This is a genomic window from Kribbella sp. DT2, from assembly GCF_049844575.1.
Taxonomy (GTDB): Bacteria; Actinomycetota; Actinomycetes; order Propionibacteriales; family Kribbellaceae; genus Kribbella.
In genome coordinates this window covers 546,980-595,912 of sequence record NZ_JBNCLH010000001.1, presented here as the reverse complement: position 1 = coordinate 595,912, position 48,933 = coordinate 546,980, and the positions used below count along the sequence as shown (strand labels likewise).

Sequence of the window (48,933 nt, the reverse complement as noted above, 5' to 3'; positions counted from 1 at the left end):
GCGAGCACGTGAACGAGGGCGAGTGCCGAAGGAGAGCGCGACGACTACAGCCACGACGCGGACCGGCGCGCCAGGTCCTGCCCCGCCACCACCCGCCACCACCCACCGCCACGCGCGCTCCACCACCGGTCGACGCGTCCAGAGCTACACAGCTCCGACTACCAGAGACATCCTCGCCCTCGTCGTCCCTTCGGCGGGGATGAAGGGACGGCGCTCCGCGACGAACAGCCGCCTGACGTGGGTCTGCGTCCGGCTAGCAGGACCACCGGCCAGCATCCGCACCGCGGGCCCCGCCAGCACGGTGAGCCGGCCCGGGCGAGAGGCCACGCCTCATCCCACCGGCATACCGTCCGACCCCGCGCGCTATGCCGCTGCCGGTAGTCCTGCCGCACGCCTCACGACTGCGAAGCTCCTTCGGCGGCCCGCCTGTCGCCTTTCGTGCGACAGCCTGTGGCACACCTCCGCACCGCAGTTGCGGGGCCGCGGGACTGCGGGACTGCGGGACTGCGGGACTGCGGGACAGCGGGACAGCGGGACAGCGGGACAGCGGGACAGCGGGACAGCGGGACAGCGGGACAGCAACCGTACGCGCTCGATGCGGGCCACTCACATCCACCTTCTGGCGCACCCCACCCTGCACGGTCGACCTGTGTCCAACAGCGCAGCCTCGCCCCGGTCGCACACCAACTGTTCCGACCACCACCCCAGGAGCGACGTCGGAAGTCGACGCCCGGCTGGCGATCCCGACATCCCTGGACGGGCCTGGCCAAGGACACGCGCACAGGCCTAGTACGTGGTCCTTGCACCCGAGGCCTGTGGCGACGCCGTACCGCGGCAACCACCTTCACCGGCCCCACATAAAGAGCTCTCTGTGCGCGCCCTCCTCCTATGTGACACCAGGAGTTGTGCGCCCGACAGCGACTTCCGATCAGATGGGCCCAGCCTCGTAGGTCTTGAGATGAAACATCCGAAGTGAGTCGCCGCCCGATCGGAAGTGAACCTGCGACATTGACCATGGCGTCGAAAGGCACCTACCCCTTGGGTGGGGACGGCTGGTCGACCGGGACGACGATCGGCATGCTGCCGGAGATCAGGCTCACGCCCAGCCGCCTGAGGTGTCCCCCCTCCCCCCGGATAGGCACCCTAGGGTGGAAGTCGCTGATCGACCGCTGCCCCCGGCCGTTTGGCGGTCTCGGAGCGGCGGTCGAAGCACCCGCGAACAGATGCCCCGGCAACGGGCCGCGCCGGGCGTCCCGGGCGACGCCTGAATACTCACGGCCTCGGGGCCGGCTGCTCTGATGTCCAAAGGTCGGGGCTCGGGGAAGGCGCTCCAGCATCCGTACCTATGGCTCGGTTGTCGGCGCGGTCGTCACGAGCTCCACATCGCCGGGCAGGCTGGCCAGCACTGAAGCCGCACGGTTGGCGGCTCCCGCTCCAGAACCACGCCGGCAACAGCAGGGCGCTGCCGCCTGGGAGCTTCGCTCCGGCGCCACGCTACGAGTTGCGACTCCGCACGCACTCGAACTGCGACCAGCGGCGGGAGTTCCGGGTGCCCGGACTGGCCGGACTGGCCGGACTGGCCGGACTGGCCGACGACAGCAGATGCCTCCGGTTGGAGACTCTCGTCCGGACCCACGCCGGCGGAGGCGCGGTGCCCGCTAAGCGCTTCGGTCTGGTGCCCGGCCGGAGCTTCGGTACCGTACCGGCTCGGAGCTTTCGGTCCTGTGCCGGCTCGGGGCTCCGAAACGGCTCCAGCTCGGCGGCCCGATACGGCTCCGGCTCGGCGTCCCGGAACAGTTCCGGCTCCGGGCCCGAAACCGCTTCACCTTGGGGCTTCGGACCGGTGTACGGCCAGGTCTGGACCGGTGCCGAGTCGGACTGGGTACCCGCGCCGACTCAGCGGGTCGTGCTTCGGTTCGGCGCTCTAAACGAGAGTCCGGTTGGCGCTAGGTCGGTCTGCAGTTCGGGCGATGCACGCACGGGCCCCAGCTTCCCGGCGGACCTGGTTCGCAGGCTGGCCCATGGCCGAGCTCGGCCGGACGTGGGACCTAGCGAGACGGTACGAGGCGCGGTTGCTTGATCGACGAAGCCCGCCTTGCAGGGCTGACGTCAGGGCGCGATGACCGAGCGCCCGAAGGCCGCAGCGATGGACGCGGTGCTGCATGGCGACCCCCCGGGAAGTCGCGCTGGCAGGTCGGTGAGTGGGCTCTCGACAGGCAAGCCGCCATGTTGGCTTCTAAGGGAGGCGGCTGTCTGACGCCGGGTGGATTTGTCGACTCTCGGTGATTCGAAGTCGGGAGCGTTCATTGGAAGTCGGACAGGATCAGCGGCCAGCAGGGCTGGTGAACTGATCGGAATCGGACACCGCTCGGACCCTCGGCAAGTTCTCGGTCAGCCGATTCATGCCGCACCTCGGGCCAGCGGACTGGCCGCCCGTTCCACCATTGGACCGGAGTGGGCAGGGTCCGGTCGATCGGTCGAGTTCCTGGGTGACCACCAGCGTGTCCGGCTCGACACCGGCCGCCCTGGATCCCGGTGGGTCCTCCGGCATCGACGGCAGGATGGTCGCGTCACTGGCCGCAGGCCGCCGATGGGCGCTGGGGTCTACTCGTTGGCTCCGGTTCTTGGGGCTCTTGTTTCACGTGGAACGCCGGCTGCTAGAGGCGCCCTGTGTTTCACGTGAAACGGACGGACCTGCAGACCGGGCTACGCATGCGAGATGTGTAGAAGGTGCAGCGGGGACTGGAAGTCACCGAGAACGGGCCGGCCGGCCCGGCTGCTCCGAGGGACCGGCCGACTGTGTGCCGGTTCAGGCGTTGTTGTGCATCGCGACTTCTCGAGGAGGCTTCTAGGCATGAGGGGTCCGAGAAGGTTGGGTTGGCCCCGTCGTTGGGGGCGCAGGATTCCCAAGTTGGCGCTGGAGTTCTGGTCGTTGGCTCCGGCTCATAAGGGCAGGCTTCACGTGGAACGCCAGCGCCTAGGGCGGACTGTGTTTCACGTGAAACGCGGGGTGGGTGCAATGGGCTCTGGAATGCCCGAGGAAGGGGCCGACAGGGTCGCGCCCTATCCGCACCACCGGTCCGGCGAGGGCGCGAGGTCGTGCGGGACATCTGCGTGTCCAGGCTGCCCTGGATTGTGGGCGAGCAGACTGCTGCGGAGTACTAGCGCGGCCCTCGTCGGCGGTGGGGCCGGCCTGGCCGCCGGGCCGAGCGTCTGGCCGGTGGACCGGCAGCCGGGAAGACGCTCGTCGGAGTTCAGCGGGGCCGGCGCTGAGGCGGCGAGGGCTTCACGTGGAACGGGCTCCGCGTGGGATGGGTTTCACGTGGGTTGGGCGCGCGTGGAATCGGCTCGCGTGGAATCGGCTCGCGTGGAATGGGAGAAGGCCCGGTCCCATAGGGGGCCGGGCCTTCTGGGGTGTGGGGGTCAGGCGTTGTTGCGCATGGCGATTTCTCGGGAGGCTTCCAGGTACGAGAGGGCTCCGGCGGAGGCTGGGTCGTAGGCCAGGACTGTTTGGCCGTGGCTGGGGGCCTCGGAGATTCGGACTGAGCGGGGGACCGCTGTGCGGAGGACGGCGTCCTGGAAGTGGCCTCGGACTTCGGCTGCTACCTCGCCGGCGAGCTTGGTGCGGGCGTCGTACATGGTGAGCAGGATCGTCGACACGTCGAGGGTCGGGTTCAGGTGGGACTTGACCATCTCGATGTGGCGGAGGAGCTGGGAGAGGCCTTCCAGGGCGTAGTACTCGCTCTGGATGGGGACGAGGACCTCGCGGGCCGCGGTGAGGGCGTTCACTGTGAGGAGACCCAAGGACGGCGGGCAGTCGATGAAGACGTAGTCGTACTTCTCGCCAGCGGCCTCGGTCTCGGCCAGGTGGGCGTCGAGGGCCTTCTTCAGGCGGCTTTCACGGGCGACGATGCTGACCAGTTCGATCTCGGCGCCGGCCAGGTCGATGGTTGCCGGGATGACGACGATGCCGGGGTGCTCCTCGCACGGCTGCAGGAGCTTGTTCAGCGGCTCGTTCTCGATGATCGCCTCGTAGACACCGGGAGTGCCCTCCGAGTGCTCGATCCCCAGGGCGGTCGACGCGTTGCCCTGCGGGTCGAGGTCGATCACCAGGATCCGCGCGCCGTACAGGGCCAGGCCGGCCGCGACGTTGACGGTGGTGGTGGTCTTGCCGACGCCGCCCTTCTGGTTGGCGACGACGAATACCCGGGTCTCGGCGGGCAGCGGGAACTCGCGGCCCATCGTGCGTCCTTCGTTCACGAGCAGGGTCCGTTCGGTGGCGGCGGCGATCGGAGTTTCGAGGAGTCGTCGCTGAAGCTCGTCCGAGGTGGCCCGCGCGGCGATCTGTGCGGCAGTCATGGCGCCCATTCCAAGAGGTACGGGACGTGGCCCGAAGAGGATGTCGGTCGGGGTCGGAGCAGATCTCTCCCCAGCTTTGTCCACAGGGGCCTGTGGACGAATTCCCGCTTGGGGAGGTGGCTCCAGGGGGTAGTCATCCACAGGTCGTGGAGACTCGGGGAACTCTTCGTCAGGTGTCGGCGCCGGCCCGGTTTCACGTGAAACGGGCTCGGTTGCCGGGGTCGTGGAGGTGGCACCCAGGCCGAGCGAAGCAGCTGCCTGCAGCATCGAGGGGCGCTCCCCCGCGTCGACGACCAAAGTCGGAGCGGGGTCGGTCGGGAGGTCCGCCGGTGAAGGACGAGAGCCATTCACAGATGGGGCGGGGGTGAGCTCGACCGCAGGCGCGACCGGGGCCGGAGCATCAAGTGCCGAGACAGAAGCAGACGCAGCAGACGTCTCGGTAACAGCGGACGCTTCAGTGGAGGGTGCAGGTGCCGCGGGCACTGCGGGTGCAGCCTTGGCCGGAGGTGCGGTGGTGATGCGAACGACGGGCGTGTCGGGGTCTGTCGGCCAGCCGATCCCCTGGGTCGTACGGGATTCCCCCGTGCTCCTGTCCGGCCACCCGACGGCGCGACTCACCAACCCGTTCACCTCCCGCGTCTTCTGTGCTGGGATCCCCGCGCAGCACGTCCGGCCACAATACTCACGACAGTCGTCGGCTGGGCCAGTTCCTCCACGCCGAGTTGATGAACGTGCCAAACTTCCGCGCCCAGGGCCTCCAACTCCCCCTCGGCACCGGCCAGTTCGTCCTCCGCGGAGGCGCCCTTCATGGCAAGCATCAGGCCGCCTTCGTCGAGCAGCGGCAGGCACCACCCGGCGAGTTTGCCCAGCGGGGCGACCGCGCGCGAGGCGACCACGTCGTACGTCGTACCGCGCAGGTCCTCAGCGCGAGCGCGGACCACAGAGGCGTTCTCGAGGCCCAGTTGCTCCACCGCCTCCTCCAGGAAGGTGGTACGCCGGAGCAGCGGCTCGACGAGCGCCACCTCGAGGTCGGGGCGCACCAGCGCGAGCACGATCCCCGGCAGGCCGGCCCCGGTGCCGATGTCGGCGACCGTGGACTCCTCCGGGATCAGGCGCTCGAGCACGGCGCAGTTGAGGAGGTGCCGGTCCCACAGGCGCGGCACCTCCCGCGGGCCGATCAGGCCACGCAGGGTTCCTTCGGTCGCCAGCAGCTCGGCGTACGCCGCAAGCCGGCCCGCCGCCCGGGGGAAGAGCTCCTCCACGAGCGGCGGGGTTTCACGTGAAACGTCACCTGTCACGAGCGGTGCACGACGATCAGGCCGGCTGGACGACGACCCGGCGACGCGGCTCCTCGCCTTCGGACTCGCTGGTCAGGCCCGCCGCGGCGACGACGTCGTGCACGACCTTGCGCTCGAACGGCGTCATTGGGTCCAGCCGGACCGGATTACCGGTCGCCTGCACGTCCTCGACCGCCTTCTTGCCGACCTTCTCCAGCTCGGCCTTGCGGTTCGCGCGGTAGTTCGACACGTCGAGCATCAGCCGCGACCGCTCACCGGTCTCCCGGTAGACCGCCAGCCGGGTGAGCTCCTGCAGCGCCTCGAGCACCTTGCCGTTCTCACCGACCAGGTTGCTCAGGTCGGCACCGACGATCGACACCGCGGCACGGTCGCCGTCGATGTCCATGTCGATGTCGCCGTCCAGGTCGGCGATGTCGAGCAGCTCCTCCAGGTAGTCGGCCGCGATGTCGCTCTCGGCCTCCAGTGCCTTCAGACGCTCGTCCGCACCACTCGCGGTGGACTTCTCCGCCGACTCGTTCTGCATGCCGTCGCTCACGGCCACTCCTTCACGGTTCGAGATCCGCCCCACGGGGACCCGGTTCGTACAAAAGCAGGGATGTACAGCGGCCTGTGGCTCAGCTGTCGGTCTTGCGGGGCGTACCGCCGCCGGACTTCTTCTGGCCCGCCTTCTGCTGGGCCGTCCGCTGCGCACGGGACTTGGCGGCCGGCTGCCGCTTGCCGCCGGCCGGAGCCTTCTTGGCGGCCGGCGCCTTCTTGACCGGAGCAGGGGTCGAGGGCGAGGCCTGCTGGCCGTTGCTCGACGCCGTCGGCTCGTCCTGTACGCCGCCGGTACCGGCCGTCGGGCCGGTCTTCCGGTTGCTGCGGGACTGCCGCTTCGGCTGCTGCCGCTGGGCCGGACGACGGTCCGCCCCGCTCTCGCCGTCGGTCTCCGCGGTGGCCAGGCCGGTGTCCTCCGGCTTGCCCGCGCGCCGGTTGTGCTCGCGCTTGCGGGCTTCCATCGCGTCGAACGCCGGGGTGCCGGGGGCCGGGTTGCGGCGGATCACGTAGAACTGCTGGCCCATCGTCCACACGTTCGAGACGAACCAGTAGATGAGCACACCGATCGGGAAGTTGAAGCCACCGATCAGGAAGAAGATCGGGAAGACGTAAAGCATGATCTTCTGCATCTGCGCCGCCTGGCCCTCGAGGGCCTCCTTCGGCATGTTCTTCCGCATCAGCTGCAGCTGGGTGATGAACATCGTGCTGGTCATCAGGATGATCAGCACGATCGCGACGGCCTTGACGTTGGTCGCGCCGTCGCCGTTGGCCTTCAGGAAGGTCTGGGAGATCTCGGCGCCGAAGATCTTCGCGTGCTGCAGGGACGCGACGTACGGATCCATGATGCTGGCGTGCGTCCGCCCCTTCGACGCGTAGTCGAGGACGCGGAACAGCGCCAGGAAGATCGGCGACTGGAGCAGCAGCGGAAGGCACGAGGAGAACGGGTTGGTGCCCGTGTCCTTGTACAGCTTCATCATTTCCTGACCGAGCTTCTCCCGGTCGTGGCCGTACTTCTTCTGCAGTTCCTTCATCTTGGGCTGCAGCAGCTGCATGTTCCGGCTGGAGCGGATCTGGCGCACGAACAGCGGGATCAGCAGGGTCCGGATGACGATCGTGAGGCCGGCGATGGACAACGCCCAGGCCCAGCCGCCGTTCGGGTCCAGCACCTGCGAGAGCAGCCAGTGCCACCCCACCAGCAGTGCCGAGACGGCCCAGTAGAGCGGGGTCATGACCGTGTTGAACAGTTCGACGATCCCGTCCCACAAGGCGAGCTCGGGGATGGCCAGGGGAATGATCACTCAGGCACCTCGCTGCACAGGCCCGGCGTCGGTCGACGATCCGGGCTGGTTGGCGGAGAGGGACTCTCCGCGCTGGTCGACATCTGTGGGTGGAACGGGGTCGTAGCCGCCGGGGTTCCACGGGTGGCAGCGGGCGAGTCTCCTCGCTGCCAGCCAGCTACCGCGCACCGCGCCGTGCCGCTCGACCGCCTCCAGGGCGTACGCCGAACAACTGGGGTAGAACCGGCAGACCTGCCCGTACATCGGGCTGACGACCTTCCGGTAGAGCTTGAGGAACCCGATCAGCCCGTACTTCACGGGCGAGAACGTCATCGGGAGTCCACCAGGACACGCCTGAGCGCACCGTCCACGTCCGCGACCAGCTCGGCGTACGACGCCGCGGCCGACGCGGGCAGAGCCCGTACGACGGTCAGGCTGCCGGCCGGCAGGTCGGGAAGCCGCGTCGCGAGGACAGCACGCAGCCGGCGGTGGACACGGTTACGCACAACCGCGTTGCCCACCGCCTTGCTCACCACGAATCCGACACGTGCGGCGTCGTTCGCGGTCCCGGCGGCCAGACCGGATCCGGGCAGGCCGTCCCCGACCAGGCTGTGTCCGACCAAGAAGTGAACCACCACCGCACGCCGACCAGCCCGCCGTCCCGATCGGACGGCGCGGCGGAAGTCGTCGGACCGGCGGAGCCGGTGCGACGGGGGCAGCACGAGGTGGTCACCGCGTCGGTCGGCGGACCTCAGGCCGCGAGGCGCTGACGGCCCTTGCCACGACGGGAGGCGAGGATCGCGCGGCCCGCGCGGGTACGCATCCGAAGACGGAAGCCGTGCTTCTTGTGCCGACGACGGTTGTTCGGCTGGAAGGTCCGCTTGCTCACTGGAATGACTCCGGTTACTCGATCACGATTGTCGACAAATCCACTGGTAGATCTGCCCCATGGTGCAGGTCCTGCACACCGACCCAGAACCCAGTCAACATGACGCCGACAAACAGACGGTCCTTCTGGAGCGCAGCACGAAACGGCCGGCTCAACGCCGACCGATCCACGGTACGTGGCGGCCTGTGGACAGGTCAAACCAGCCGTCCCCATAGTTTTCCACAGGCTTGTGGACGAAACGCACCGTCAGGCACCGGTGACTGCCTGATCGGGACGGCTACCGACCGCGACGGGCCCACCACGCCGACGCCTCCACGTCTACCCGACACGCCGGGAGTTGCCCCCATTTTGGCGTGCATAGCCTGTGGATGACGGCTTGAAGCAGTGGGACGGGACTTGTTAGCGTCAACCCTTCACACCAGAGGTCCGACTTTCCCCCATCGGTAACCAACCTGGTCCGCGCTTCGTTCACAACTGTGGACAACCGTGTGGACAATGAGGAAAACCCGGTTGAGGAGACCAGCGACTGCGACGTACGGCCACCGGCCGCACCAGCAGCCGCCGGTGATCGGGACGAGGTCGCACCGGCCCGGGCAGCAACGCCCGGACGGGCCGGCCACCGCAGCGATGGATTCGGGGAGCAACGCGTGGTCGAGGACCAGTCCGCCAGTGCGGACGGCAGGGCAGAAGTGAAGGACCTGGACGAGGCCTGGACCCGGGTGCTCGCCGGACTGCCCCCGAACCAACGGGCCTGGCTGACCAACAGCCGCCCGGTCACCCTGCACGAGAGCACCGCGATCGTCGCCGTACCGGACGACTTCACCCGCGGCCAGCTGGAGACCCGGCTGCGCCCGGACCTGGAGCGGATCCTCAGCGAGAGCTTCGGCCGGGACATCCGGATCGCGGTGACCGTCGACCCGTCGCTGGACCCGGAGCTGCGCGAGCCCACCCCGCAGCCGGAGGCGCCACGCCAGCAGAACCCGTTCCAACAGCCGGCACCGCAGTACCAGCCGCCCAACCATCAGCAGCCCAGCCACCAACAGGCAAATCACCAGCAGGCCGGCCACCTGCAGCCGAACCAGCCGCAGAATCAGCAGCTCGGCCAGCACCTGCAGCAGCCGCCGGCGCACTTCCAGCCGAGTCCGCTCGGGCAGAACCGGTACGAGGAGAGCCAGCTCCAGCAGAACGAGTCGTACTCGCAGCAGCAGGCCCAGCAGCAACAGCCTCAGCACGACCAGTCCCAGCAGGGTCACTCTCAGCAGAGCCACCCGCAGCAGGGCCACTCCCAGCAACCGCAGTCCCAGCAGCAGCCGCCGCAGCACGGCCAGCCGGTGCAGAGCGACAGCTCCTACCAGCCGACGATCCAGTCCGAGCTGAGCGCACCGGACACGATCAACCAGCAGCAGCCCCAGCACAGCCAGCCTCACGAGCAGCAGCCGGCCAACCACCAGCAGCAGCAACACGGGCAGCAGCACAGCCAGCAGCAGTACGCCCAGGGCACCGGCTACGGCATCGGTCACCAGCAGCGGCCGCCCAGCTCGGTCGCCCCGCCGCCGAACGGGTCCGCACTGATCGGCACGCCGACCAACGACGCCCAGGGCGAGGCGCGGCTGAACCCGAAGTACACCTTCGAGACCTTCGTCATCGGCAGCTCGAACCGCTTCGCCCACGCGGCCGCGGTCGCGGTCGCCGAGGCGCCGGGCAAGGCGTACAACCCGCAGCTGATCTACGGCGACTCCGGGCTGGGCAAGACCCACCTGCTGCACGCCATCGGCCACTACGTGCGCAGTCTCTACACCGGTGCCCGCGTCCGGTACGTGTCGAGCGAAGAGTTCACCAACGACTTCATCAACGCGATCCGCGACGACAAGGCGTCCCAGTTCCAGCGCCGGTACCGCGACGTCGACGTGCTGCTGATCGACGACATCCAGTTCCTCGAGGGCAAGATCCAGACCCAGGAGGAGTTCTTCCACACCTTCAACACCCTGCACAACGCGAACAAGCAGATCGTGATCAGCTCCGACCGGGCGCCGAAGCGTCTGGAGGCGCTGGAGGACCGGCTGCGGAACCGGTTCGAGTGGGGTCTGATCACCGACATCCAGCCGCCGGACCTCGAGACCCGGATCGCGATCCTGCGTAAGAAGGCGGCCACCGAGCGGCTGACCGCGCCGCCGGAGGTGCTGGAGTTCATCGCGTCGAAGGTGCAGACGAACATCCGTGAGCTCGAGGGCGCGCTGATCCGGGTGACGGCGTTCGCGAGCCTGAACCGGCAGCCGGTCGACCTGAGCCTGGCCGAGATCGTGCTGAAGGACCTGATCCCCGAGGGCAGCAAGCCCGAGGTGACGGCCAGCATGATCATGGGCCAGACCGCGTCGTACTTCGGGCTGTCGATCGACGACCTGTGCGGTTCGAGCCGGAGCCGCGTGCTGGTGACGGCCCGCCAGATCGCGATGTACCTGTGCCGTGAGCTGACCGACCTGTCGCTGCCGAAGATCGGCCAGCAGTTCGGCGGCCGGGACCACACCACCGTGATGCACGCCGAGCGGAAGATCCGCCAGCTGATGTCGGAGCGGCGCAGCGTCTTCAACCAGGTCACCGAGCTGACCAACCGGATCAAGCACCAGGCCAAGCAGCAATGACCTCGCCGGCCGGGTCGAAAAGCGCGCCGAGTACGCCGTACGCCGAGCGCCACGACCCGGTCACGAATACCACACAGCCTGGGGACACAGCTGTGGATAACTGTGGGTATCTCGGTGGACGAAGGGCACTTCGCTGTGGATTCGCTGTGGGGACAGATCTCGTCGTACCCAGGCGTCCCCAGGCAAGCCCGATTTCGTCCACACCTCACGCACAGGGTGATTTGCCCTCTGACCTGCGGTTTCGCGGCTTTTCCACACTATCCACCGGTGCGAAGAACCTTATGGAATCTATAGAGGTTCCAAAGTCCACAAATGGTTCGAGCGGCCCAACCTGGGGAAAACTCCGTTTTTCGGCCCTTCACCGACCCCTCGCCTCCCGGTGCTGGGCAGTGTCGGTGGAACCTGTCAGGCTGTCGGTGCGAGATGTGGCGAACCGCCGCGTCAAGCCCGGTGGACACACATCCCATCCGTCCGTGGCAGGATCTGCCTGGCACACAGCCGAATCAGGAGGCACCCAGCGGTGAAGTTTCGCGTCGAGCGCGACGTACTGGCCGAGTCGGTGGCCTGGGCCGCGCGCAGCTTGCCCAGTCGCCCCAGCGTCCCGATCCTCGCCGGACTTCTCGTCGAGGCCGAGGAAGGGCAGATCACGCTGTCCGGCTTCGACTACGAGACCTCCGTGCGCGTCACCGTGCCGGCCCAGGTGGCCGACACCGGCAAGTGCCTGATCTCCGGCCGGCTGGTCGCGGACATCTCCAAGAGTCTGCCGAACCAGCCCGTCGACATCGCCGTGGACGGCGCGAAGGCCCAGGTCACCTGTGGCAGCTCGCGGTTCACGCTCCAAACGCTTCCCACAGAGGAATATCCGGCGCTGCCCGACCTGCCGGCCGCCAGCGGCACCGTCCGGAGCGACGTGTTCGCCCAGGCGGTCGCCCAGGTGGTCACCGCGGCCGGGCGTGAGGACACGCTTCCGGTGCTGACCGGTGTCCGGGTCGAGATCGAGGGATCCACGATCTCCCTGCTGGCCACCGACCGCTACCGGCTGGCGATCCGCGAGCTCGAGTGGAACCCGCAGTCCCCCGACGCCTCGGCCGCCGCGCTGATCCCGGCCCGGGTGCTGTCGGAGACCGCGAAGGCGATGACCGGTACCGACATCATCGTGTCGCTGGCGGCTCCCGGTAGCGGCGACGGCATCGTCGGCTTCGAGGGCGAAGTGTCCGGCGGCAACCGGCGGGCCACCACCCGCCTGCTCGACGGCGAGTTCCCGAAGGTCCGCGGCATCATCCCGACCGACTCCGCGATCGCCACCCGGGTCCGGCTCGACACCGCGACCCTGGTCGAGGCGGTCAAGCGCGTCGCCCTGGTCGCCGAGCGCAACGCTCCGGTCCGGCTGACGTTCTCCGAGGACTCGGTCACGCTCGACGCCGGCAGCGGTGACGAGGCCCAGGCCTCGGAGTCGATCGAGGCGCGCGTGGTCGGCGAACCGGTCACCGTCGGCTTCAACCCGACGTACCTGCTGGACGGTCTGAACGCGATCGGAACACCGGTCGCCCATCTGGCGTTCACCCAAGCGACGAAGCCGGCCGAGCTGACCGGGGTCAGGGACTTCGACGGTGACCCGATCAGCGAGTTCCGGTATGTGCTGATGCCGGTCCGCCTGAACAGCTGACCAGCAGCAGGCAGGTGGGATAAGCCAACAGAACAAGGGGATTTCACGATGGAGCTCGGGCTTGTCGGTCTCGGCAAGATGGGCGGCAACATGCGCCAGCGGATCCGCAACGCGGGTCACACGGTGATCGGCCTGGACCACAACCAGGAGATTTCCGACGCCAAGGACACCGCCGACCTGATCGGCAGGCTGACCGCTGACGGTCAGCCGAAGGTCATCTGGGTGATGGTGCCGGTGCAGGCCATCGACCCGGTGATCACCGAGCTCGCCGAGCTCCTCTCTCCGGGGGACATCGTGATCGACGGCGGCAACAGCCGCTGGACCGACGACACCCGCCGGTCCGACCAGCTGGCCGAGAAGGGCATCAAGTTCGTCGATGTCGGGGTCTCGGGCGGCGTCTGGGGCCTGGAGAACGGCTACGCCCTGATGGTCGGCGGAGAGTCCGAGACGATCGCCACGTTGATGCCGATCTTCGAGGCGCTCAAGCCCGAGGGTGACTTCGGGTTCGTGCACGCCGGCAAGGTCGGCGCCGGGCACTTCACCAAGATGGTCCACAACGGCATCGAGTACGCGATCATGCAGGCGTACGCCGAGGGCTTCGAGCTGCTCGAGGCGGCCGACATCGTCGAGAGTGTGCCGGAGGCGTTCGACTCCTGGCGCGAGGGCACCGTGATCCGGTCCTGGCTGCTCGACCTGATGGTCAACGCGCTCAAGGAAGACACCCACCTGGACAAGATCCGCGGCTACGCCGACGACTCCGGCGAGGGCCGGTGGACCGTCGAGGCCGCGATCGACCACGCCGTCCCGGTGCCGGCCATCGCCGCGTCGCTGTTCGCGCGGTTCGCGTCCCGGCAGGACGACTCCCCGGCGATGAAGGCGATCGCCGCGATGCGCAACCAGTTCGGCGGGCACGCGGTGAAGGGTGCCGAGGACCCGTCGTACGCGACGCCTCCGATCAAGCACTGAGGTGTACGTCACCGCCCTGGGACTCGTCGACTTCCGGTCGTACCAGCAGGCGGAGGTCGAGCTCTCCCCGGGCGTGACGGCCTTCGTCGGTCCGAACGGTCACGGCAAGACCAACCTGGTCGAAGCGATCCACTACACCGCGACGCTCGGTTCGCACCGGGTCGCGACGGACGCGCCGCTGGTGCGCGCCGGCGCGGCCCGCGCGATCGTGCGGACCGAGGTCACCGGTGACTACGACCGGGACGTCGTGGTCGAGCTGGAAATCAATCCTGGGAAGGCAAACCGGGCCCGGATCAACCGGTCGCCGGTCCCCCGGCCCCGGGAAGTGCTCGGGCTGCTCCGGACGGTGCTGTTCGCGCCGGAGGACCTCGCGCTGGTGAAGGGCGACCCGTCCGAGCGGCGCCGGTTCCTGGACGAGCTGCTCACCCTGCGGACACCGCGGATGGCCGGCGTCCGCCAGGACTACGACCGGGTGCTCAAGCAACGGAACTCGTTGCTCCGCAGCGCCCAGATGGCCCGCCGGCAGAACCGTTCGTCCGCGGCCGAGGGGCAGCTGCGCACGCTCGAGGTGTGGGACTCCAACCTCGCGCGGACCGGCTCGGAGCTGCTCGCGACCCGGCTGGAGCTGCTGGAATCCCTGCGTCCGTTGGTCTCCGGCGGGTACGACGCTGTTGCCCGCGGCAAGGGTGATGCCCGGCTGGAGTACAAGTCCTCGATCCCGCTCGAGCCCGGGATGCGGTCCCGCGAGGAGCTGGCCGAGGCGCTGCTGGCCGCCGTACGGGAAAAGCGGCAGGACGAGCTCGACCGTGGGGTCTCGCTGGTCGGGCCGCACCGCGACGACGTCGTGCTCGGGCTCGGGGACTTGCCGGCGAAGGGGTACGCGAGTCACGGTGAGTCCTGGTCGTTCGCGCTCGCGCTGCGGCTGGCGTCGTACGAGCTGCTGCGGGCGGACGGAGGTGAGCCGGTGCTGATCCTGGACGACGTGTTCGCCGAGCTCGACTCCCAGCGCCGGGACCGGCTGGCCGAGCTGGTCGCGCCGGCCCGGCAGGTCCTGGTGACCGCGGCGGTCGGTGCCGACGTACCGGGTGAGCTGTCCGGCGTACGGTTCGCGGTCGGGGACGGGTCGGTCACTCGTGCCTGAACCCCGGAATTCCTCTGACAGCGGCGACGAGAGCGACGACGCCTCCACGCGGCCGGCGGAGGAACCGGAGCACGACAAGCACGGGCTCGACCTGGCGAAGTCGCTGGCCGGCCGGCTCAAGCGCGCGGCCGCGGTGAACGGCCCGATCCGGCCGGTACGGCGCAAGCGCCGGCGGGCCAACGACGGCTTCCAGGTCAGCGGTGCCCGACCGGACGACCGGGATCCACAGAAGCTCACCTCGACGCTCGGCCGCCTGATGCGCGACCAGGGCTGGGAAGTCGACGTCGCCGTGCACGGCGTGATGGCCCGCTGGCCGTCGATCGTCGGCCCGGAGATGGCCGAGCACTGCACGCCGGAGACCTACGAGGACACCCAGCTCACCGTCCGCACCAGCTCGACCGCCTGGGCGACCCAGCTGAAGATGCTCGCCCCCGACCTGATCCGCCGCCTGAACGCCGAGCTCGGTGACGGCACCGTCACGCACGTGAACGTCCAGGGCCCGCACCAGCCCAGCTGGCGCAAGGGCCCCCGCACGGTCCGCGGCGGCCGCGGGCCCCGCGACACCTACGGCTGAGCCGCTCACAACGCGGCTCCCAGAGGAATATCGGGGTTCCCGAGCCTCAGCGGCCGGGAGGGGTGTGAAAGACCGACCCGGGACTGTCCTAGGATCGGCGCGATGCGCACGATCGTCGACGGTTTCCGCGAGATGGTCCACCTGATCGGAGACACCTTCCGGTTGTGGTGGCGCAACCTGTTGCCCCTGGTGACCTGGTTCCTGGCCGGGTACGTCGGCTTCCGCGCGTCGATCAACGGCGCGATCTGGCTGGGGCAGCACCAGCACAAGAGCATCGCCATCGGGCTGTTCTCGTTCGGCGTACTGATCCAGATCGCGGCCTCGGTCGGCATGATCCGTACCTGCGCCACCTCGCTCCACCGGTGGCGCGACGCGGCGGCGAACAAGTCCGAGGAGACCTCGGACCCGACCCAGCAGGGCCTGATGGAGCTGCTGTCGGTCACGCTGCTGCCGCTGGTCGCTGTCTGGTCGGCCTGGGGATTTCTGGACGAGCAGCTCGCCGAACTCGGGGTCAGCAACACCGTCGCGCTGGGCGTGGGAACCCCGTTCTTCACCCTGTACAACGGTGAGTGGAAGAACTACCTGCCGGCGATCGTCATCCTGCTGGTCGTCCGCCGGGTGGTCGAGGCGATCGACGACCGCTGGCCGAGCCGGCCGGCGAAGTTCCTCCAGGTCTGGGCCGAGGCGTTCTTCGTCCTGCTCACGGTGCTGGTGACTCCGCGCGCGATCGACGACTTCAAGGACTGGCTGTCGCTGCGCCGGTTCTGGTTCTTCACGCTGGACTGGTGGGACGGCGTCAAGGAGTTCTTCGACAAGATCAACATCCCGTTGCCCGGTGGTCTGGAGTGGCTCTGGGGCTTCGTCTGGGACACGCTCTGGCCGCTGTTCAAGGACGGCGTCGGCGAGCCGCTGACCTGGCTGGCGATCACCACCGTGGTCTTCGGGCACCGGGTGCTGTCCGGTAGCGGCGTCTTCCGTGGCACGCGGGTAGAGAGCCGGTTCGGCGACGCGGCGGTCGACGCCCCGGAGCCCGGCCGGCTGGTGAAGCTCACCAACCAGGCGCCCAACCTGGTGCTCGGCGGGATCCGGGAGAAGTTCTACCCGACGCTGAACGCGTTCCGATTACTGGTCCGGGTCGGTCCGGTCTTCCTCGGCGTGGTCTGCACGGTCTACACCCTGTGGGTGCTGGGCTCGGACTGGACATTCATCGGGATCCAGCGGACGCTCGGGATCCACGGTGACAAGTGGGACCTGATGAACCAGGAGATCGCGGGCGCCCTGAGGGACGTCGTCTTCGAGACGCTGCGGATCGCCCTGCTGGCCGCGGCCTTCGACCTGTGCATCTCGGTCGGCGCCGAACGGCGCGCCGAGGCAGCTGAGGCAGCTGAGGCCCAGAAGCAGGAGCAGACCACCGGGGCCTGAGCCTCAGAAGGTGATCAGCACCCGGCGGAACTCGTTCGTCGACCCGACCTGGATCCCAACCAGGTGCGGTACGGCCGACGCCGGTACGACGTACAGCTTGACCAGCTTGTTCGGCTGGTTCAGCTTCATCGGGTGCTCGTCGTCGGAGCAGGACGTCGGGCCGAGCTCGGTGGCGACGTCCTGGTTCTTCCAGATGTTGCCGCGGTCGTCCCTCAGCTGGGTCTCGCAGACGAAACCGCCGCTGCTCAGCTGGTCGACCCCCGGCAGCGGGGTGACCGCGAGGTGGACCGCGACGACGACCGAGCCCGGCACGTTGTTCTCCAGGCTGACCTTCTCCTGGTCCTCGTCGACCAGTTGCGTGTAGACCTGCATCGTCCCGAGCTGCCAGCGCGCCTGGTCCAGGGTCACCGGTCCCTTCGAGACCGTCTCGGTGACGGTGCCTTCCTTGTAGACGGCCTCGGGGTCGCCCAGATAGGTCCGGACCAGCAGGAACGCGCTGAGCGAGGCCAGCGCGACCAGCAGCGAGATCTTCGCGACCAGTTGCAGGGAGCGGTCGGAGACACGCATCAGGCCACCCGGATGACGGAGTCGGGAATCACGTACTGGTCCTGGGCCTGCTCGATCGAGCGCTGGGCGACCTCGTCGTCCGGGACACCGAGATCGATGGCCAGGTCCTGGTTGAGAGAGTTGAACAGCAGCGTGCCGGACGTGCGCAGCTTCAGCGTCAGCCCGACCACGTCACTCGGGTTCACCTCGAACACCAGGGCGCCGCTGCGGGCGAAGCCGGGCTCGGCGAAGTCGATGCCGTTGGCGATGATCTCGGTCACCGGCGCGTAGACCGAGCCGCCGTCGGCGGCCAGCGTGATGCTGTTGATCCCGGCGTCCTCGGTGCCGCGGACGGCGTCGTACTCGACCGCGACGAAGACTCCCTCGGTGTCGACCTGGGCGCTGTCGTCCTCGTCCTCGGCGAACGACTTCGCGAACTGCAGCCGGGTGATCGTCACGGTCGAGTCGTAGTACTTCACGTCCTCGCCGATCGCGCCGTGGGTGATGATCCGCGTCCGGTCCTCGAAGACCTCCGACGGGTCCAGCAGCCGGGTCAGGCCCCCGAGCAGCACGAACAGCACGCCGACGGCGACGGTCGCTGGGCGGTACAGCTTCATTCGTCCTTCTCCGTCTCGATGGTGGTCTTGATCCGGACCACGCTGTGCGCGACGCCGGGCGAGTGCCAGTACGGCTCCTCGCTGGCGCCGGTGACGCCGTCGTCGGCCTTGAACTCCTCGGCCATCACGCCGATCTCGACGACGTCCTCGGCGAAGTCCGCCGGGATGTCGAACTTCGCGTAGCAGGGCTGCGATGCGAGCCCGTAGACCTGTACGACGTTCAGCTCGTCGTGGCAGGTGGCGCCGTTGGACTCGATGAGGTCCGCGCCGCCGCCGGGCACCAGGTTCAGCTGCCGGCCGGACATCGTCAGGCTCGTCTTCGTCTCTTTGTCGATGTTCTTCAGGTCGAAGTAGACCTGCAGCCGGGCCTTGGCCTCGCTGTAGTCGGTCTTCGGGGTCCGGATGATCTTCGCCTCGGTGAAGCCGTACTCGAACCGGCCGGCCTGGACGCTGGTCGGCGCCTCCACGGTCGGGATCGAGCGGCCCTTGTGCTCCTTGAAGCCGCCGGTCAGGAACAGCACCACCAGCAGGACGACGACGAGCGCCAGGGCAATCAGCCACTTGCGCCGGTGCCGGTGAATCACCCGGTCGGCGATCATGGCGTCGATGACGTCGTCGAGACTTTCCACGGCAGCGATCTTAGGGGGCGCCGGGTGCGCCCGCTCCGGGCGTCGCTCGTCTCGGAAACCAGACGGTCAGTGGTGACCCGGCCAAAAGGCACTGAGCGGCCGTGAGCGCTTTCCAGGCCCCCACCCGCGAGAGGGGGCATGGCGACGAGGGAGAAAAGACGCCCTGACCCGAGTTTCGGGCGCCGCATGGCAGGTTCTGCTTCGCTCGACGGGTAGACTGGCGGGGTTGAGAGCGCCGCACCTGCCAGACCTGCTCATGATCTCACCGAGCGGGGCCGGACAGGGCGGCGTCCACTGTGCATCGATGCCCCGCTGACCCGGGGTCCGAGGAGGACAACAGCCGGTGACCGACGAGCCGACCGAGACCGACGCCATCCCGTCCGCCGACAGCACCGGCACCGAAGAGGCACCGCTGACCGAGATCGTGTCCAGCGTCGTGGAGCGGGAGTACGACGCCAGCGCGATCCAGGTCCTCGAGGGCCTCGACGCCGTCCGGAAACGGCCGGGCATGTACATCGGGTCCACCGGTGAACGCGGTCTGCACCACCTGGTCTACGAGGTGGTCGACAACGCGGTGGACGAGGCCCTCGCCGGGTACTGCGACAAGATCGTCATCACGCTGCTGCCCGACGGCGGCGTCCGCGTCGTCGACAACGGCCGCGGCATCCCGGTCGGCATCGTCGAGTCCGAGGGTAAGCCGGCCGTCACCGTCGTACTGACCGTGCTGCACGCCGGCGGCAAGTTCGGCGGCGGCGGGTACAAGGTGTCCGGTGGTCTGCACGGCGTGGGTGTCTCCGTCGTGAACGCGCTGTCCAGCCGGCTGCAGGTCGACGTCAACACCGGCGGCAAGGCCTACACCCAGTCCTTCACCATCGGCGTCCCGGACAAGGACCTCGCCGAGATCGGTACGGCGGACTCCACCGGCACCACGATCACCTTCTGGCCCAGCCCGGACGTGTTCGAGACGACGGTCTACTCGTACGAGACGCTGTCCACCCGCTTCCGCGAGTACGCCTTCCTGAACAAGGGCCTCGAGCTCGTCATCCGGGACGAGCGGCCGGACCACACCGAGAACGGCGAGCCGGCCGAGATGTCGTTCAAGTACGACGACGGCCTGGTCGACTACGTCAAGTACCTGACCGGCATCCGCGAGACCGTGCACAACAACGTGATCGCGTTCGAGGCCGCGCAGGGCGACGACAGCCTGAGCCTTGAGGTCGCGATGCAGTGGAGCGGCTCGTTCCAGGAGTCCGTGCACACCTTCGCGAACGCGATCAACACCCACGAGGGCGGTACCCACGAAGAGGGCTTCCGGGCCGCGCTCACCTCGCTGGTCAACTCGTTCGGCGAGGACCAGGGGATGATCAAGAGGAAAGACGACAGGCTCACCGGTGACGACATCCGTGAGGGCCTGACCGCGATCATCTCGGTCAAGCTGGGCAACCCGCAGTTCGAGGGCCAGACCAAGACCAAGCTCGGCAACACCGAGGTCAAGGGCTTCGTCCAGCGGGTGGTGAACGACCGGCTCGGCGCCTGGTTCGAGCAGAACCCGCAGGAGGGTCGCGAGATCATCCGCAAGGCCACTGCGGCCGCGAGTGCCCGGTTGGCCGCCCGCAAGGCGCGCGACCTGGCCCGTAACCGCAAGGGCCTGCTGGGTGGCGGCGGCCTGCCGGGCAAGCTGTCCGACTGCCAGTCGACCAACCCGGAAGAGTGCGAGGTCTACATCGTCGAGGGTGACTCGGCCGGTGGCTCCGCCAAGGGTGGCCGCGACCCGAAGTACCAGGCGATCCTTCCGATCCGGGGCAAGATCCTGAATGTCGAGAAGGCGCGGATCGACCGGGTCCTGCAGAACAACGAGGTCCTGGCGATCATCTCCGCCCTCGGAACCGGCATCCACGAGGACTTCGACGAGGAGAAGCTGCGGTATCACAAGATCGTGATCATGGCCGACGCCGACGTCGACGGCCAGCACATCCGGACCCTGCTGCTGACCTTGCTGTTCCGTTTCATGCGGCCGCTGATCGAGCGCGGTCACGTGTACGCCGCCCAGCCGCCGCTGTACAAGCTGCGCTGGAGCAACTCCCCGCACGAGCTGGCCTACACCGAGCGGGAGAAGGACGGCCTGATCGCGGCCGGCGTCGAAGCAGGCAAGAAGTTCCCCAAGGAGAACGCCACCCAGCGGTACAAGGGTCTGGGTGAGATGAACCCGCAGGAGCTGTGGGAGACCACGATGGACCCGGCGAACCGGGTGCTGCTGCAGATCACCCTGGACGACGCGGCCCGGGCGGACGAGACGTTCGCGACGCTGATGGGCGACGACATCGAGGCGCGCCGGAACTTCATCCAGCGCAACGCCAAGGACGTCCGCTTCCTCGACATCTGAGCGCCCGGCCGGCCCCGGTACGTCGTACCGGAGCCGGTTCCCCGCGCCGAACTCACCGACGTACGACGTCTGAACCGAACGGGACGAGCTTCACATGACCGAGACCCCCATTTCCCCGGGACACGACCGGATCGAGCCCCTCGATCTGCAGACGGAGATGCAGCAGTCGTACCTCGACTACGCGATGGCCGTGATCGTCGGCCGCGCGCTGCCCGAGGTGCGCGACGGGCTGAAGCCGGTGCACCGGCGGATCCTCTACGCGATGTACGACGGCGGCTACCGCCCGGACCGCGGTTTCTCCAAGTGCTCCCGCATCGTCGGTGACGTGATGGGTCAGTACCACCCGCACGGCGACTCGGCGATCTACGACACCCTGGTCCGGCTCGCGCAGCCGTGGGTGATGCGCGCGCCGATGATCCAGAGCCAGGGCAACTTCGGTTCCCCGGGCAACGACCCGGCCGCCGCCATGCGGTACACGGAGTGCCGGCTCGCCCCGCTGGCGATGGAGATGGTGCGCGACATCGACCAGGAGACGGTCGACTTCCGCCCCAACTACGACGGCCGCTCGCAGGAGCCGGTGATCCTGCCGGCCCGCTTCCCGAACCTGCTGGTCAACGGCTCGGCAGGCATCGCGGTCGGCATGGCGACCCAGATCCCGCCGCACAACCTGCGCGAGGTCGCCGCGGCCGCGAACTGGTGCCTCGAGCACCCGGACGCGACCCAGGAAGAAGTCCTGGCCGCGTGCATGGAGAACATCAAGGGCCCGGACTTCCCGAACGGCGCCCTGATCGTCGGCTACAAGGGCATCGACGACGCCTACCGCACCGGTCGTGGCTCGGTCACGATGCGCGCGGTGGTCGACATCGAGGAGGACGCCAAGGGCCGGACTAGCCTGGTCGTCAGCCAGCTGCCGTACATGGTCAACCCGGACAACCTGGCGCAGAAGATCGCCGAGCTGGTGAACACCGGCAAGATGACCGGCATCGCCGACATCCGCGACGACACCTCGTCGCGGACCGGTCAGCGCCTGGTGATCGTGCTGAAGCGTGACGCGCAGCCGCGCGTCGTACTGAACAACCTGTACAAGCACACGCAACTGCAGGACACCTTCGGCTGCAACATGCTCGCGCTCGTCGACGGCGTGCCGCGCACGCTCAGCGTCGACCTGTTCATCACGCACTGGATCGACCACCAGATCGAGGTCATCCAGCGGCGGACCCGGTACCGCCTGCGCGAGGCCGAGAAGAACGCGCACATCTTCCGCGGGTACGTGAAGGCGCTGGACGCCCTCGACGAGGTGATCGCGCTGATCCGGCGCAGCCCCGACGTCGAAGAGGCCCGCCAGGGCCTGATCAGCCTGCTGGACATCGACGAGACGCAGGCCCAGGCGATCCTGGACATGCAGCTGCGCCGGCTGGCCGCCCTGGAGCGGCAGAAGATCATCGACCGGCTGAACGAGCTGGAAGCGATCATCGCCGACCTCGAGGACATCCTGGCCGACCCGGTCCGGCAGCGGCACATCGTCCGCGACGAGCTGGCCGAGATCGTCGAGAAGTTCGGCGACGAACGGCGTACGCAGATCATCGCCGCCGACGGCGACCTGTCCGTGCAGGACCTGGTGCCGGACGAGGACGTGGTCGTCACGATCACCCGCGGCGGCTACGCCAAGCGCACCAAGACCGACCTGTACCGGACGCAGAACCGCGGCGGCAAGGGTGTCCGCGGCGCGACGATGCGGGCCGAGGACGAGATCGGTCACTTCTTCGCCACCACGAACCACCACTGGATGCTGTTCTTCACCACCAAGGGCCGGGTCTACCGGGCCAAAGTGTGGCAGCTGCCCGAGTCCGCGCGCGACGCCAAGGGCTCGCACGTGGCCGGTCTGCTCTCGTTCCAGCCGGACGAGGAGATCGCGCAGGTGCTGACCCTGCGCGACTACGAGCAGAGCGACTACCTGGTCCTCGCGACCCGGCGCGGCCTGGTCAAGAAGACGGCGCTGACCGACTACGACTCGGCCCGGCAGAGCGGCATCATCGCGGTGAACTTCCGCGAGGACGACGACGAGCTGATCGGCGCCGACCTGGCCACCGCCGAGGACGACCTGCTGCTGGTCTCCCGCAAGGGCCAGTCGATCCGCTTCACCGCGAACGACGAGCAGCTGCGGCCGATGGGCCGGGCCACCTCCGGCGTCACCGGGATGAAGTTCCGCGACGGCGACGAACTGCTGTCGATGTCGGTGATCCGGGCCGGCTCGGAGGAGGACACGCAGTACGTCTTCACCGTGACCGACGCCGGGTACGCCAAGCGCAGCCGCATCTCGGAGTACCGGCAGCAGGGTCGTGGCGGTCTGGGCATCAAGGCGGTCAAGCTGAACGACGAGCGCGGTTCGCTGGTCGGTGCCCTGATCGTCGTCGACGCTGACCAGGTGCTCGCCATCAAGGGCAGCGGCCAGGTCGTCCGCAGCCGGGTCGACAGCGTGCCGGTCAAGGGCCGCGACACGATGGGTGTCCGGTTCGCCGGTGTGGGGGAGTCCGACGCGGTGGTCGCGATCGCGCGCAACACCGACCTCACCATCAGTGACGAGGAGCTCGACGAAGCAGGCGAGCCGGTCACCGAAGGTGCCCAGGATGTGGACGCATCGACAACCGAAACCGCCCCTGAGAGCGTCAATACTGATGACCAGCATTCGACTGACGTCGAGGGCACGGCTACCGTCGAAGACGACGACGCCGGCCAGGAGGGCATCTGATGACCAACCGCTCGAGGCCGAACTGGCCTGATGGGGCGGACAGCGCCAAATCCCGACCGCCGCAAGGTGGTAACGGGAAGGCCGCGTCCACCCCACCGGCCACACCGGCCTCCAACGGTCGTAGCAACGGCTCCCAGCCGCGACCGGCGACCTCGAACGGCCCGGCCGACCCCCGTTCGGGAGATCCGCGGACCGCGGGTCGCCCGGCCGCCCAGCCCGGTACGCCGTCCCGGCCGCCGCAGCAGCCGCCGGTCCGTCCGGTGAGCAAGCAGGCCCCGGCTCCGTCACAGGCGGGTCGCCCGGCCGCTGCTCCGAGCACTCCTGGGCGTCCGGAGCAGCGACTGCCGAGTGGCGGCGCTGCTTCTGGTGTCACCCCGGCTCGTGCGACCGGTACGCCGGCCACCGGTGCGGGTGCCGCCGCCAAGGCGGGCTCGGCGCCCGCCACACCGTCGTACGGGCAGACCGGCAAGGTGAGCTCGCCGGGCAAGGGTGACAGCTTCGGGGACCGGGTCAGCGCAGCGAAGGCGGCAGTGCTGGAGAAGGCCTCCGCGGTCAAGGACGCGGCGGCGGACAGGACCCGCCCGGCCGACACCGACGAGCCGGTCGCCCGGTCGCGCGGTCAGGTCCGCAAGGCTCGGCTGCGTTTGTCCCGGGTCGATCCCTGGTCGGTGATGAAGACGTCGTTCCTGCTGTCGATCGCGTTCGGCATCGTGACCTGGGTCGCGGTGTTCATCGTCTGGTCGGCGATCGGCGCGGCGGGTGTGTTCGACAACATCAACAACACCGTCACCGAGGTTCTCGGGACGCCGGCCGCCGAGCCGTTCGACATCGAGAACTACGTCAACACCGGCAAGGTGATGGGATTCACCACCCTGCTGGCCTGCGCGGACGTGCTGATCATCACCGCCCTGGCGACGCTCGGTTCGTTCCTCTACAACATCGCCGCCACGCTCCTCGGCGGCCTCGAAGTCACGCTCGCCTCCGAGGACTGAGCCGCTGTCGCTGCCGCTTCCGATCGGGCCCGTGGAGGGCCCGATCGGATTTGGGAGTCGAGGCCTCGGTGCGGTAATCTCTCTCCGGTTCGACCCCGCAAGTGCGGGCCTATAGCTCAGTTGGTTAGAGCGCTGCCCTGATAAGGCAGAGGTCACTGGTTCAAATCCAGTTAGGCCCACAAAACCCTGATCGACGCCGATCCAAGGAGTCCCGGTGCTGAAGAAGATTCTGCTGGTACTGCTGGCGAGCGTCGGTGGATACTTCGTCTACAAGAAGACCCAGCAGGCCCGCGCCGAGCAGGACCTCTGGGCCGAGGCCGTCGACCCGGTCACCCCGGGCCGCTGATCACCCCCACGGGGGCGTAGCTCAACTGGCAGAGCACTGCCTTTGCAAGGCAGGGGTTAGGGGTTCGAGTCCCCTCGTCTCCACTTTCTTTCCCACGCGCGCTCCGGCCCACCCGGGGTTTGCGCGCTGCCGCGCTTCATCCTCGGGCTGCCGCCCGATTCTGCGCTGGCGCGCTCTGCGGGCTGCCGCCCGCGAGTGACCACATCCGTCCCAGGGCTGATCCCGTGCCGATCAGGTCCCCTGGGCCGCGTATCCGCCACGCCTGCGTGCGGCTACCTCCGTCTCCACGCTCTCGGAGGCTCGCTACTTCTACTCTCAAGCAGTCTGAGCGGCACCCGTGAGGGTGCTCAGACCATTCAGCCGAGTGTCATGTCGCGACGCCAGACGCCAGCTCGCCATCGTCAGCGACGGCAACGGCACATCCGTTCGGACCAGGTGGGGTCTGCAGGCGTCCGGTACATCGAGACCCGTGACCCGGCCGGCTCTGCCGAACTTGGCTCTCGTAGATCAAGGGCGCGCCTTCGGCGCGCGGCCCCGGACTCCGGGCGGCGTCAGGGCGCCGTCCTCGCCGGAGCCCAGCAGCAGGACGTTCCACGTCCACGCGATCCCACCTGCCACGAGCCGAGTCCTAGCGACTGACCACCGATTAGCCCCGTCCCCTCTGGCCGCTCGATCGTACGGCCACCACGACCCGCATCAAGAGCGCTTCGCGTCCTACGGATCGGCAAGCCGACTCTTGACACGCGTCGCGCTGACCTTGGCTGGCAGCTATCAGGGGGGACGCGGCAGGTGTGGGGATCGAACTGACCGGACACCCGGCGATCTGGCTATCCTCTCCGGGGTGACGCCCATCGAGTGGCCAGTAAGCACCAAACGCCTATCGCTACGTGCCTACACGCCAGACGATCTAGATGCCTTGTGGGCCTACGAACAGCTCCCCCAGGTCCAGCACTGGCTCGGCTGGGCACCGCACACGCGCGACGAACTCCGCGACGCGATGGAGGAGAAGTCGAGCAACACCACGCACGTCATGGTTCTTCTTGCCTCCACGGTCATCGGTCACATGATGATCATGCCGCGCGACAGTTGGGCGCAGATGGACATCGCGATCCACGCCAAGGGCTTGGAGGCCGAACTTGGATGGATGTTCGACCCGGCATACGGAGGACACGGCTACGCCACCGAAGCCGTCAGAGCCACCATCGAACTGTGCTTCGACGGGCTCAAGCTGCGGCGGATTCACGCCGGATGTTTCGCCGACAACATCGCGTCCTGGCGTCTCATGGAACGCCTAGGTTTGCGCCGCGAAGAACACAGCCGTTCCACTGCACTGCACCGCGACGGCACTTGGCACGACGGCTTCACCTACGCATTGCTCCGCGAAGAATGGCCCACGAGCCCCTGAGCCGGTCAGGGACATCGCGTGCCCTCCGCGTGCCCTAACGAGAACGTGCCAGCGGGCTCAACCGGTCACTCACGGGCGCAACCGGTCGAGCCCAGGCTTGACGGCCACCGCGCAGGTCAGCGAGAGCGCTACAACCGCCTTTGCAAGACAGGGGTTAGGGGATTCAAGGGCGCTCGTCTCCGCCGAGTACCTTCTTTCCGCGCGCTCCCACCCACCCGAGGTCTTCGCGCTGGCGCGCGCTTGCCGTTGCCGCTGACCCGCGAACGGGTCAGCTGGACAGGGCAGGTGGTGTCAGACCTTCACGAGGTCGGACAGCAGCGTTGCCTTGGCGTCTTCGTAGTCGGTGTCGGAGATCACGTCTTCGTTGAAGAGGGTGGAGAGGCTTCGGAGGCGGTCCTCCGTGGCCGGCAGGTCTCGCTGGGTTGCGGGAGTGGTTGCCGACTCGAAGGATTCGCGGAGGCGGTCGATCGCCTGGCGGAGTTGCTTCAGTTCCTGTACCAGTTCCGGGTCCAACAGAACGCTCCTAGGTCTCGAACGACGCGGCGCAGAGTTTGCCGCAGGTCTTCCAGCGTCGGTCTGGGCATGGTCGAGCGTCAATCAGGGAAGGCCCCCACCACGCCCCGTCAGTACCCGGGGCCCGGTGGGGTGCCGAGAACGTTGTGCGGGGGTGTCAAATGCGGTGGGGTTTGTTCGACGCAGGGGTGAGTAGCAGTCAATCGGCAGACTTCTGAGGGGTTCACCATGGTGCAGGACGAGCGCGGTCACGGGCAGCGCAAGGTTGTTGGGGCTTACTTCGTGACGCTTGACGGGGTGGCTGAGGCTGCGGATCGGTTCATCACAGCCTGGGACGACGAGGTGGATGCCCGGGGCACCGAACTGATCGCGACGCAGGACACGGTGATTCTTGGGCGGCGTACGTACGACGAGTGGGTGGGGTACTGGCCGACCAGCGATGTCGAGCCGTTCGCGTCGTTCGTCAACGCTGCGCCGAAGTTCGTGGCTACGTCGACGCCGCTCGCGGGTGAGTGGGCCAACACGAGTGTGATCGACGGGGACCTGGTCGAGTTCGTGAAGGCGCTGAAGAGTAAGCCGGGTGGTGACATCGGCGTGCATGGGAGCATCTCGATCACCCAGGCCCTGCTGGCGGCTGGGCTCGTTGACGACCTTCAGCTGGTGATCGCTCCGACGGTTGCTCCGACGTCCGGCGACCGGAGGCTGCTCGACAACCTGCCGGCGATCCAGCTTGAAACGGTGAACAGCAGCATGTCGCCCAGCGGATACCTGCTGGTGACCTACCGCGTACTTCACTGACCCGAGCGCATAGGCTCTTGGGCGTGGAGAAGACGCGGCTCGAGCTGGATCGGATTCAAGCCGCGCGGCGGGTGATTGATCCGGTGTTTCTTGGGTCGCCGTTCTACGGCTGTGAGCCGTTGGGGGCTCGGCTCGGGTGTGCGGTGAGTATCAAGCTGGAGACGGCCAACCCCGTACGGAGTTTCAAGGGGCGGGGGACCGAACTGGTTGCCGACGGCCTCGTTCGGGACGGGCAGCGGGCTGTGGTGTGTGCGAGTGCGGGGAATCTGGGGCAGGCGCTGGCCTGGTCCGCGCGGGGGCGAGGGCTGGACGTGACCGTTGTGGCGTCGCGGTTCGCGCCGGAGGTGAAGCTCGAGCGGATTCGTGCGCTGGGTGCGAGGTTGGAGCTGGTGGACGGCGATCACGAGCTGGCTCGGGAGCGGGCTGTTGCCATCGCGGCCGAGGAGGGGATTCGGCTGCTCGAGGACAGTTTGGATCTCGAGACTTGTGAGGGCGCGGCGACGATCGGGCTCGAGTTGGTGGAGAGCGCGGTGCCGTACGACGTCGTACTGGTTGCCCTTGGCGGTGGTGCGATGGCGACCGGCATCGGCCAGGTCATGAAGGAGCTGGCGCCCGAGGTCGAGGTGGTCTGCGTGCAGCCGGCCGGGGCGCCCGCGATGACGAAGTCCTGGGAGGAACGGCGAGTGGTGACGACCGACTCGGCGGTCACGATCGCTGACGGGGTCGCCGGGCGGTTCCCGATCGCGGAGGTGCTGGACGACCTGCTGGTGGTTGCCGATGACGCCGTACTGGTTCAAGAGGAGTCGATCGTCAAAGGTCTGCGGATGCTGCTGCACGACGCGGGGCTGGTCGTCGAACCCTCGGCGGCGTTGGGGATCGCGGCGATCCTCGAAGACCCCGAGCGGTTCGCGGGGCGGCACGTGGTCACCGTCGTGTGCGGCGGCAATGTCGACATGGACACCTACTACCGCTGGATCGCCTGAGGCATCGGTACGCGCTCCTCGCGGGCGCCCGCGGCGCCGTAGCGTTTGACGACGTAGCTGCCGGGTGGGTTCTCGAGGGTGCGGAGCGTGGGCTCGATCGTTGACCAGAGCAGGTCGGCGTTCGGGCCGTAGAGGTGGATGACGGCGTCGTCGGGGCCGATCGCGTTGCCGTCGAGGCTGCCGGCCTCGGAGCCGTCCAGAGTCTTCTCCAGGGCGTCCTCGATCAGGAAGATGGTCTCCAGGTCCTTCGGGTTGGGGAGATGGAGAGAGACGGCCTGGTCGTGGTTCGGCTCAGGCACGGCCTGCTGTCCACGGCACGCCCCGAGCGCGACAGCCAGTACGACGCTCGCAAGCGCGACGGCAACGATCCGGATCCACCCCACCTGAGGATGGTCTCAGGTGGGGGTTCGCTGGATCACGAGCCGACGTAGTCCGCGAGGTGCTTGGCCGTGAGGGTCTTGCGGGACTTGACCAGCTCGGAGGGGGTGCCCTCGAAGACGATGTGGCCGCCGTCGTGGCCGGGGCCGGGGCCGAGGTCGATGATCCAGTCGGCGTGGGCCATCACTGCCTGGTGGTGCTCGATGACGATGACGGACTTGCCGGAGTCGACGAGGTTGTCGAGCAGGGCCAGGAGTTGCTCGACGTCGGCCAGGTGCAGACCGGTCGTCGGCTCGTCGAGGACGTAGATGCCGCCCTTCTCGGACATGTGGGTGGCGAGCTTCAGGCGTTGACGTTCGCCGCCGGACAGGGTGGTGAGGGGCTGGCCGAGGCTGATGTAGCCGAGGCCGACGTCGGCCAGGTTCTGCAGGATCTTGTGCGCGGCGGGGGTTTTCGCGTCGCCGTCGGCGAAGAACTCGAGCGCCTCGGAGACCGGCAGGGCGAGGACCTCGCTGATGTCCTTGCCGCCGAAGGTGTACTCCAGGACGTCGGCCGAGAAGCGCTTGCCCTCGCAGACCTCGCAGGTGGTGGTGATGCTGGCCATGATGCCGAGGTCGGTGTAGATGACGCCGGCGCCGTTGCAGTTCGGGCAGGCGCCCTCGGAGTTCGCGCTGAACAGGGCCGGCTTCACGCCGTTGGCCTTCGCGAAGGCCTTGCGGATCGGCTCCAGCAGACCCGTGTACGTCGCTGGGTTGCTTCGCCGCGACCCCTTGATCGCGCCTTGGTCGACCGAGATCACGCCCTCCCGCTTGGCCACGGAGCCGTGGATCAGCGAGCTCTTGCCCGAGCCGGCCACGCCGGTGACGACGACGAGCGCGCCGAGCGGGATGTCGACGTCGACGTTCTGCAGGTTGTTCGTGCTCGCGCCGCGGATCTCCAGCTGGCCGGACGGCGTACGCACCTCCGGCTTCAACAGCGCGCGGTCGTCCAGGTGCCGGCCGGTCAACGTGTCGGCGGAACGCAGTCCCTCGACCGTGCCTTCGAAGACGACCTGGCCGCCCGCCGTACCGGCGCCCGGCCCGAGGTCGACGACGTGGTCGCCGATCGCGATCGTCTCCGGCTTGTGCTCGACGACCAGGACCGTGTTGCCCTTGTCGCGCAGCTGCAGCAGGAGCTCGTTCATCCGCTGGATGTCGTGCGGGTGCAGCCCGATCGTCGGCTCGTCGAAGACGTAGGTGACGTCGGTCAGCGGCGACCCGAGGTGCCGGATCATCTTCGTGCGTTGGGCTTCGCCGCCGGACAGCGTGCCGGCCGGGCGCTCCAGGCTCAGGTAACCCAGGCCGATGTCGACGAACGAGTCGAGCGTCTCGCCGAGCGCGGACAGCAGCGGCGCGACCGACGGCTCGTCGAGCTTGCGGACCCACTCGGCCAGGTCGCTGATCTGCATCGCGCACGCGTCGGCGATGCTGATCCCCTTGATCTTCGAGGCGCGCGCCTCCGGGGTGAGCCGCGTCCCCTCGCACTCGGGGCAGGTGGTGAAGGTGACCGCCCGCTCGACGAACGCGCGGATGTGCGGCTGCATCGACTCGACGTCCTTGGACAGGAAGGACTTCTGGATCTTCGGGATCAGGCCCTCGTAGGTGAGGTTGACGCCGTCGACCTTGACCTTCACCGCGTCCTTGTAGAGGAAGTCCTGCAACTCCTTCTTGGTGTACTTCTTGATCGGCTTGTCCGGGTCGACGAAGCCCGACTCGGCGTACACCCGGACCGTCCAGAAGCTGTCCGACTTCCAGCCGGGGATCGTGAACGCGCCCTCGGACAGCGACTTGTTCTCGTCGTACAGCTGGGTCAGGTCGATGTCGGAGACCGAACCGCGGCCCTCGCAGCGCGGGCACATACCGCCGGTGATCGAGAAGCTGCGCCGCTCCTTCACGGTCTGCCCGTGCTTCTCGATCTTGACCGCGCCGGCGCCGCTGATCGAGGCGACGTTGAACGAGAACGCCTGCGGGGAGCCGACGTACGGCGTGCCGAGGCGGCTGTACAGGATCCGCAGCATGGCGTTCGCGTCGGTCGCGGTGCCGACGGTGGAGCGCGGGTTCGACCCCATCCGCTCCTGGCCGACGATGATCGCGGTGGTCAGCCCCTCGAGCACGTCGACCTCGGGCCGCGCCTGCGACGGCATGAAGCCCTGCACGAAGGTGCTGTAGGTCTCGTTGATCAGCCGCTGCGACTCGGCGGCGATCGTGCCGAACACGAGCGAGCTCTTGCCCGACCCCGACACCCCGGTGAACACCGTCAGCCGGCGCTTCGGCAGCTCGATGCTGACGTCCTTGAGATTGTTCTCGCGGGCGCCGTGCACGCGGATCAGGTCGTGGCTGTCGGCGTCGTACGCCGGCCTGGCCGGGGCCGTCTTCGCGGCTGCCTTGGTCGCTCTGGGGGTCATCGGTGCTCCGTCGGTCAGGTGGTCGGCGGCGGGGGTCGGAACCGGTTCAGGTCAGCTGGTTGATGCGGACGTGGTTGCCCGCCGGGTCGCGGAACGCGCAGTCGCGGATGCCGTACGGCTGGTCGGTCGGCTCCTGGATCACCTCGGCGCCGGTGGCCTGGACCCGGTCGAACAGGCCGTCCAGGTCCTTGGTGGCCAGCACGATCGTGGCGTAGGTGCCCTTGGCCATCATCTCGGTGATCGTCCGGCGCTCGTCGTCGGTCAGTCCGGGGTCGACGAGCGGCGGGGTGAGCACGATCTGGGTGTCCGGCTGGCCCGCCGGGCCGACCGTGATCCAGCGCATCGTGCCCTGGCCGACGTCGTTGCGGACCTCGAAGCCGAGCGTGTCGCGGTAGAACGCGATCGCGGCGTCGGGGTCGTCCTGGGGCAGGAAGCTGGCGTGAATCTTGAGGTCCGCGTTGGTTGTCATGGCAGTCACGCTACTGGCGGCCAAGCACGCGGTGCTTCTTGATTCCTGATCGGTCTGGCGACGTGCTTGGTGATGCAGGACGGCGGCTCGACCGGGGGCCGGACCTGCTGACGGTAGGTGCTCGGCGGCATCCCGACCAGCTCGGTGAACCGGGTGCTGAAGGTCCCGAGCGAGGAGAACCCGACCTGGAAGCAGACGTCGGTCACGCTGACGTCGCCGCGACGCAGGAGCGCCATCGCGCGCTCGATCCGGCGCGTCATCAGGTACCCGTACGGCGCTTCGCCGTACGCGAGCTTGAACTGCCGGCTCAGGTGCCCGGCCGACATGTTCACCCCACGGGCCAGCGCCTCGACGTCGAGCGGCTGCGCGTACTCCCGGTCGATCCGGTCCCGGACCCGACGCAGCAGCTTGAGGTCCCGCAGCCGCTGGGACTCCTCCGAGGTGCTCACCCTCGGAATGGTGCCATCGCGCGGGCGTGCGGTCGAGCGCCGGAGCCGGGCCGCGCGGTCCGGCAGTGGGGATGGATGTTGCCTTGGGCCCCGATAGCCGGTGTCAGTTCGACCACGGATTGTCACGAGGCGACCACCGTTTGTTTGCGGGTGCGTGCAGATGTCCCGAAGGGTCTGGCGAGCGGACGAGTAATCGATGGAACGTCTGACGAGGAAACTTTTCGGGACGAGAACCACTGACGTTGTGTTGCGCGCGGGGTCCGGTCGGGCCTGCGTGGGCCGGTTGACGACGGAGGATCCGGATACGTGCTCGAGACCTATCGCGGTATCCCGCACCTGCTGGACACGTGGCTCGTTCTCACCGGGATGGCGATCCCGATCGCCGTCTCGGCGGTACGGCGGCGCGGTGACCGGCTCGTCCCCCGGTTGGCGGCGCTGTTCCTGCCGGCCTCGTTCGCGCTCGTGCTGGCGGCGACGCTCAGCCCGACGGCACATCACGGAGGGCTCGGGATCTGCGGCACGCAGCTGACCACGACCGGCGGACTCACCTCGCTCCAGGGGCTGCTCAACGTGCTGCTCTTCGTCCCGGCCGCGGGCATGCTGACGCTGGCCAGCGGGCGTCCGGCCGACGGGATCGCGGCGGGGATCGGCCTGTCCGCCTCCGTCGAGGCCGTCCAGGCGCTGGTCCCCCAGCTCGGCCGGTCCTGCCAGGTGCACGACCTGATCGCGAACACGCTCGGCGCGTTCGCCGGCGTCGGGCTCGCGGCCGGCGTACAGGCCCTGAATCGGACCCGGCCGCTGACCAGTCCCGAGTACGTCGTGGAGCACGCCGCGCTGCTGACGGTGCGCGGGCGGCCGCCGGCCCGGCATCGGCGGAGCGACATTCCGGCCCGGCCTGTGATGATTCAGCGGACGCGGCGGCTCCGGCCGGTCGCTCGACTGCGCTGAGTTACCGATTTCGCCGTACGACGGGGTGAGAATCACGGAGAGTGGGAAGTTATCCACAGGTTGTGGACGAACCGGGGGATAACTTTCCAGCTGTCCACAACTTCACCCACAGCTACGGCCTGACGTCGAGTCCGAGCGACTGCGCGATCGCCATCGCCTGCGGCAGATCGATGATCGCATCCCGCAGCTGGACGGTCAGCGGGTCGAGCGACGTGAGGTCCGATCCGCGCAGGTCGGCGCCGGTGAAGTCGGCGCGCTGGAGCATTGCGCCGGACAGGTCGATGTTGCGCAGCGTGGCCTTCGCGGCCCGTACGCCGGTGAGGTCCGACTCCCGCAGCTTCACCCCGGACAGCTCGGCCCCGCGCAGGTCCTCGCCCGGCAGGCTGGTGAACGACCAGTCGCCGCCGTCGGCCTTGAGCAGGTTGTACGTGCAGTCGTCGAAGGAGCTGCCCATCAGCTTGCAGCGGGTGAACGTGGTGTCGAAGAACGAGCAGCGTACGAACGTGCAGTTCACGAACGCCGCGTCGGTGTGCGTCGAGGCGTTGAACCGGACGCCACGGAACACGCACTCCTCGAACACGCCTCCGGTGTTGGCGACCTCGGTCAGGTCGGCGTCCAGGAACAGCACCTTGGTGTAGGTCTGCCCGGACGGATCGGCGTCGTCCCAGTCGCGGACGGTGGACTCGGTCGCGGGCGGCCGGCGGTTTGCCACGAGGTCTCCTCTCGGTCCCGCGGCGCGGGGCCTGTGATCTGCATTGTGACGACCTCGACGGACAAAGTTTCTCCGATCGACAACCCGGCGGGGCAAGATGGATCGGGTGACCGGATCGGAGCGGGTGATGGTGTTCGGCGCCGGCGGCTTCCTCGGAGCCCGGATCTGCGCGCTGCTGAGCGAGCGCGGGATCGAGCACCGCGGCATGACCCGGAGCACGGGTGATCCACACCGGCGGTTCGACCTGGCCACAGGGCACTGCTATGCCCTCGACGCGCTGGTGGCGATGTACAAGCCGACGGTGATTGTGAACGCGGCGGCCGCGACGCACGGCGACACCGTCGCGCTGACCCGCGGGAACGTGGTCGCGGTCGAGGCCCTGCTGTCGGCGATGCAGCGGACGGCGAACAACGCGCGTCTGGTGCAGCTGGGGTCGGCCGCCGAGTACGGCGGTGCGCCGCAGGGGACGAGTCAGGACGAGCAGGCGGAGCCGCGGCCGGGAGCGGCGTACGGGTTCACGAAGTTGGCCGGGTCGGAGCTCGTGCTGCGGGCCCGGCGGAACGGCGCGGATGCGGTCGTGGTCCGGTCGTTCAACATCAGCGGTCCGGGGTCGCCGGCGAGCACGCTGCTCGGGCGGGTCGTGCGGCAGGTCCAGGAGACCGACACGTTGCAGATGGGCTCGCTGGAGGCGTGGCGGGACTACGTCGACGTACGGGATGTCGCGGAGGCGGTGCTCGCGGTCGCGCTGACCGACGAGAAGCCGCCGCCGGTGCTGAACGTCGGGTCGGGCCAGGCCGCGCTGGCGCGCGACGTGGTGCGACGGTTGATCGAGCTCAGCGGGACTGGCGCGAAGGTTGTCGAGGGCACGGTTCACGCGGGGCATGCGGGGTCGCCGGCGGACTCGGTGCCTTGGCAGCAGGCGGACACGCGGCTGATCGAGAAGATGGTCGGGTGGGCGCCGCGGATTTCGCTCGACGAGTCGCTGACGGCGACCTGGGAAGAGCGCGAGGTCGCGGTGCCGCAGGAGGCGCACGCGTAGCAATCGGTGCCACAGGCAACGGCTTGGGAGAGCTGCGGGGCGGGGGTGGTGGCGGACGCGGGAAGCCCTCGGCGACCACCGGGTGGGGCGGCGGGTTGAATGGGGCTGTGGAGATCTGGTCGGTGTGTGAGGGTGCTCCTGATCGGCTGGTCGGAGTGAACGAGGACCTGGTGGTGAGTGGGCCGGACTTCGTGGTGGTGCGTGGGAGGACCTGGTCGCGCTGCTGGAGTCCCGCGGGCCGCGCGAACTGATCGATCGGGTGCGGGCGTACGACGTCGCCGCGGTCGACGGCAGCTTCAGGGGAAAGCGGCACGACGACGCGAGCGCCGTGCTCTGTCGGCTGAGTTGAACGTCAGCGGGCGCCGGCCGGGCGGCACCAATTCACCGTGAGCTCGCCCGCCGGCACTGGCTCACCGTGAGCCGGCTGGGTACTCCGGTGGGCCGCCTTCGCGGGTTGGCCAAGGGGATCTCGGCGGGTCCGCTCGTGGGGGCGGCGGGCTCGCGTCCTGCGGGTGCGTCGGGCCCGGACCGTTCGGGCTGGAGCCGGTGGTGCCGCCGTAGCCGCCGGGGCCGTACGGGCCACCCGGACGAGGAGCCTGAGCGGGCGGAGCCTGATATCCCCCGTGGCCTGACCCGGGGCCAGGCCCCGGTCCGTACGGATTCGCCTGCGGCGGGCGGGGCGCGTACTGCGGCGTGCGGTCGACCGGCGGCAGGTACGACGGCGAGTTGTACGGCAGCGTCGGCCCGAGCGGTACGCCGGACTGCGGCGCGCGCCCGTCGTGCCAGCCGCTGAGCTGGAGCAGCAGCAGGGAGAACGTCGCCCCCGCCACGATCAGCAGCACCGTGCCGACCGTGAACGCGATGTTGAGCCCGAGCGCCAGGTGCACCAGGTAGTCCTGGAGGTCGTAGATGTCGACGTAGTCGCCGGTTGCGCTGGCCTCGTCGGCGCGGTCGACCAGGCGGATGAACCAGGTGATGAAGCTGATCCCCGCGAACAGCCCGCCGCCGACGGCCACGACGCAGAAGGCGACCCAAGCCGCCCACCAGCCGTACAGCAGGCCGCGGATCCGGCTGGAGCGTGCGATGCCCGGCTGGTTCGGCGGCTCGCTCGCGCGGACAACGTCCCCGACGACCTGCAACGGGTACCAGAACTGGACCACCGGGCACAGCCAGGCGCCGACCGTCCAGCCGGTCGAGTGCCGGTGCGCGCCGTTGCCGCTGCCGTAGCCGCCCTGGTACGTCGTCGCGAACGGCGGCTGGAGGATCTCCGTGTTCTCCCGGGCCTGCCAGAGCCAGATGACCACGACGATGCCGGCCGCGGCGAACAGGTAGCCGAGCCCGTCGAGCAACGGTCCCGCCCCGACGACCGCCTCGGCGCCGCGGTCGATCTCGTCCTCGGACAGCAACCCGTAGACGAGCCGCTTCACGTCGTCGTACGACGTCCACAGCAGGATCGTCTGGATGATGCTGACCAGCACGGTCCCGGCCATCAGCGCGATGGCGACCCGTGCGAGCCGCCCGAGCGTGCGGTACTTCGGCGGCGCGGCCGACGGAGGTCCGCTGTGGAACTGGCCCACGTTCTGCGGGTGACCGCCGCCGGGGTACGGACCCTGGCCTGGATACGGCTGACTCACGATCCCCACCTCCCCAGGTCGCCGATGACTACAAGTTATCTCAGTCCCGGGAGCGTCCCAGCGTTATCCACAGGCCAATCGCCACAACCGGTGCTCAGACCGCAGCGAAAGCCGCGCGGACCGCGGGGAGGGCGAGCTCCCGATCCGTCGCCGACAGACCGAGGCGCGTACGGCGGTCGAGGACGTCGTCCTCGTCCAGCGCCCCTTCGTGCCGTACGGCGAACCGCAGCTCCGCGTGCGTCGTCCTCAGCCCCGGCGTCACCGGCTCGAGCAGGGCCCGATCACCCGCGATCACGTCCGGCGCCTCCACGCCGTACCGCTGGACGAAGCGCGCCGGCGCCCGGACCGTCGCGAGCCGCGACCGATCGGCAGCGCCGACCAGCGGGATCCGATGCGTCAGGCACGGCCGCCGGACTTCCAGAGAGGACTGCTTCAACGCAGCGTCGAGCGCGTCCTGCGCCATCCGCCGGTACGTCGTGAGCTTGCCGCCAACGATCGTCACCAGTCCGTCCGGCCCGGTGATCACCGCGTGCCGCCGGGAGATGTCGGCGGTCTTGTCCTCACCCCGGTGATGGCCGGTGTCGAGCAGCGGGCGCAGTCCGGCGTACGTGCCGAGCAGGTCGGAGCGGGTGATCGGTTCGCGCACCGCCGCGCTGATCGTGCCGAGCAGGAAGTCGATCTCGGCCTCGCTGGCCTGCGGCACGTCGCTGACCGGGCCCGGCGCGTCCTCGTCGGTCAGCCCGACGTAGACCCGGCCGTCGGGCGCCGGGATCGCCATCACCACGCGGCGCGGCTCGCCCGGTACCGGCACGGTCAGTACGGCGGACAGTTCGCCGAACACCGACTGCGGCAGCACCAGGTGCGTCCCGCGGCTCGGGCGCAGCTTGATCCCGGTGGCGACCTGGTCGGCCCAGATGCCGCCGGCGTTGACCACCATCCGCGCCGCCACATCGATCCGGCGTCCGCTCAGCTGGTCGACGACGACCGCGCCCTGGCCGGTGACCTGCTCGGCCGAGCATCGGGTCAGCACGCGGGCGCCGTACAGGGCGGCGGTCCGGGCGATCGCGACGACGAGGCGGGCATCGTCGTAGAGCTGTCCGTCCCAGGTCAGGAAACCGCCGCGCAGACCGTGCGGGCGGACGGTGGGCGCGTAGCGCAGGACCTCGGCCGAGCTGATCCGGCGGGAGTGCGGCAGGAAGTCGTCGCTGGTGTGGGCGAAGGTACGCAGCACGTCGCCGCCGAGGAACGCCGAGCGGAGCAGCGCCGCCTGCATGAACCTTGCCTCAGGCAACCAAGGCGCGACCTGCGGCACCGGGTGGACCAGGTGCGGTGCGGTCGTCTTCATCAGGATGCCGCGCTCGACGGCGCTCTCGTAGGCGATGGCGACGTGGCCGGACGCCAGGTACCGCAGGCCGCCGTGCACCAGCTTCGAGCTCCAGCGGCTGGTCCCGAACGCGAGGTCGTGCTTCTCCACCAGCGCGACGGTCAGGCCGCGGGCGGCCGCGTCGAGTGCGACGCCCGCACCGGTCACCCCGCCGCCGACGACCAGGACGTCGACCTGCTGCCGGGTGTCCAGCCAGTCGAGCTCCTTGGTCCGCCGGGCGGCGTTCAGGCTGGAGTTGCCGACCGAGATCATCTAGGGCTCCAGGTACCTGGTCAGCATCGCGCGGAGCTCCTCGTCGAGGTGCGGGTACTCCTCGTGGGTCGCCAGCACCGGGCCGGAGACCGCCGAGGCGAGCGAGACCAGGATGATCTGCCGGGACAGCCAGTCGGGGTCGCCGGCGCGGATCGAACCGTCGGCCTGACCGGACTTGATGCCCTCGGCGACCAGCGCGAGGTGCGCGACGGTGCTGCTGCCGCGACGCTCCAGCAGGTACGGCGTGAGGAACTCGGGGTCGAGCTCGACGATCTTGCGCATCAGCGGGTGGGTGCGGGTCTTGCCGACCACCTCGACGACGCCTTCCACCAGCCGGGTGCGGCCGTCGACGGCGTCGGGCTGGAAGGCGGACATCAGCGCGGTCGTCCACTCGCGGGTCATCAGCGCGGCGACGACGGCCTGGACGTTGGGCCAGCGGCGGTAGAGCGTCGCGCGGGAAACCTCGGCGTGCCGGGCGATGTCGGCCATCGTCATCCGGCGCATGCCGATCGCGAGCAGCAGCTCGTACGCCGCGTCGAGGATGCGCTCCTCGCCGATCGCGTTCGCGGGGGCCGGACGGGCGGAAGGAGTCGACTCGAGGTCGCTGCTACGCTGAGACATCACGCGTCAGAGTGTATCAGCGAGTCGAAGGTGCCGGAACAGTCGGACGGTACCTCCCGAACCCACCGATGGGGAGTGCCGAATGACCGAGTCCGACCTACCGGTGGTGCAACTCACGCCCGGCCGCTGGGGTGACCCGGCGGCGACGACCGAGATCCCCGAAGCAGCCCTCGCCGCACTGAAGCACTTGGGGGTACGACGTACTGCTGCCTCTGTGCCGGAGGAACCAGCAGTTGAAGGCTCTGCCCCGGACGTCCTGGTCGAGCTGCTAGGTGCCGACTACGTCAAGGTCGACGGTGAGACTCGGTGGGCTCACACTCGCGGCTACTCCACTCCCGATCTCCTGCGGAGCCGGGCCGGGGATCGGGCGGACATGCCGGACGCCGTCGTGTTTCCGGGGTCGCACGAGGACGTGCTGGCGGTGCTCCGGGCGTGTTCCGAGTTGAGGGTCGCGGTCGTGCCGTACGCGGGCGGGACGTCCGTGGTCGGTGGGCTGGCGCCGGACAGATCCTTCGTCGCGGTGGATCTGCGGCGACTGGAGCAGGTCGGGGAGATCGACGCGGTCTCGCGGACCGTGCGGCTGGAGGCCGGCGTCCGGGGGACGGCGGCGGAGGCGGCGCTCAAGGAGCACGGCTACACGCTCGGGCACTTCCCGCAGTCCTACGAGGGCGCCTCGATCGGTGGCTATGCGGCGACGCGGTCGAGCGGGCAGTCGTCGGCGGGGTACGGGCGGTTCGACCAGATGGTGGTGGGCGTGACCGTGGCGACACCCCGCGGAACGATCGAGCTGGGACGCGCGCCGATGTCCGCGGCAGGGCCCGATCTGCGGCAGCTGTGGCTCGGGTCGGAGGGAGCGCTCGGGATCATCACCTCGGTAGTCGTGCGGATCCGTCCGCGCCCGGTCGAGCGGTTCTTCGAGGGCTGGCGGTTCGCCGACTTCCGGCAGGGGCTCGACGCGATCCGCCGGCTCGCGCAGGACGGGCCGTTGCCGACCGTGCTGCGGCTGTCCGACGAGGCCGAGACCGCGGTGAACCTGGCCGATCCCGAGGTGCTCGGTGGAGCGAGCGGCGTCCAGGTGATCGTCGGTTTCGAGGGCACGGCGACCGCCGTACGGCGTGCTGCCGTCGCCGAGGTGCTCGCCGACGAAGGCGGTGAGCCGCTCGGTGAGGAGCCGGGCGAGACCTGGCGCAAGGGCCGCTACCGCGCGCCGTACCTGCGTGATCCGCTGCTCGACGAGGGCGCGCTGGTGGAGACCTTGGAGACGGCAGGCTTCTGGTCGAAGCTCCCCGACCTCAAGGCCGCCGTGACGGATGCGCTGGTGGAGTCGCTCAGCGGGACACCGCCGCTGGTGCTCTGCCACGTGTCCCACGTGTACGAGACCGGCGCCTCGCTCTACTTCACGGTCGTCTGTGCACAGGCCGACGACCCGGTCGCTCAGTGGCGGCAGGCCAAAACAGCAGCCAGTACGGCGATCGCAGCGGCCGGCGGGACGATCACCCACCACCACGGCGTCGGGACCGACCACCGTGACGCGTACGCCGCCGAGATCGGTGCGCTCGCGATCGAGAGCCTGCAAGCGGTCAAGCGGGTGGTCGACCCGAACAACGTCCTCAGCCCCGGGATCCTCCTCCCCGAAAGTGCTACCGCAGAGCGATGATCGTGTCCCGCCCCGAGACCAGGACCTGGTTGCCGACCGTCTGGAGGCCGCGGCCGCAGACGACCTCCTCCGGGAGCGTCACCTGCCGCTGCCCGGACTCACCGATCACGGTCAGCACACAGTTGCTCTTGACGTCGTCGAGCGACACCACCCGGCCGTCGGTGGTGACCTTCGAGTGCATGCCGAGCTGGGCCGGGACCGTGCGCTGCCAGGCCGTCCGACCGGTCTCGCCATCGAGCACCGTCGCCACGACCGCGGTCCGCTCGGCCGCCTTGGAAGGGCAGTTCAGCAGCATGACCTGGCGGCCGGCTTTCTCCAGCCTGGTGCCGCAGGCCCAGGCCTCGGGCACGTCCCAGCGCCACTTGACCTCACCGGTCCGCGCCTCGACGCCGATCACCGTGGCCTGCGTCTTAGACGTCGACTCCACCACGACGATCAGACCGCCGATCGTCAGCTGGTCGTCGCTCCTCCAGTTGTTCGAGCGTTTCCACAGCTCCTTGCCGCTCTTCAGGTCCAGCCCGACGCTCTCGTCGGGCTCCTTTCCGCAACTGCGGTTGAGGAACGCCACCGCGGTGTCCGCCGTCGCCGTGGCGCCGATGCTGGTGCACCGGCCCGGCTCGAAGGTCCAGCGCGTCCCGCCCTTCTCGTCCACGCCGCGCAGCTTGTCCGAGCCCTTGGAGACCTGCTCCCCGGTCAGCAGCGGGTCGGCGTTCTCGAGGGTGTTGTCCTCGTCGCGCGGCCAGTGCCCAGTCGCGCGGTGGCCCGTCGACGCGTCGAGCAGCAGGTAGCCGAGCCGGTCGAAGTTCACGAGCAGGAGCCGGCCGTCTCCGGTGGCGGCCAGCTTGGGACGCACGTCCACGTCCGACCGGGTGTGCTTCCAGCGGACGTCGCCGGTCGCGGGGTCGAGCATCTCGATCGTGCCGGTCTGCCGCGAGATCGCGATGCCGTACCGGGTCGTCACCGCCGCGCTGACCGCCTCCGCCCGCAGCGACGTGCTCGGGCTGACCCAGGCGATCCGGCCGTCCAGCTCGGACCGGGGTGTCGCGGCGTCGCTGCCGCCCGATCCGGTCACCCGCTCGTTCGCCTGCAGCAGGTAGCTCTGCCCGACCGGAGCGGCGACGAAGACGGTCAGGACGACGATCACCACCGCGGCAGCGACGCCGGCGAGCACCTGACCCCGGCCGGCGGCCGGGACCGGCCCGCCCAGCGACGCCGACACGAACGCGGCGATCCCGCTCAGCAGGAGCAGGGTCAGCGCGACGATCACCAGCGGAACCCGGCCGCCAGGTCCGTTGGACGACGTCGTGGCCGGGATGCGCAGCACCGCGATCACCAGCGCCACGACCGCGGTCGCGACCACCGCGCCGGTGACCACCTTGGCGGGTCGGCCGTTCCTCCGCGCGAAGCGGTAGAGCAGCGGGACGGTGCCGAGCGCGACCACACAGAGCACCACGGACAGCCAGGGCGAAGCGGAGTCCGAGCGCGCGGACGCCTCCCACGGAGTGTCGGAGGCGCCGAAGCTCGCGAGAGCGGCGAGCAACGGACCGATCAGGACGACACCGATCAGCGCTGCCCGCTGCCAGCCACGCCAAGGAGCCGGGATCTCCCCGTCCAGTACGGCGAACTCCCGCGTCAGGTTCACCCGCGCCGGGGCGTCGAAGTGGTCCCGGCCGAGCTGCGTCCGGTAGATCGGCCGCTCGAGCAGTGCGCCGACCAGCGCGTGCCGCTGCTTGACCGTCGTCGCGCGGTCGTCGCTGTCGCGGCGGAGCTCGGACGCGTGAACGGCGTAGTCGGCGGTGGCCGGCGTCGCGTTGACGGCGTCGAGCAGAACGTCGGCGTTCGGGTCGGCGGGGCTTTCCGCGTCGATCGGGGGCTGCGCGGCGGTGAGCCGGACCAGACGTGCGACCTCAGCGGTCCGCGCCGCGGTCACGCCGTACGTCGGGAGCTTCTGCGCGGCGAGCTCGGCGGAGGCCTCCGCATCCGCGACGGCGTGATCCCCAGGGGTGTGGACCGCCTTGTGGAACCAGGCGGCGAGGTACACGGCCGTCGGATCGGTGCTGAGCTGGTCGAGCGTGCCGAGGGCGTCGAGGACCCGCTGCAAGTACTGGTCGCGGTAGGCCCGGCGGTCGCCCGCGCGGTAGCGCTCGGCCAGGTCGTCGGCCAGTTCGGCCGCGCCTGGGATGAGGTCGTTCCACCGTTCGCGTAGCCCCGTCACCCGCGACATAGTGACAGGTCATGGTGTCTGTAGGTATTTTGCGTAAAAGCGTCAAATATTTGAATAAAAATCCTCATCCTTACCGCCCCAAGGAAGGTGCTCATGTCCGCCCCCAGACATCTCGCCGCGCTGGCTGTCGCCACGACCGCTCTCGCCGGCGTCAGCCTGTCCCCCGCAGCAGCAGCAGCCCCCACCGCACGAGCCGTCGTCCAGGCCGTCGGCGCGACCCTCCCCTTCACCATCGTCGAGGCCGAGAGCTCGGCCACCAACGGCAGCAAGATCGGCCCGAGCTACGCCCAGGGCACGCTCGCCGCCGAGGCCTCGAACCGCCAGGCCGTCACGCTCAACGGCGGCCAGTACGTCGAGTTCACCGCGCCGGCCACCACCAACGCGATCACGGTCGCGTACTCCGTTCCGGACGGCCGGACCGGCACGCTGTCGGTGTACGTCGACGGGCAGAAGCTGTCGCAGCAGCTCGCCGTGACCTCGAAGTACAGCTACGTCGACACCGGCTGGATCGCCGGGTCCCGCACCCACAAGCTCTACGACCACGCCCGGCTCCAGCTCGGCCGGACCGTGAACGCCGGCGCGAAGATCAAGCTGCAGGTCGACGGCGAGAACACCGCCGGCCCGTACACGATCGACGACGTCGAGTTCGAGAACGTGGCCGGCCCGGCCGGTCAGCCCGGTGGCTCGATCTCGATCACCGACCGCGGCGCCGACCCGAACGGCACCAACGACTCCACCGGCGCGATCCAGAGCGCCATCGACGCCGCCCGCGGTGCTGGTGGAACCGTGTGGATCCCGGCCGGCCGGTTCAAGGTCGGCGGCACGATCAACCCCGACGGCGTGACGATCCGCGGCGCCGGCCGCTGGCACTCGGTGCTGCTCAGTCACCACCTGATCGACCGCCCGAACGGCGGCGGCAACGTGAAGCTGCACGACTTCGCGGTGATCGGCGAGGTGACCGAGCGCAACGACAACTCGCCGGACAACTTCGTCAACGGCAGCCTCGGCCCGAACTCGGTGGTCTCCGGCCTGTGGCTGCAGCATCTCAAGGTCGGGCTCTGGCTGACCGGCAACAACGACAACCTGGTGGTCGAGAACAACCGCTTCTACGACATGACCGCCGACGGGCTGAACCTGAACGGTACGGCGTACAACGCGCAGATCCGGAACAACTACCTGCGCAACCAGGGTGACGACGCGCTCGCCGCCTGGTCGCTGAACGCGGCCAACCGCGGCTCGACCTTCGCCAGCAACACGATCGTGCAGCCGAACCTGGCGAACGGCATCGCGATCTACGGCGGCACCGACATGACGGTCAGGGACAACCTGATCGCCGACACCAACGCGCTCGGCGGTGGCATCGCGATCTCGAACCAGTCGTTCGGTTCGCCGTTCTTCCCGCTGGCCGGGACGATCACGGTCTCCGGCAACACCCTGCTCCGGACCGGGTCGATGAACCCGAACTGGGGCCAGAACCACCCGCACGGCGCGATCCGCGTCGACGCGTACGACAGCCAGATCAACGCGCAGGTGCGGCTGACGAACAACCGGCTGGTTGCCAGCCCGTGGTCGGCGTACCAGTTCGTGGACGGTGGGGGCGCCGGGCGTCCGGTGCAGAACGTCACGGTCGACGGCGGTTCGATCGAGGGCGCCGGGACGTTCGCGTTCCAGGCCGAGACGACCGGGTCCGCGGCGGTCAGCAACGTCCGGGCCAGCGGGGTCGGCCGGGCCGGCGTCTACAACTGCGCCTACCCCGGCGGCACCTTCGCGCTGAACCGCGGTTCCGGCAACAGCGGCTGGGACTCGACGTGGAGCGGCTGCAACTGGGTCGCGCCGGGCACGGGCGGCGGTACCGATCCCGGTACGCCGACCGGAAACCTTGCCGCAGGCAAGCAGATCACGGCGACCAGCCAGGTGCAGAACTACACGGCGGGCAACACGGTCGACGGAAACGCCAACAGCTACTGGGAAAGCGCGAACAACGCGTGGCCGCAGGCGCTCACCGTCGACCTCAGCAGCAGCCAGACCGTCAAGCGGCTGGTGCTGAAGCTCCCGCCGAGCTCGGCCTGGGGCACCCGAAGCCAGACCGTCGCGGTGCTCGGCAGCACCAACAACTCGTCGTACACGCAGCTGGCCGGTGCGGCCGGTCGCACCTTCGACCCCGGCTCGGGCAACACCGCGACGATCACCTTGCCGAGTGCCGTCTCCACCCGCTATGTCCGGCTCACCTTCACCGGGAACACCGGGTGGCCGGCCGGGCAGCTGTCGGAGTACGAGGTGTACAGCTCTTGACCTAAAGTCGACTTGAGGTAACACAGTGATCGGCATGACTCCTTCGCAGAATCGTCCTGTTGCTGTTGTCACCGGAGCGTCGGCCGGCCTCGGGCTGGCGCTCGCGCAGGGGCTCGCCGAGCGTGGATGGTCGCTGATCATCGACGCTCGGGGAGCCGACGCGCTGAAGGACGCGGCCGACCAGTTGGCCGCCACGACCGACGTCGTCCCGCTGGCCGGCGACGTCACCGACGCCGAGCACCGCGCCGACCTGGTCGACGCCGTCGGCGAGCTCGGCCGGCTCGATCTGCTGGTCAACAACGCGAGCTACCTCGGACCGAGTCCGTTGCAGCGGTTGGCCGGCGCCGATCTCGACGAGCTGCGCCGGGTGTACGAGGTCGACGTGATCGCGCCGATCGCGCTGGCCCAGGCGCTGATTCCCGAACTGGGCAAGGCGAACGGGATCGTGCTGAACGTCAGCTCCGACGCGGCCGTCGAGGCCTACGAAGGCTGGGGCGGCTACGGCTCGGCGAAGGCCGCGCTGGATCATGCGAGCGCCGTCCTGGCGGCGGAGCATCCCGAGCTCGCCGTCTACGCCGTCGACCCGGGTGACCTGCGGACCGCGATGCACCAGGCGGCCTTCCCGGGCGAGGACATCTCGGACCGGCCGGAGCCGGCGGCCGTCGTACCGGCTCTGCTGGCGCTGCTGGACGGACGGCCGGCGAGTGGTCGCTACCGCGCTTCGGAGTTCGCACCGGTGGTGGCCTCGTGAAGGTCCATCCACAGACGCGGTTCACGCTGCCCGACGAGCTGAACGCGATCGAGCCGCCGGAGGCGCGCGGGCTGGCCCGGGACCAGGTGAAGCTGCTGGTAGCGGAGGGGTCGACCGTACGGCACACCCGGTTCGACCGGATCGGCGAGCACCTGCGGCCGGGGGATCTCCTGCTGGTGAACACTTCCGGCACCCTGGCCGCGGCCGTCGACGGTTGCTGGATCACCGGCTCGGGAGTGGCACCTGTCGTGGTGCACTTCTCGACAGCGCTCGACGACGGCACCTGGGTGGTCGAGCTGCGCAGTGGTGGCTCACCGATGCTCGGTGGCGCGACCGGTGACCAGGTGGAGCTGCCGGACGGCGTACTGACTCTGCTGGCGCCGTACCAGGAAGGCTCGACGCGACTGTGGCGAGCACAGCCGCCGGTGGCCGACGTGGTCGAGTACCTGCGCAGGCACGGGCGGCCGATCACCTACAAGTACGTCGACCGGCAGTGGCCGCTCGCGCTCTACCAGACCGTGTTCGCCAGTCAGCCGGGCTCGGCGGAGATGCCCAGTGCGGGCAGGCCGTTCAGCTTCGAGCTGGTCAGTCAGCTGGCGGCGGCCGGCGTACTGATCGCGCCGATCCTGTTGCACTGCGGGGTTTCGTCGCTGGAGAGCCACGAACCGCCGCTCCCTGAGCGGTACGCCGTACCGGAGCACACCGCGCGGCTCGTCAACTGGGTCAAGGCGAACGGCGGCCGGGTGATCGGTGTCGGGACCACCGCGGTCCGTGCGATCGAGTCGGCCGCACTCCCGAGCGGAGCGGTGCTCGCGTCGAGTGGCTGGACCGATCTGGTCCTCGGACCCGACCGGCCCGCGTCGGTCGTCGACGGACTGATCACCGGCATGCACGCACCCGAGGCGTCCCACCTGCTCCTGCTGGAGTCCGTCGCCGGAGGCGCCGTCGTGCAGCAGGCGTACGACGCGGCGCTGGAGCAGCACTACCTGTGGCACGAGTTCGGTGACGTGTGCCTGATGCTGCGCTGACCGGCGCGCTCAGCCCTTGTCGGCCTCGACCGCCGGCTCGGTCTCCCCCGGCTGCCCGACCTCGGTCAGGTCGGCCGGGGGTTCCGTCGCGGGCGGTCCGCCCTCGTTGCCCGGCCGGGCCCGCTTGTCCACGGCCCGCGGGCTCATCCGACCCACCACCGCACGCTGGCAGTACTCATCGCGAATGTCCTTACCTGCAAGGTCCCCCGTCGGGACTTCACTCCATTGACGAGTGAGAAGTGCCCATCGTCATGCGCGATGACAGACTGAATCAGAATTGTGGCCTAGGCCCGTTCGGTTTCGATTTCAACGGCCTTCGACCCGATCCGGCCCGAGCATGTCCGGAACGAGGAAGTCGCCGGGGAACCCGAGCCTGAATCCGGTCGCTGCCTCCAGCCGCGCGACCGCCTCGCCAGGGAGCTGAAGCTCGAGCCCGGCCAGCAGGTCCGACAGCTGCCGCGCAGAGCTCGCCCCGGCCAGCGGATGGATCGCCCGCGAGTGGGCCCGCGTCCACGCCAGTGCGACCTGCGCCGGTGTCGCGTCCAGCTCCGCGGCGACGTCCTTCAGCGTGCTCAGTACGGCGCGCTCGCGGTCGTTCTCGCCGACGGCGTCGGCACGGGCGAGCTTGCCCTGGCCGAGCGGAGCCCAGGCGGCGACCGTCATGCCGAACGCCTCGGCCATCGGCAGCAGCTCCCGCTCGATGTCGCGCTGCAGCAGGTTGTACGGGACCTGCAGCCCGGCGAACGGCGTCCAGTCGCGCCACTCCGCCAGGGTGTTCGCCCGCGACACGACCCAGGCCGGCGCGTCCGAGATCCCGGCGTACAGGAGCTTGCCGGCGCGGACGGCGTCGTCGAGCGCGCGTTGGGTCTCCTCGATCGGGGTGTGCCGGTCCCAGAAGTGCACCCAGTAGATGTCCAGGTAGTCGGTCCGCAGCCGGCGCAGGCTCGACTCCAGCGCGAGCGTGAGGTTCTTGCGGTGGTTGCCGGTCGCGTTGACGTCGGACTCGTCGCGGGACAGTGAGTACTTCGACGCCAGCACGAAGCGGTCCCGGCGACCGGCCAGCACCTTGCCGACGACGTCCTCGCTGGTGCCGTAGGCGTCGGCGGTGTCGATCACGTTGCCGCCGGCCTCGGCGTACTGGTTGATGATCTGGGTGGCCTGGTCGACGTCGCCGAAGCGCATCGCGCCCAGGAACAGCTCGGACACCCGGAGCCCGGTCCGGCCGAAGAGTCGGTAGCGCATCAGCGGCCGTACCCGTGCAAGAAGGCGTGGACTCCACTGGTGACGGTCTCGGACAACTCTTCCTCCGGGGTGCGGGAACGGTACGACGGATCGGTGCCGCTGATCAGGGCGGAGAAGTGCAGGGCGGCGCGGAGTGGATCGTCGAGGGTGAGCAGGCCGTCGGCGGCGAAGGCCTCGAAGCGGTCGGCGAGCGCACGGCGTACGGCGAGCGGGCCGGTCTGTTGCCAGGTCTCGATCACCTCCGCTGGGATGTGTCCGGTCTCGGCGTTGATCTGCCGGACCAGGGCCGAGTGCTCCACGTGGTCCGGGATCGGCGTCCGCCAGGCGATCCCGAAGGCGACCAGGTCCTTCTCGAGGTCGTCGACCGTGCCCAGGTGCCGGTCGATCAGCGCGAGCTGCGCGGCGGCGACGCCGGCCGCGCTGGTCTCGATCACGGAGGCGAACAGTCCGGCCTTGTCCCGGAAGTGGTTGTAGATCGTCCGGGTCGAGACCTGCGCCTCGGCGGCGATCACGTCGATGCTCGCCCGGGTGTAGCCGTCGCGGGCGAAGACCGTCCGGGCTCCGGTCAGTACGGCGGTGCGCTTGTCCACAGTCACCTCCAGCAGTGTCGGCGTCAGGAATGCAACGCCCGTTGTACTTGTTACAACGATCGTTGTACCTTATCCCTACACCACCTCTGAG

General features: G+C 69.0%; 41 protein-coding genes, 2 tRNA genes and 1 pseudogene. 21 read left to right on the top strand and 23 right to left on the bottom strand.

From position 1 onward, the window contains the following. Positions 1-3,423: 3,423 nt before the first annotated feature. From ACLQ2O_RS02850 to rpmH, 7 genes and pseudogenes are all read right to left on the bottom strand, one after another. Entirely contained in the window at positions 3,424-4,359 is a 936-nt protein-coding gene (locus ACLQ2O_RS02850; protein WP_184800750.1) for a ParA family protein, read from the bottom strand. Between the two features lie 626 nt (positions 4,360-4,985). Next, on the bottom strand, positions 4,986-5,621 hold the full coding sequence (rsmG, locus tag ACLQ2O_RS02845; RefSeq protein WP_425826820.1) for a 16S rRNA (guanine(527)-N(7))-methyltransferase RsmG: 636 nt from the start codon (positions 5,619-5,621) through the stop codon (positions 4,986-4,988). A 52-nt stretch (positions 5,622-5,673) separates the two neighbouring features. Continuing rightward, entirely contained in the window at positions 5,674-6,192 is a 519-nt protein-coding gene (locus ACLQ2O_RS02840; RefSeq protein WP_425826818.1) for a protein jag, read from the bottom strand. Between the two features lie 310 nt (positions 6,193-6,502). Next, positions 6,503-7,492, bottom strand: a pseudogene (gene yidC, locus ACLQ2O_RS02835) (membrane protein insertase YidC); the annotation flags it as partial. Beyond that, positions 7,493-7,804, bottom strand: a complete 312-nt coding sequence (gene yidD, locus ACLQ2O_RS02830; protein WP_363670482.1) for a membrane protein insertion efficiency factor YidD — start codon at positions 7,802-7,804, stop codon at positions 7,493-7,495. It lies immediately after the preceding pseudogene. Then, positions 7,801-8,193 (bottom strand): ribonuclease P protein component, encoded by a 393-nt coding sequence (gene rnpA, locus ACLQ2O_RS02825; protein ID WP_425826816.1) that lies wholly within the window; start codon positions 8,191-8,193, stop codon positions 7,801-7,803. The genes yidD and rnpA overlap by 4 nt, the downstream gene beginning before the upstream one ends. Positions 8,194-8,222: 29 nt before the next feature. Continuing rightward, a complete protein-coding gene (rpmH, locus tag ACLQ2O_RS02820) occupies positions 8,223-8,360 on the bottom strand; it encodes a 50S ribosomal protein L34 (RefSeq protein ID WP_012924626.1) in 138 nt (45 codons plus the stop codon). 476 nt (positions 8,361-8,836) lie between these two features. On the opposite strand from rpmH, the gene dnaA reads away from it, so the two are divergent. The 6 genes from dnaA to ACLQ2O_RS02790 all read left to right on the top strand — a co-directional run bounded on the left by dnaA (position 8,837) and on the right by ACLQ2O_RS02790 (position 16,768). Continuing rightward, the gene (gene dnaA, locus ACLQ2O_RS02815) at positions 8,837-10,999 is read left to right on the top strand and encodes a chromosomal replication initiator protein DnaA (RefSeq protein WP_425826813.1); all 2,163 of its coding nucleotides are present in this window, start codon (positions 8,837-8,839) and stop codon (positions 10,997-10,999) included. A gap of 520 nt (positions 11,000-11,519) precedes the next feature. Next, positions 11,520-12,665 carry a DNA polymerase III subunit beta gene (gene dnaN, locus ACLQ2O_RS02810; protein WP_184800760.1) on the top strand — a complete coding sequence of 382 codons (1,146 nt, stop codon included), beginning with the start codon at positions 11,520-11,522 and terminating at the stop codon, positions 12,663-12,665. A 48-nt stretch (positions 12,666-12,713) separates the two neighbouring features. Beyond that, entirely contained in the window at positions 12,714-13,631 is a 918-nt protein-coding gene (gnd, locus tag ACLQ2O_RS02805; protein WP_425826811.1) for a phosphogluconate dehydrogenase (NAD(+)-dependent, decarboxylating), read from the top strand. A gap of 1 nt (position 13,632) precedes the next feature. Beyond that, complete coding sequence (gene recF, locus ACLQ2O_RS02800; protein ID WP_425826809.1) at positions 13,633-14,772, top strand: DNA replication/repair protein RecF; 1,140 nt, start codon at positions 13,633-13,635, stop codon at positions 14,770-14,772. Then, on the top strand, positions 14,765-15,346 hold the full coding sequence (locus ACLQ2O_RS02795) for a DUF721 domain-containing protein (RefSeq protein ID WP_425826807.1): 582 nt from the start codon (positions 14,765-14,767) through the stop codon (positions 15,344-15,346). The genes recF and ACLQ2O_RS02795 overlap by 8 nt, the downstream gene beginning before the upstream one ends. A 102-nt stretch (positions 15,347-15,448) precedes the next feature. After that, positions 15,449-16,768, top strand: coding sequence for a hypothetical protein (locus ACLQ2O_RS02790; RefSeq protein WP_425826805.1), 1,320 nt, complete (start codon positions 15,449-15,451; stop codon positions 16,766-16,768). 3 nt (positions 16,769-16,771) lie between these two features. On the opposite strand, the gene ACLQ2O_RS02785 is transcribed toward ACLQ2O_RS02790, so the two are convergent. The 3 genes from ACLQ2O_RS02785 to ACLQ2O_RS02775 are packed head-to-tail and all read right to left on the bottom strand — an operon-like array spanning position 16,772 to position 18,560. Next, positions 16,772-17,335 carry a hypothetical protein gene (locus ACLQ2O_RS02785; protein ID WP_425826803.1) on the bottom strand — a complete coding sequence of 188 codons (564 nt, stop codon included), beginning with the start codon at positions 17,333-17,335 and terminating at the stop codon, positions 16,772-16,774. Further along, positions 17,335-17,931: a hypothetical protein gene (locus ACLQ2O_RS02780; RefSeq protein WP_425826801.1), complete on the bottom strand. Its 597-nt coding sequence runs from the start codon at positions 17,929-17,931 to the stop codon at positions 17,335-17,337. Before ACLQ2O_RS02780 ends, ACLQ2O_RS02785 begins: the two co-directional genes overlap by 1 nt. Further along, a complete protein-coding gene (locus tag ACLQ2O_RS02775) occupies positions 17,928-18,560 on the bottom strand; it encodes a hypothetical protein (RefSeq protein ID WP_425826799.1) in 633 nt (210 codons plus the stop codon). Before ACLQ2O_RS02775 ends, ACLQ2O_RS02780 begins: the two co-directional genes overlap by 4 nt. A gap of 343 nt (positions 18,561-18,903) precedes the next feature. Between ACLQ2O_RS02775 and gyrB the strand changes: the two genes are divergently transcribed. The 7 genes from gyrB to ACLQ2O_RS02740 all read left to right on the top strand — a co-directional run bounded on the left by gyrB (position 18,904) and on the right by ACLQ2O_RS02740 (position 26,435). Continuing rightward, positions 18,904-20,943 (top strand): DNA topoisomerase (ATP-hydrolyzing) subunit B, encoded by a 2,040-nt coding sequence (gene gyrB / locus ACLQ2O_RS02770; RefSeq protein WP_425826797.1) that lies wholly within the window; start codon positions 18,904-18,906, stop codon positions 20,941-20,943. Between the two features lie 94 nt (positions 20,944-21,037). After that, positions 21,038-23,692, top strand: coding sequence for a DNA gyrase subunit A (gene gyrA / locus ACLQ2O_RS02765; RefSeq protein ID WP_425826795.1), 2,655 nt, complete (start codon positions 21,038-21,040; stop codon positions 23,690-23,692). Further along, complete coding sequence (locus ACLQ2O_RS02760; protein ID WP_425826793.1) at positions 23,692-24,684, top strand: DUF3566 domain-containing protein; 993 nt, start codon at positions 23,692-23,694, stop codon at positions 24,682-24,684. The genes gyrA and ACLQ2O_RS02760 overlap by 1 nt, the downstream gene beginning before the upstream one ends. Before the next feature lie 105 nt (positions 24,685-24,789). Further along, positions 24,790-24,863 (top strand) — tRNA-Ile (locus ACLQ2O_RS02755). A gap of 35 nt (positions 24,864-24,898) precedes the next feature. Continuing rightward, positions 24,899-25,030 carry a DLW-39 family protein gene (locus tag ACLQ2O_RS02750; protein ID WP_420488750.1) on the top strand — a complete coding sequence of 44 codons (132 nt, stop codon included), beginning with the start codon at positions 24,899-24,901 and terminating at the stop codon, positions 25,028-25,030. A 10-nt stretch (positions 25,031-25,040) separates the two neighbouring features. Beyond that, a tRNA-Ala gene (locus ACLQ2O_RS02745) sits at positions 25,041-25,113 on the top strand. A gap of 758 nt (positions 25,114-25,871) precedes the next feature. Continuing rightward, on the top strand, positions 25,872-26,435 hold the full coding sequence (locus ACLQ2O_RS02740) for a GNAT family N-acetyltransferase (RefSeq protein ID WP_425826791.1): 564 nt from the start codon (positions 25,872-25,874) through the stop codon (positions 26,433-26,435). A gap of 291 nt (positions 26,436-26,726) precedes the next feature. On the opposite strand, the gene ACLQ2O_RS02735 is transcribed toward ACLQ2O_RS02740, so the two are convergent. Then, on the bottom strand, positions 26,727-26,948 hold the full coding sequence (locus ACLQ2O_RS02735; RefSeq protein ID WP_425826789.1) for a hypothetical protein: 222 nt from the start codon (positions 26,946-26,948) through the stop codon (positions 26,727-26,729). Positions 26,949-27,176: 228 nt separating this feature from the next. On the opposite strand from ACLQ2O_RS02735, the gene ACLQ2O_RS02730 reads away from it, so the two are divergent. Then, positions 27,177-27,746: a dihydrofolate reductase family protein gene (locus ACLQ2O_RS02730; RefSeq protein ID WP_425826787.1), complete on the top strand. Its 570-nt coding sequence runs from the start codon at positions 27,177-27,179 to the stop codon at positions 27,744-27,746. A 23-nt stretch (positions 27,747-27,769) separates the two neighbouring features. Next, positions 27,770-28,729: a threonine ammonia-lyase gene (locus ACLQ2O_RS02725; RefSeq protein WP_425826785.1), complete on the top strand. Its 960-nt coding sequence runs from the start codon at positions 27,770-27,772 to the stop codon at positions 28,727-28,729. Here ACLQ2O_RS02725 and ACLQ2O_RS02720 read toward each other — a convergent pair. The 4 genes from ACLQ2O_RS02720 to ACLQ2O_RS02705 are packed head-to-tail and all read right to left on the bottom strand — an operon-like array spanning position 28,711 to position 32,468. Then, positions 28,711-29,112, bottom strand: coding sequence for a hypothetical protein (locus tag ACLQ2O_RS02720; protein ID WP_425826783.1), 402 nt, complete (start codon positions 29,110-29,112; stop codon positions 28,711-28,713). The genes ACLQ2O_RS02725 and ACLQ2O_RS02720 overlap by 19 nt on opposite strands. Before the next feature lie 32 nt (positions 29,113-29,144). Then, the gene (locus ACLQ2O_RS02715) at positions 29,145-31,550 is read right to left on the bottom strand and encodes an ATP-binding cassette domain-containing protein (protein ID WP_425826781.1); all 2,406 of its coding nucleotides are present in this window, start codon (positions 31,548-31,550) and stop codon (positions 29,145-29,147) included. Between the two features lie 46 nt (positions 31,551-31,596). Further along, entirely contained in the window at positions 31,597-32,019 is a 423-nt protein-coding gene (locus ACLQ2O_RS02710) for a VOC family protein (RefSeq protein ID WP_425826779.1), read from the bottom strand. 5 nt (positions 32,020-32,024) lie between these two features. Beyond that, positions 32,025-32,468: a helix-turn-helix transcriptional regulator gene (locus ACLQ2O_RS02705; RefSeq protein WP_425826777.1), complete on the bottom strand. Its 444-nt coding sequence runs from the start codon at positions 32,466-32,468 to the stop codon at positions 32,025-32,027. 306 nt (positions 32,469-32,774) lie between these two features. Here ACLQ2O_RS02705 and ACLQ2O_RS02700 point away from each other — a divergent pair, with 306 nt between their 5' ends. Beyond that, positions 32,775-33,416, top strand: coding sequence for a VanZ family protein (locus ACLQ2O_RS02700; RefSeq protein WP_425826775.1), 642 nt, complete (start codon positions 32,775-32,777; stop codon positions 33,414-33,416). A 112-nt stretch (positions 33,417-33,528) separates the two neighbouring features. Here ACLQ2O_RS02700 and ACLQ2O_RS02695 read toward each other — a convergent pair whose 3' ends face one another. Continuing rightward, positions 33,529-34,128 (bottom strand): pentapeptide repeat-containing protein, encoded by a 600-nt coding sequence (locus ACLQ2O_RS02695; RefSeq protein WP_425826773.1) that lies wholly within the window; start codon positions 34,126-34,128, stop codon positions 33,529-33,531. Positions 34,129-34,234: 106 nt separating this feature from the next. Between ACLQ2O_RS02695 and ACLQ2O_RS02690 the strand changes: the two genes are divergently transcribed. After that, positions 34,235-35,167, top strand: coding sequence for an NAD-dependent epimerase/dehydratase family protein (locus ACLQ2O_RS02690; RefSeq protein WP_425826771.1), 933 nt, complete (start codon positions 34,235-34,237; stop codon positions 35,165-35,167). A 410-nt stretch (positions 35,168-35,577) separates the two neighbouring features. Here ACLQ2O_RS02690 and ACLQ2O_RS02685 read toward each other — a convergent pair whose 3' ends face one another. The 3 genes from ACLQ2O_RS02685 to ACLQ2O_RS02675 form a co-directional block, all read right to left on the bottom strand. Then, positions 35,578-36,801, bottom strand: coding sequence for a DUF4328 domain-containing protein (locus tag ACLQ2O_RS02685; protein WP_425826769.1), 1,224 nt, complete (start codon positions 36,799-36,801; stop codon positions 35,578-35,580). 94 nt (positions 36,802-36,895) lie between these two features. Further along, the gene (locus ACLQ2O_RS02680) at positions 36,896-38,437 is read right to left on the bottom strand and encodes a glycerol-3-phosphate dehydrogenase/oxidase (protein ID WP_425826767.1); all 1,542 of its coding nucleotides are present in this window, start codon (positions 38,435-38,437) and stop codon (positions 36,896-36,898) included. Beyond that, positions 38,438-39,058 (bottom strand): TetR/AcrR family transcriptional regulator, encoded by a 621-nt coding sequence (locus ACLQ2O_RS02675; protein ID WP_425829051.1) that lies wholly within the window; start codon positions 39,056-39,058, stop codon positions 38,438-38,440. Between the two features lie 82 nt (positions 39,059-39,140). On the opposite strand from ACLQ2O_RS02675, the gene ACLQ2O_RS02670 reads away from it, so the two are divergent. Beyond that, complete coding sequence (locus ACLQ2O_RS02670; RefSeq protein WP_425826765.1) at positions 39,141-40,715, top strand: FAD-binding oxidoreductase; 1,575 nt, start codon at positions 39,141-39,143, stop codon at positions 40,713-40,715. On the opposite strand, the gene ACLQ2O_RS02665 is transcribed toward ACLQ2O_RS02670, so the two are convergent. Further along, positions 40,699-42,939: a PQQ-binding-like beta-propeller repeat protein gene (locus tag ACLQ2O_RS02665; RefSeq protein ID WP_425826763.1), complete on the bottom strand. Its 2,241-nt coding sequence runs from the start codon at positions 42,937-42,939 to the stop codon at positions 40,699-40,701. The two genes, ACLQ2O_RS02670 and ACLQ2O_RS02665, sit on opposite strands and share 17 nt — an antisense overlap. Before the next feature lie 93 nt (positions 42,940-43,032). Here ACLQ2O_RS02665 and ACLQ2O_RS02660 point away from each other — a divergent pair, with 93 nt between their 5' ends. The 3 genes from ACLQ2O_RS02660 to ACLQ2O_RS02650 are packed head-to-tail and all read left to right on the top strand — an operon-like array spanning position 43,033 to position 47,010. Further along, positions 43,033-45,231, top strand: coding sequence for a discoidin domain-containing protein (locus ACLQ2O_RS02660; RefSeq protein WP_425826761.1), 2,199 nt, complete (start codon positions 43,033-43,035; stop codon positions 45,229-45,231). A gap of 34 nt (positions 45,232-45,265) precedes the next feature. After that, positions 45,266-45,982: an SDR family NAD(P)-dependent oxidoreductase gene (locus tag ACLQ2O_RS02655; protein ID WP_425826759.1), complete on the top strand. Its 717-nt coding sequence runs from the start codon at positions 45,266-45,268 to the stop codon at positions 45,980-45,982. Beyond that, positions 45,979-47,010, top strand: a complete 1,032-nt coding sequence (locus ACLQ2O_RS02650; protein WP_425826757.1) for an S-adenosylmethionine:tRNA ribosyltransferase-isomerase — start codon at positions 45,979-45,981, stop codon at positions 47,008-47,010. Before ACLQ2O_RS02655 ends, ACLQ2O_RS02650 begins: the two co-directional genes overlap by 4 nt. A gap of 9 nt (positions 47,011-47,019) precedes the next feature. Here ACLQ2O_RS02650 and ACLQ2O_RS02645 read toward each other — a convergent pair whose 3' ends face one another. From ACLQ2O_RS02645 to ACLQ2O_RS02635, 3 genes are all read right to left on the bottom strand, one after another. Then, entirely contained in the window at positions 47,020-47,157 is a 138-nt protein-coding gene (locus tag ACLQ2O_RS02645) for a hypothetical protein (protein ID WP_425826755.1), read from the bottom strand. A 159-nt stretch (positions 47,158-47,316) separates the two neighbouring features. Continuing rightward, the gene (locus tag ACLQ2O_RS02640) at positions 47,317-48,252 is read right to left on the bottom strand and encodes an aldo/keto reductase (RefSeq protein WP_425826753.1); all 936 of its coding nucleotides are present in this window, start codon (positions 48,250-48,252) and stop codon (positions 47,317-47,319) included. Then, a complete protein-coding gene (locus tag ACLQ2O_RS02635; protein WP_425826751.1) occupies positions 48,252-48,848 on the bottom strand; it encodes a TetR/AcrR family transcriptional regulator in 597 nt (198 codons plus the stop codon). The genes ACLQ2O_RS02640 and ACLQ2O_RS02635 overlap by 1 nt, the downstream gene beginning before the upstream one ends. Between the last annotated feature and the right edge of the window lie 85 nt (positions 48,849-48,933).

What these genes read in the sequence shown, in the direction of transcription:
- ACLQ2O_RS02850 (WP_184800750.1), bottom strand. Translation starts at nt 4,359, where the DNA reads ATGACTGCCGCACAGATCGCCGCGCGGGCCACCTCGGACGAGCTTCAG.
- yidD (WP_363670482.1), bottom strand. Translation starts at nt 7,804, where the DNA reads ATGACGTTCTCGCCCGTGAAGTACGGGCTGATCGGGTTCCTCAAGCTC.
- gnd (WP_425826811.1), top strand. Translation starts at nt 12,714, where the DNA reads ATGGAGCTCGGGCTTGTCGGTCTCGGCAAGATGGGCGGCAACATGCGC.
- ACLQ2O_RS02790 (WP_425826805.1), top strand. Translation starts at nt 15,449, where the DNA reads ATGCGCACGATCGTCGACGGTTTCCGCGAGATGGTCCACCTGATCGGA.
- ACLQ2O_RS02785 (WP_425826803.1), bottom strand. Translation starts at nt 17,335, where the DNA reads ATGCGTGTCTCCGACCGCTCCCTGCAACTGGTCGCGAAGATCTCGCTG.
- ACLQ2O_RS02780 (WP_425826801.1), bottom strand. Translation starts at nt 17,931, where the DNA reads ATGAAGCTGTACCGCCCAGCGACCGTCGCCGTCGGCGTGCTGTTCGTG.
- gyrA (WP_425826795.1), top strand. Translation starts at nt 21,038, where the DNA reads ATGACCGAGACCCCCATTTCCCCGGGACACGACCGGATCGAGCCCCTC.
- ACLQ2O_RS02760 (WP_425826793.1), top strand. Translation starts at nt 23,692, where the DNA reads ATGACCAACCGCTCGAGGCCGAACTGGCCTGATGGGGCGGACAGCGCC.
- ACLQ2O_RS02730 (WP_425826787.1), top strand. Translation starts at nt 27,177, where the DNA reads ATGGTGCAGGACGAGCGCGGTCACGGGCAGCGCAAGGTTGTTGGGGCT.
- ACLQ2O_RS02715 (WP_425826781.1), bottom strand. Translation starts at nt 31,550, where the DNA reads ATGACCCCCAGAGCGACCAAGGCAGCCGCGAAGACGGCCCCGGCCAGG.
- ACLQ2O_RS02710 (WP_425826779.1), bottom strand. Translation starts at nt 32,019, where the DNA reads ATGACAACCAACGCGGACCTCAAGATTCACGCCAGCTTCCTGCCCCAG.
- ACLQ2O_RS02680 (WP_425826767.1), bottom strand. Translation starts at nt 38,437, where the DNA reads ATGATCTCGGTCGGCAACTCCAGCCTGAACGCCGCCCGGCGGACCAAG.
- ACLQ2O_RS02675 (WP_425829051.1), bottom strand. Translation starts at nt 39,058, where the DNA reads ATGTCTCAGCGTAGCAGCGACCTCGAGTCGACTCCTTCCGCCCGTCCG.
- ACLQ2O_RS02670 (WP_425826765.1), top strand. Translation starts at nt 39,141, where the DNA reads ATGACCGAGTCCGACCTACCGGTGGTGCAACTCACGCCCGGCCGCTGG.
- ACLQ2O_RS02665 (WP_425826763.1), bottom strand. Translation starts at nt 42,939, where the DNA reads ATGTCGCGGGTGACGGGGCTACGCGAACGGTGGAACGACCTCATCCCA.
- ACLQ2O_RS02660 (WP_425826761.1), top strand. Translation starts at nt 43,033, where the DNA reads ATGTCCGCCCCCAGACATCTCGCCGCGCTGGCTGTCGCCACGACCGCT.
- ACLQ2O_RS02655 (WP_425826759.1), top strand. Translation starts at nt 45,266, where the DNA reads ATGACTCCTTCGCAGAATCGTCCTGTTGCTGTTGTCACCGGAGCGTCG.
- ACLQ2O_RS02645 (WP_425826755.1), bottom strand. Translation starts at nt 47,157, where the DNA reads ATGAGCCCGCGGGCCGTGGACAAGCGGGCCCGGCCGGGCAACGAGGGC.
- ACLQ2O_RS02640 (WP_425826753.1), bottom strand. Translation starts at nt 48,252, where the DNA reads ATGCGCTACCGACTCTTCGGCCGGACCGGGCTCCGGGTGTCCGAGCTG.